General features: G+C 66.7%; 46 protein-coding genes (1 of these 46 running past the window's edge). 28 read left to right on the forward strand and 18 right to left on the reverse strand.

All coding sequences use genetic code 11. The annotated features are described in order from the left end of the window. Positions 1-107: 107 nt before the first annotated feature. The 3 genes from EV138_RS27480 to EV138_RS27490 form a co-directional block, all read right to left on the reverse strand. Positions 108-479: a nuclear transport factor 2 family protein gene (locus EV138_RS27480; RefSeq protein ID WP_133982151.1), complete on the reverse strand. Its 372-nt coding sequence runs from the start codon at positions 477-479 to the stop codon at positions 108-110. A gap of 45 nt (positions 480-524) precedes the next feature. Continuing rightward, complete coding sequence (locus tag EV138_RS27485; RefSeq protein ID WP_133982152.1) at positions 525-1,178, reverse strand: hypothetical protein; 654 nt, start codon at positions 1,176-1,178, stop codon at positions 525-527. A gap of 276 nt (positions 1,179-1,454) precedes the next feature. Further along, a complete protein-coding gene (locus EV138_RS27490) occupies positions 1,455-4,799 on the reverse strand; it encodes a coiled-coil domain-containing protein (RefSeq protein ID WP_238158456.1) in 3,345 nt (1,114 codons plus the stop codon). Positions 4,800-5,344: 545 nt separating this feature from the next. On the opposite strand from EV138_RS27490, the gene EV138_RS27495 reads away from it, so the two are divergent. Then, positions 5,345-6,334: a pectate lyase family protein gene (locus EV138_RS27495; RefSeq protein WP_133982153.1), complete on the forward strand. Its 990-nt coding sequence runs from the start codon at positions 5,345-5,347 to the stop codon at positions 6,332-6,334. A gap of 328 nt (positions 6,335-6,662) precedes the next feature. Here the strand turns inward: EV138_RS27495 and EV138_RS27500 are convergent, their stop codons facing one another. The 3 genes from EV138_RS27500 to EV138_RS27510 are packed head-to-tail and all read right to left on the reverse strand — an operon-like array spanning position 6,663 to position 9,158. Beyond that, a complete protein-coding gene (locus EV138_RS27500) occupies positions 6,663-7,316 on the reverse strand; it encodes a hypothetical protein (RefSeq protein ID WP_133982154.1) in 654 nt (217 codons plus the stop codon). Beyond that, complete coding sequence (locus tag EV138_RS27505; RefSeq protein ID WP_202866967.1) at positions 7,309-7,971, reverse strand: hypothetical protein; 663 nt, start codon at positions 7,969-7,971, stop codon at positions 7,309-7,311. Before EV138_RS27505 ends, EV138_RS27500 begins: the two co-directional genes overlap by 8 nt. Beyond that, a complete protein-coding gene (locus EV138_RS27510) occupies positions 7,968-9,158 on the reverse strand; it encodes a hypothetical protein (RefSeq protein ID WP_133982155.1) in 1,191 nt (396 codons plus the stop codon). The genes EV138_RS27505 and EV138_RS27510 overlap by 4 nt, the downstream gene beginning before the upstream one ends. Before the next feature lie 298 nt (positions 9,159-9,456). Here EV138_RS27510 and EV138_RS27515 point away from each other — a divergent pair, with 298 nt between their 5' ends. From EV138_RS27515 to EV138_RS27525, 3 genes are all read left to right on the forward strand, one after another. Continuing rightward, the gene (locus EV138_RS27515; RefSeq protein ID WP_133982156.1) at positions 9,457-10,260 is read left to right on the forward strand and encodes a TrmH family RNA methyltransferase; all 804 of its coding nucleotides are present in this window, start codon (positions 9,457-9,459) and stop codon (positions 10,258-10,260) included. 84 nt (positions 10,261-10,344) lie between these two features. After that, positions 10,345-10,995: a phosphoribosyltransferase gene (locus tag EV138_RS27520; RefSeq protein WP_202866968.1), complete on the forward strand. Its 651-nt coding sequence runs from the start codon at positions 10,345-10,347 to the stop codon at positions 10,993-10,995. 91 nt (positions 10,996-11,086) lie between these two features. After that, positions 11,087-12,067 carry a GDSL-type esterase/lipase family protein gene (locus tag EV138_RS27525; protein WP_238158457.1) on the forward strand — a complete coding sequence of 327 codons (981 nt, stop codon included), beginning with the start codon at positions 11,087-11,089 and terminating at the stop codon, positions 12,065-12,067. Positions 12,068-12,084: 17 nt separating this feature from the next. On the opposite strand, the gene EV138_RS27530 is transcribed toward EV138_RS27525, so the two are convergent. Together EV138_RS27530 and EV138_RS27535 are read right to left on the reverse strand one after the other, a co-directional pair. Further along, positions 12,085-13,329, reverse strand: a complete 1,245-nt coding sequence (locus tag EV138_RS27530; RefSeq protein WP_166678767.1) for an SWIM zinc finger family protein — start codon at positions 13,327-13,329, stop codon at positions 12,085-12,087. Beyond that, positions 13,326-16,154, reverse strand: a complete 2,829-nt coding sequence (locus EV138_RS27535) for an SCO1167/SCO6262 family helicase (protein WP_500778649.1) — start codon at positions 16,152-16,154, stop codon at positions 13,326-13,328. The genes EV138_RS27530 and EV138_RS27535 overlap by 4 nt, the downstream gene beginning before the upstream one ends. 131 nt (positions 16,155-16,285) lie before the next feature. Here EV138_RS27535 and EV138_RS27540 point away from each other — a divergent pair, with 131 nt between their 5' ends. Further along, positions 16,286-17,248, forward strand: coding sequence for a zinc-binding dehydrogenase (locus tag EV138_RS27540; protein ID WP_133982157.1), 963 nt, complete (start codon positions 16,286-16,288; stop codon positions 17,246-17,248). Here EV138_RS27540 and EV138_RS27545 read toward each other — a convergent pair. After that, complete coding sequence (locus tag EV138_RS27545) at positions 17,235-18,563, reverse strand: GGDEF domain-containing protein (protein ID WP_133982158.1); 1,329 nt, start codon at positions 18,561-18,563, stop codon at positions 17,235-17,237. The genes EV138_RS27540 and EV138_RS27545 overlap by 14 nt on opposite strands. A 121-nt stretch (positions 18,564-18,684) precedes the next feature. Here EV138_RS27545 and EV138_RS27550 point away from each other — a divergent pair, with 121 nt between their 5' ends. Beyond that, positions 18,685-18,858, forward strand: a complete 174-nt coding sequence (locus tag EV138_RS27550; RefSeq protein ID WP_133982159.1) for a DEAD/DEAH box helicase — start codon at positions 18,685-18,687, stop codon at positions 18,856-18,858. 96 nt (positions 18,859-18,954) lie between these two features. Here the strand turns inward: EV138_RS27550 and EV138_RS27555 are convergent, their stop codons facing one another. After that, complete coding sequence (locus EV138_RS27555) at positions 18,955-20,181, reverse strand: MFS transporter (protein ID WP_133982160.1); 1,227 nt, start codon at positions 20,179-20,181, stop codon at positions 18,955-18,957. A 451-nt stretch (positions 20,182-20,632) separates the two neighbouring features. Here EV138_RS27555 and EV138_RS27560 point away from each other — a divergent pair, with 451 nt between their 5' ends. Beyond that, the gene (locus EV138_RS27560; protein ID WP_133982161.1) at positions 20,633-23,308 is read left to right on the forward strand and encodes an MXAN_6230/SCO0854 family RING domain-containing protein; all 2,676 of its coding nucleotides are present in this window, start codon (positions 20,633-20,635) and stop codon (positions 23,306-23,308) included. Between the two features lie 223 nt (positions 23,309-23,531). Beyond that, the gene (locus EV138_RS27565; RefSeq protein ID WP_133982163.1) at positions 23,532-24,026 is read left to right on the forward strand and encodes a hypothetical protein; all 495 of its coding nucleotides are present in this window, start codon (positions 23,532-23,534) and stop codon (positions 24,024-24,026) included. Positions 24,027-24,030: 4 nt separating this feature from the next. On the opposite strand, the gene EV138_RS27570 is transcribed toward EV138_RS27565, so the two are convergent. Then, positions 24,031-24,789, reverse strand: a complete 759-nt coding sequence (locus EV138_RS27570; RefSeq protein WP_133982165.1) for a FadR/GntR family transcriptional regulator — start codon at positions 24,787-24,789, stop codon at positions 24,031-24,033. A 205-nt stretch (positions 24,790-24,994) separates the two neighbouring features. Here EV138_RS27570 and EV138_RS27575 point away from each other — a divergent pair, with 205 nt between their 5' ends. The 12 genes from EV138_RS27575 to EV138_RS27630 all read left to right on the forward strand — a co-directional run bounded on the left by EV138_RS27575 (position 24,995) and on the right by EV138_RS27630 (position 36,965). Further along, the gene (locus EV138_RS27575) at positions 24,995-26,506 is read left to right on the forward strand and encodes an ABC transporter substrate-binding protein (RefSeq protein WP_133982167.1); all 1,512 of its coding nucleotides are present in this window, start codon (positions 24,995-24,997) and stop codon (positions 26,504-26,506) included. Position 26,507: 1 nt separating this feature from the next. Next, positions 26,508-27,458 (forward strand): ABC transporter permease, encoded by a 951-nt coding sequence (locus tag EV138_RS27580; RefSeq protein ID WP_133982169.1) that lies wholly within the window; start codon positions 26,508-26,510, stop codon positions 27,456-27,458. Continuing rightward, on the forward strand, positions 27,455-28,450 hold the full coding sequence (locus tag EV138_RS27585) for an ABC transporter permease (protein ID WP_369410834.1): 996 nt from the start codon (positions 27,455-27,457) through the stop codon (positions 28,448-28,450). The genes EV138_RS27580 and EV138_RS27585 overlap by 4 nt, the downstream gene beginning before the upstream one ends. After that, the gene (locus EV138_RS27590) at positions 28,447-29,478 is read left to right on the forward strand and encodes an ABC transporter ATP-binding protein (RefSeq protein ID WP_133982171.1); all 1,032 of its coding nucleotides are present in this window, start codon (positions 28,447-28,449) and stop codon (positions 29,476-29,478) included. Before EV138_RS27585 ends, EV138_RS27590 begins: the two co-directional genes overlap by 4 nt. Beyond that, positions 29,471-30,307 carry an ATP-binding cassette domain-containing protein gene (locus EV138_RS27595; RefSeq protein WP_133982173.1) on the forward strand — a complete coding sequence of 279 codons (837 nt, stop codon included), beginning with the start codon at positions 29,471-29,473 and terminating at the stop codon, positions 30,305-30,307. The genes EV138_RS27590 and EV138_RS27595 overlap by 8 nt, the downstream gene beginning before the upstream one ends. 28 nt (positions 30,308-30,335) lie before the next feature. Further along, complete coding sequence (locus tag EV138_RS27600; RefSeq protein WP_133982175.1) at positions 30,336-31,802, forward strand: aldehyde dehydrogenase family protein; 1,467 nt, start codon at positions 30,336-30,338, stop codon at positions 31,800-31,802. Then, a complete protein-coding gene (locus EV138_RS27605) occupies positions 31,799-32,569 on the forward strand; it encodes an SDR family NAD(P)-dependent oxidoreductase (RefSeq protein WP_133982177.1) in 771 nt (256 codons plus the stop codon). The genes EV138_RS27600 and EV138_RS27605 overlap by 4 nt, the downstream gene beginning before the upstream one ends. Positions 32,570-32,668: 99 nt before the next feature. Further along, positions 32,669-34,054, forward strand: a complete 1,386-nt coding sequence (locus EV138_RS27610; protein ID WP_133982179.1) for an amidase — start codon at positions 32,669-32,671, stop codon at positions 34,052-34,054. A 153-nt stretch (positions 34,055-34,207) separates the two neighbouring features. Next, on the forward strand, positions 34,208-34,408 hold the full coding sequence (locus EV138_RS27615) for a hypothetical protein (RefSeq protein WP_133982181.1): 201 nt from the start codon (positions 34,208-34,210) through the stop codon (positions 34,406-34,408). Next, entirely contained in the window at positions 34,405-34,755 is a 351-nt protein-coding gene (locus EV138_RS27620) for an ArsR/SmtB family transcription factor (protein ID WP_133982183.1), read from the forward strand. Before EV138_RS27615 ends, EV138_RS27620 begins: the two co-directional genes overlap by 4 nt. Then, complete coding sequence (locus EV138_RS27625; protein ID WP_133982185.1) at positions 34,752-36,434, forward strand: SulP family inorganic anion transporter; 1,683 nt, start codon at positions 34,752-34,754, stop codon at positions 36,432-36,434. Before EV138_RS27620 ends, EV138_RS27625 begins: the two co-directional genes overlap by 4 nt. Positions 36,435-36,638: 204 nt before the next feature. Continuing rightward, positions 36,639-36,965, forward strand: a complete 327-nt coding sequence (locus EV138_RS27630; protein ID WP_133982187.1) for a hypothetical protein — start codon at positions 36,639-36,641, stop codon at positions 36,963-36,965. Between the two features lie 74 nt (positions 36,966-37,039). Here EV138_RS27630 and EV138_RS27635 read toward each other — a convergent pair whose 3' ends face one another. From EV138_RS27635 to EV138_RS27650, 4 genes are all read right to left on the reverse strand, one after another. After that, positions 37,040-37,888, reverse strand: coding sequence for a L,D-transpeptidase (locus EV138_RS27635; protein WP_238158459.1), 849 nt, complete (start codon positions 37,886-37,888; stop codon positions 37,040-37,042). A gap of 170 nt (positions 37,889-38,058) precedes the next feature. Continuing rightward, positions 38,059-38,583: a GNAT family N-acetyltransferase gene (locus tag EV138_RS27640; RefSeq protein ID WP_238158460.1), complete on the reverse strand. Its 525-nt coding sequence runs from the start codon at positions 38,581-38,583 to the stop codon at positions 38,059-38,061. Positions 38,584-38,621: 38 nt separating this feature from the next. Then, positions 38,622-39,338, reverse strand: coding sequence for a class I SAM-dependent methyltransferase (locus EV138_RS27645; protein WP_133982189.1), 717 nt, complete (start codon positions 39,336-39,338; stop codon positions 38,622-38,624). Between the two features lie 11 nt (positions 39,339-39,349). Continuing rightward, entirely contained in the window at positions 39,350-39,757 is a 408-nt protein-coding gene (locus EV138_RS27650; RefSeq protein ID WP_133982191.1) for a hypothetical protein, read from the reverse strand. A 114-nt stretch (positions 39,758-39,871) separates the two neighbouring features. Between EV138_RS27650 and EV138_RS27655 the strand changes: the two genes are divergently transcribed. Further along, a complete protein-coding gene (locus EV138_RS27655) occupies positions 39,872-40,753 on the forward strand; it encodes a LysR family transcriptional regulator (RefSeq protein ID WP_133982193.1) in 882 nt (293 codons plus the stop codon). 3 nt (positions 40,754-40,756) lie between these two features. Here EV138_RS27655 and EV138_RS27660 read toward each other — a convergent pair whose 3' ends face one another. The 3 genes from EV138_RS27660 to EV138_RS27670 form a co-directional block, all read right to left on the reverse strand. Further along, positions 40,757-40,942: a hypothetical protein gene (locus EV138_RS27660; protein ID WP_133982195.1), complete on the reverse strand. Its 186-nt coding sequence runs from the start codon at positions 40,940-40,942 to the stop codon at positions 40,757-40,759. 645 nt (positions 40,943-41,587) lie between these two features. Beyond that, entirely contained in the window at positions 41,588-42,493 is a 906-nt protein-coding gene (locus tag EV138_RS27665; protein ID WP_369410863.1) for an alpha/beta fold hydrolase, read from the reverse strand. 163 nt (positions 42,494-42,656) lie between these two features. Next, complete coding sequence (locus EV138_RS27670; RefSeq protein ID WP_133982199.1) at positions 42,657-43,628, reverse strand: aldo/keto reductase; 972 nt, start codon at positions 43,626-43,628, stop codon at positions 42,657-42,659. 869 nt (positions 43,629-44,497) lie between these two features. On the opposite strand from EV138_RS27670, the gene EV138_RS27675 reads away from it, so the two are divergent. The 7 genes in view from EV138_RS27675 to EV138_RS27705 are tightly spaced (at most 26 nt apart) and all read left to right on the forward strand, a layout consistent with a single transcriptional unit that may run on beyond the window. Then, complete coding sequence (locus EV138_RS27675) at positions 44,498-45,571, forward strand: SNF2-related protein (protein WP_202866969.1); 1,074 nt, start codon at positions 44,498-44,500, stop codon at positions 45,569-45,571. After that, positions 45,571-49,356, forward strand: coding sequence for a DISARM system helicase DrmA (gene drmA, locus EV138_RS27680; RefSeq protein WP_133982201.1), 3,786 nt, complete (start codon positions 45,571-45,573; stop codon positions 49,354-49,356). The genes EV138_RS27675 and drmA overlap by 1 nt, the downstream gene beginning before the upstream one ends. Further along, a complete protein-coding gene (drmB, locus tag EV138_RS27685) occupies positions 49,353-51,257 on the forward strand; it encodes a DUF1998 domain-containing protein (protein WP_133982203.1) in 1,905 nt (634 codons plus the stop codon). The genes drmA and drmB overlap by 4 nt, the downstream gene beginning before the upstream one ends. Before the next feature lie 8 nt (positions 51,258-51,265). Next, positions 51,266-52,084: a DISARM system phospholipase D-like protein DrmC gene (drmC, locus tag EV138_RS38230; RefSeq protein ID WP_255513784.1), complete on the forward strand. Its 819-nt coding sequence runs from the start codon at positions 51,266-51,268 to the stop codon at positions 52,082-52,084. A gap of 26 nt (positions 52,085-52,110) precedes the next feature. Then, positions 52,111-54,048 carry an N-6 DNA methylase gene (locus EV138_RS27695; protein WP_133982205.1) on the forward strand — a complete coding sequence of 646 codons (1,938 nt, stop codon included), beginning with the start codon at positions 52,111-52,113 and terminating at the stop codon, positions 54,046-54,048. Beyond that, positions 54,045-55,610, forward strand: coding sequence for a serine/threonine-protein kinase (locus EV138_RS27700; RefSeq protein ID WP_202866971.1), 1,566 nt, complete (start codon positions 54,045-54,047; stop codon positions 55,608-55,610). The genes EV138_RS27695 and EV138_RS27700 overlap by 4 nt, the downstream gene beginning before the upstream one ends. A gap of 1 nt (position 55,611) precedes the next feature. Then, positions 55,612-57,671, forward strand: partial view of a UvrD-helicase domain-containing protein gene (locus EV138_RS27705; RefSeq protein WP_133982207.1) — the 5' portion only. It continues 31 nt past the right edge of the window; 2,060 of the gene's 2,091 nt are visible here — the first part of the coding sequence; its start codon is at positions 55,612-55,614; the stop codon falls past the right edge of the window.

Below are 57,671 nucleotides of genomic sequence, written 5' to 3' on the forward strand. Positions count from 1 at the left end.
GATGGTACTGCGACCGGGAGGTCGTGGGAGAGTAGGACGTCGCCGGACATTCACACTGTTAAGGGCCACCCACACGGGTGGCCCTTAATGTGTTTCTAGACGTGTTTTCAGACCTCAGCCGGGCACTTGTGGCTGAGAATGCATCGCCAGCGCCCGGCCTGTACGACGAAGACCTCGCTGATCCATTCGTCTGCTGCGTAAGAGACGCCGTCCCAGCTGCCGGTGCTTTGTTTGCGTGCGGTGATCACGGCAGTCTCCCCGTGGACGTTCACGCGTGCGGCTCCGATGGTCTCCATCGTGTGGTGAGCCAGCTTCCCCGAGGCAATCCAGGCGATGATGTCGGCCTTCGGCGTCGCCCCGGTCGACCCGATGTAGGCCCAGTCGTCAGCCATGAAGCCGGCAATCGCTTCGGCGTCAGTGCGTACGAGAGCGGCATCCCAAGCGGCCGATACGGCGAGAGCCTCGGAGTCGACAGTCATGACTTCCTCAGAATCGTCTGAGCGGAGTTAATCGTCTGGGCGGAGTTAGTGGGCTTCTGGGGCTATGCCGACCAGAGCCGCGGCGGCGCAGATGTGGACGGCCGTGAGATCTGCCGGTGCAACGGGCGCCTGGAGAAGAGTGCCTCGTTCGAACGGGGTGAGATCGATGTCGATCCCGTAGGCGCCGGCGACCATACCGCGGACGTAGGTTAGCCAGCCGATCATCGGAATGCCGCGACGGAAGACGCCGGCGGCGGCTGCGAGCTCGGTGTCGGCGATGCTGGCCCACTCGGGTTCCCAGATCGTCACGACCGCGCGGAGGACCTGCGCGAAGCGCTCTGACTGACTCAGTGCGTCGTCGTCACTCCAGTGCAGCGTGAGCTGGTCGGACGCTGTCGTCAGGGTGCCGCCCATTGAGAGGTCGAACAGCCAAGGCAGCTCGCCGGTGCTCTGCAGATGCAGCCGCGTCGTACTGGATCCGTTCGAGAGGACCTTCGTGGTTGCCTCGACCATCTCCTGCAGGGGAGTCGCGGCGTCGGCCTCGAGGACGTGGTACCCCCAGCGTTCGTCCTGAGTCCACAGGTGCACGTCCGGGAATGCGACCGCGACGGCTGTCAGTGTGCGGCCAACGCGGAGTGCCCGGTGCTCGATGGTTTCGTCACGGTGCGTCCACTGGGCGCGTAACAGCCAAGATGCCATCTCACGCCCTCCGCTCAGTTGCCGGCTGGACCCGTTCGCCAGACGGTACGCCGACCTGCGAGGGATTGGCCAGAGCTCCGCCTACGCGGCGTGAACGATCCGAGCGGAACAGCTGACACGTCACCACCCCAGTGTGAACGATAGTCAGCTCATCCCGACCAACGGGGTCCCCTTTCCGCAGGCTCCCGCTCAAACCCTCCACCCGATCTGCGCACTCTCCGTACCGGAGTACGGCGAATCCCACAGCACATCCGTGGGACGCCAGAGACTCGCGGCTCAATCAGTCGCGTCCTCACCCTTGGGGGCGGCCTTCGAGCGCCCCTTCCGTGGCTGGCGCCCCTTGGAGGCAGCCTGGACAGCAGCGCCGGCGGCATCCGAGCCGGGCGTCGCCGTCACACTGGCCCCAGAGGTCGAGCCCGGCGCGCCGGCCGCTGAGGCCGAGCCCAGCGTGGTGGACGTTGGGATCGGGGACGGGGCGGTGTTTGGCGTGGGCTCGGGGGTGGGGTCTGTGGGGAGTTGGTCGGGGGCTAGGTCCAGGGTGGGGGTGGGGCCTCGGTAGGAGTCGAGCCAGGTGCGGAGGAGTTCCACGCGGGCGGCGTACTCTTCGTTGCCCTTCACAACCGGTGCCTGGTTGTAGGCCATGGTGTCGGAGGAGCGGCGGAGCTTCACGTACAGGCGGGACGACGCCAGCGCGTACCGTTCCATGTCGTCCTGCAGGGCGCCGATGACCGTGATGTTGCGGTCGCGGCCGATCTGTTCGAAGAGGGCGACTGCTTCGCGCCGGTGCTGGGAGCCGAGGTTGCGGCCCAGTTCGTCCAGGATGAGGAGCAGCGGCCGGTCGCTTCCACCCGCGAGGGCGGCGGCGCAGACGAGCTTGACGGCCTTCTCGTCCATCTGCGCGGTGTTGCCCTTGACGTTGAACGCCGAGAACGGGCCGCCCTCGGACCGCCGCCACTTGGGCGTCACGGTCCACTTCCACGGCTTGTCGGGCTCAGCCGGCGGGTCGGGCTCCGGATACTCGAGCTTCGCCCCGTAGCCGCCGTACTGCTGGTCGAGGCGGTCGAATTCAGCCGAGACCAGCCGCAGCCGCGACTTGATGCCGTCGGCAAGGGAGGCACGGTGCGCGCGAGCGGTGCTCTCCGCCTCGCCCAGTCCCTCGCGGGCGCGTTCGAGAGCGGCGTTGCGCTCGGCGCGCTGGCTGGCGATCTGCTGTTGCTGAAGGCTGTCGAACGTCTCGTGCTGTGCGAGATGGCTCGCCAGCGTCCGCTGCAACGCGGGCACCAGAGCGACGCGCGCACCGAGGGTGCCGTTGGACCAGCCGTCCTGACCGTTCAGGATTTCCCAGAGCTCCGAGGGGATCTCCTCGCGCGACCGGGCGTTCGGGAAGCACCGGCGTACGACGTCGTCGAGTTGGGTGCAGGTCTGGTGGTTCCAGTCGGCCGTGGTCCGACGCTGGGCATCCTCCGGCAGAGCCAGCAGGAACTCGTTCGCCTCAGCGGCCGAGGCTCCCCAAGCGGTCGTCCGGGCGACCAGATCGAGCGAGGTCTGCTCGTCCAGCAGCACCAGCCGACGGCCCGCCAGGTCGTCGAGGATGCGGTCGTGGTCACGGCGAGTGGCCTCGAGGTTCTTCAGCCGCTCGTCCCGGACCAACTGCTGACCGGCAGCCGCCTCGGCTGCCTCCTTGGCGGCCTGCAGCGAAGGCGCCAGCGCATCCCGGTCGTTCTCGTGGCGGTCGTTCGCCTCGCGGAGCGCGAGAATCTGCTCCTGTACGTCGGCAGCGGCTCCCAGCGCCCGGGCAGCCGCAGTACGACGTTCGGCCTGTTCTACCCGGGACCGGGCTTGCTCCAGAGCGGCCGCTGCCGCCGAGCGGGCCTCGACCGCGGCATCCAAGCGGCGTCGGGCGGCTTCGATCCGTGCGGTCCGGCCGGTGATCGCCTCCTCGAACTGTCCGACGGCGACCACCCCGGCGGCCTCGTCGATGACCTCCTTGGCGGCGCGCGACGCCAGCGCCACGAAGAACGCGTCGAGCTTGAACCGCTTGTCGGCCGAGGTCGGTCCGCCCTTGAAGGCGGTACCCGGCCGGTTCGCGAGCACCAGCAGGAAGCCCGGGTAGCCTGCGTCCGCCAGGGCGGCGGCAGCCAGAGTGGCGTCCTCGGCGTCGACGACAACAGCCTCGCGGTACGGCGCGAGCCGCGGCTCCCACTCGGCACGGTCGTTCTCACCCAGTTCGGTGATGTCGGTCAGGGCACCGCAGGCGATCCCGGCGTTCTCCAGCACCTGCTGCTGCGGCGCGGACACGGTCTGGCCGCTCTCCGCCTCGCGCAACAGGGCAGTCGCCTGGTCCACGAATGTCCGGGCGGCGTGATCGCGTCCGATCTGCTCTTCAAGAGCCTGACGAGCCTCGTCCTGCTCAGCCGCGGCCGCGTCCAGGTCACGTCCGTCCGCGGAGCGACCGGCATCGAGCAACCGGCGGTGCTCCTGGCCCAGCCGTTCGAGTTGCTCGCGAACGGATCGCTGAGCGAGGTCCAGTTCGCGGTCGCGGGCATCGAGCTTGTCCCGTTCCTGGCGGGTCAGCTGGGCATCACGCAGCAGGGTCTCTTCATTGCCGAAGGCATCGATCTCGGCGTCGACGGTCTCGCGTCGCGCCTCCTGCTCGGCCACGCGCTGATCGAGTTCGGCGAGTTCGTGCAGGATCTCGGAGTTGCGGGAGTCTCCGTCGACCAGGTGCCGCGCGCACCGCGCCTGCCAGGATTCCCGCGCGTCGGCGAGCGCAGAACGAGCCGCGGCGCGCTGCAGGATGCCCGCCTCGACCGTGGCCATCTCCTGCTCCCAGCGTTGCAGGTCGGCGGTCGCCTGCTTGGTCGCCTCCCGCTGGGTGTGCTCGGCGGACCGGTGTGCTTGCTCCTGCTCGAGTTCATGGTCGAGGCCGGTCAGGGTCGCGATCGCGTTGAAGATCCGGGCGGGGCCGAGTTCGTTCAGCGGCTCGGCCAGCAGGTTGGCCGTCGGTGACGACCGGACCGAGGTCGACAGGAACGAGACGCAGCGGACCTGGCCGCCGTACAGGACGGTGGAGAGCTTGTTCGCGTGGAAGTCTGTGCGGCCGTTGGAATGGGGGAGTGCGGCCCACAAGGCGTCCGCGCCCGCCGCACGCTCGGCCTCGGTCGCGCCGAACGGGACGTGCAGGCCGTTCTTCCAGCGCAGGTCGAGGTACGACGCCTTGCGGTTGATCCGGATCCACACGGTGATCGCGGCCGCCTCGATCTCCGCGAGGTCGGTCAGTTCCGGGTCGGAGAAGACGCCGATGATGTACCCGCGGTCGACGTTCGACCAATTGCCTTCCTGGCCGGCCGCCTCGGCGGTGAACAGCAATTCGGCCGCGCCCGGAGCGCCGCTCGTGAGCCGCCATTGGTCGTCGGCGTGGAGCAGGGACAGCGCCGCGATCCAGGAGGACTTGCCGGCGCCGTTCGAGTCGACCGGGCCCTGGCCGGCGACGGTGACGAGGCCTTGCCCGACCATCGGGATCGGGTGGGTCGACAACCGGGACAGGTCGACGACCTGTACGCCGAGCAGCACTTTCGAGCCGAGGATGTCGAACGGTCCGTCCTCAACAGGACTGCTCATGCTGCTCCTTGCATCTGGTCTGCGTTCCCTACCCGGCGCAGGCGTCGTTCCCCCGCCTTCGCCCTGATCAGAAGAAGGACTTTATCGACCATTCCCCACCAACCCCGCATCGACAGCTCGAGACACACCCCAGCCCCGGGTTCCACACCCCCGAGCTGCCTCAGCCGCCGCGCCGAGCGTCCCCGTGCGCATGTCCGCGTACTGCGTGCGTCGAGAGCTCGCGGGATCGCGCGGCGCCGACAAGTTCGCCGTACCGACAGCTTTGCCGGGTGGCGACAGGAGGCGTCAAAAGGCCACGTCGTTCCGGGCATCAGGTGGTAGGCAAACCGGTTCAGGGGTGGGCGCGGTCGTCGAAGATTGTCGAATGCGTAGCCGATTCGTCACGCACTGTTGACGACGGATGGAGCAACTGGCTACGGTCTCGCCCAGGAAAGCGCTCTCCAGCGCGGACGGACTGCTCCGACCGCGCCCGCCCCATCCACGAATGCCGAGCCCGGACGCGGGTCTGCGACGGCCGTGGACTCCTACTTTCCTGGAGGTCCCCCATGACCAGTTCCGCCCCAACGACCGTTCCACCGCGCCGGCGGATTCTCCGCGCAACCGCCATGCTGACCGCCGGCGCCGCACTGCTCGCCAGCAGTTCCGTTGCGTTCGTACCGGAAGCCTCCGCCTACACGTTCGCGCTCCAGGGCTGGGCGACCCAAGGCGGCGGCACGACCGGCGGCGGGAGTGCCTCGCCCGTCACCGTGACCACGCAGGCCGCGCTGATCAGCAACGTCCAGGCCAGTGGCGCCCGCGTCATCAAGGTGTCCGGAACGATCGCGCTGCCGAGCGGGATGACGAAGGTCGCCGCCAACAAGACCATCATCGGCGTCGGCAGCAGCGCGACGATCACCACCGGTGGGTTCAACATCGCCAGTGTCAGCAACGTGATCATCCGCAACATCAACTTCAAGAACTGGACCGACGACGCGATCAACGTCCAGTACTCGACCCGCGTCTGGATCGACCACAACAACTTCAGCAACGGGTACGACGGTGCGGTCGACATCAAGCGGGCGTCGGACTACGTCACCGTGTCGTGGAACCGGGTGTTCAGTCACGACAAGTCGTTCCTGCTCGGGCACTCCGACGACAACGGCGCCGAGGACCTCGGCAAGCTGCGGGTCACCTATCACCACAACTACTTCGACGGATCCACGCAACGTCACCCGCGGGTGCGGTTCGCGAACCCGGTGCACGTCTACAACAACTACTACCGCGGCAACAGCGGCTACGGCGTCGCCTCCACGGTCAACGCGGGCGTCTTCGTCCAGCGCAACTACTTCGAGAACGTGAGCAAGCCGACGGTGGCTCAGACCGGCGACTCGCCCGCAGGCAATCTCAAGCTGGACGGCAACTACCTGACCGGATCCGGTACGCCGGTCTCGCGCAACCCCGGCAGCGTCGCGGCCATCCCCTACAGCTACACGCTCGACGCAGCCGCCGACATCAAGTCCATCGTCACCGCCTACGCCGGCACCGGCAAAATCTGAACCCACCCGCAACCTGAGCATGTCCGGTGCACGTGGGCGCCACCACCGCGTGCCCCACCCCCCAGTACTACGTGCTCCAGCGCAGTGCCCCACCCCGCAGTACTAGGTGCTCCAGCGCAGTGCCCCGCCCCGCAGTACTAGGTGCTCCAGCGCAGTGCCCCGCCCCGCAGTACTAGGTGCTCCAGCGCAGTGCCCCACCGCCCCGGGGCACTGCGCTCGGCCGGCTGCTACCTGCTCTTGGGAGTCGAGTTTGCGCGTCGCCGGGTGCCCCAGCCCGGTTTGGTGCCGCGCGTCTTGGCAGCCGGCTGCTGGTTCTGGAAGTGGTGCGTTAGCTGGGGGATTCCCTGGTGGGGAGGGGTTTTCGGGCTCGGATGGCTTCGGCTATGGGGCTGGCGGGGGCGGCGGCGAGGATCAGTTGGTCTTGGAGTCGGCGTCGGGCGGCTGGGGTGAGGCGTTGGAGTTGGGGGCCGGGGATGTAGCTGGGGCCGCCGGAGTGGTCGCCGGAGAGTTGGATCAGGCCGGCGGCGCGGAGTCGTTGTAAAGAAAGGCGGCGCTCTTCGCCGCTGATCTTGGTGGTGCGGAGTTCGTCGACTGTTGTCGGGCGGGCCGACTTCCAGCTGTCGCCCGTGAGAATGCCTTCGCTGCGGGGGATCGCCACCGAATGCACGAGGACGAGAACGAGTACGGCGCGGTCGACCACGGAAAGCGGCTGCCAGCCCTGTGCTGTCAGGGTTTCTGCGACATCGTCGGCGTAGCCGGCGGTCCAGTGGGTGCCGTCGACCTGCACGAGGGTACGGCCGATCAGCTTGAGCATCTTCTGGACCTGGCGGCGGAGGGTCACGTCGCGGAGTCCGGCGAGCTGCACCTCGGCCACTGGGTTGGCCGCGTATTGGACGGCACTGAAGGCGGCCAGTACTTCGTCCCGGGAACGGTCGCTCAGATCCTGCAGCAGAGAATCGAACAACGCATGCTGCTCAGTCATCCTCCACCTCCAAGGCAGAGGCGTCCGCGTCGGCAAGGTCCGTGGCGGCGGCATCGGATGGCAGGGGATCCGGATCAGGCTCGGGATTGCGGGCCGGGCTGAGGACGGCTGGTGGGGGATCCGGTAGGACTCGGCAGAGTTCCCGGAGGCCGGCCAGTTGGGGAGGGCCCCAGCTCACCACGCGCGGGCCGAGGCGAACCTCGCCGGCCTTCTCGTTCCACAGCAGCCAATGCGTGGCGTGGAGACGCCTGAGGCTGCCGATGATCAGAGTGAGGTCGCTCGACTGCTCGGGCCGGCCGCGCATCCCGGCGTACACGGCTTTGATCTGGGTGAGCGTGCCGACGACGCCCGGCCAGGCGGGGCCGCTGCGGTCGGGCCAGCAGCACGCCACGCAGATGGCCAGCACGCGCGCTGTCTCGTTCGGCTGCTCGACGGCGACCGGCGGGGTGCCGAGCTCTTCCAGTACTGCGTGTCCGGCGCCCTCCGGAAGTGTCGGCAACATCCAGACGCTGGAACCGTCCGGCTCGGCCGCTCGCGTCAGCCCGGCAACGGCAGGCGTATCCGGCGAAACCTGCAACGGCCCGGCCGACTGCACCTTGGCCCACCACAAGGCGTTGTAACTACGCCCACCTTCGACAGCGGCGTCGGCAGTCATCGCGTCACCCGCCGGAACGTGCCCTCGGTCGCCCACGGCGTTCCGGCCGTCGGATCGATCCGCATCCCGTCCGCCCAGACCAGCTCGTAGTCCAGCTCGTCATGCAGATGAGCGGCCGTCAGCTCCGCCAGCACCCGGCGCGCGGTGATCCAATCGCCGGCGTCGTCGACCACGTCGATGATCGAAACGCTCGACCGCCCGGCCAGGATCCGCTCGGCTTCCGCGCGGAGATCCTCCCGATCCGTCGCGGCCGCCGACTCCGGTGCGTCCGTCTCCGCCGACGGGCGAGGGGGCGCCATCCGCGCGGTGCCGGTACGACGTCCTGACTCGACCGCCTCCAGCATCGTCTCGGGGGAGAAGTCCGGTGCGGCGGCGTCGAAGAGCAACCCGTCCAGTACGCCGGCGAGCACCTCGGTCTCACTGCTCCGCGTGAAGGTCAGCCAGGTCTCGATCGGGAGCAGCCCGAGCGCACGCGTAGTACCGGCTCGTTCGACCAGTCGGCCCGCGGCGAGCTGCACCGCGTCGGCGTACGCAGCCAGGGACATCCGCAGTTGCGTGCAGGCCCGGTGGAGTGTGGGCCAGCGCTCGAGGACGATCCGGTGCACCTTCTCGGCCTGCTCGATCAGCCGCTCGTTGCCCCAGGCGAGCTGCGCGTTCTCCCGCAGCTGGGCGGTCGTGCTGGTCGAGACGAGGATCGCCAGCTCGTTCCCGAGCAGCCGGAACACCTTCGTCAGGCGCTCGATCGACGCCTGCCCCTGCTCCTCGGTCGCGCGCGGATCGCTCACACTGTGCGCTTCGAGCGTGAGCAGCTGGTGCAGCTCGGCCTGCCCACCTTGCACGGACATCCGCTTGAGGAACATCAACATCACGTACGGCGCGAAGGCGGCGCGGTGACGCAGCTCGTTCGGCCGGTCGACCAGTTTGGTGATCGCGCCGTACTGCCGGAGCACCTCGAAACGCCGGACGATCACGTCATGGGGATAGCCCCGGCAGGCCAGGGACGCCTGCTCCACGGTCAGCCCGTCGCTCCCGGCCTCGGCGAACGCGTCCAGGATCGCCTGGTCGACGTCCAGCAGGTCGGGATCCACGATCATCGCGCCGGCCTCGCGAGCGAGCACGGCGAACACCTGCCGATAGACGCGCAGTACGGCCGCTTCGGCCTCCGCGTCCAGCAAAGTCGCGTCCATCGTCACTCCTCCCGTGCGGTCGGCGAGCCCGTCAACCAGGCCGATGACCAGACCCGGACTTTATCGACCCGGGCGGACAGATCGGAAACCGGCGCCCGGCCGCCTGTGGACAACTTCCACCCGGCCCAAAATCAGGTGACGCCACCGGAACCACTCTCTACTATCCGAAGCATGATGAGACTGCTCGGCTAGTGCGTCCTCAAACGCTCTAGCCGACCCCAGCAGCGGTACCGGTGCGGACCACCCTCGACGGGTCGTCCCCGGGCTGTCTGCTGTTCTCATTCACCGGAGTCACAGCATGGCACCGTCACGTCTCGACGCCTTGCCGATCGGCGCTCAGCACCCGCAGTACCGCGAGCTGCTCGCCGTCCGCAAGGATTCCGTTCCCGGCCGCATCCTGGTCGAGGGCACCTGGGAGCACAGTCAGCTCCTGACCACTCCCACCGTCATCGACGCCTTCTTCTACTGCCCTGAAGCAGCCGAGGACGGCATCGCAGAACAAGTAGCGTCGCGGGCAGCTGAGGTCTTCCGGATCTCACCGAAGCTCTACGCGCGAGTCACCCGCAAGACCAGGTCGGACGGCCTGATCTCGATCGCCCGGCTCCCGGTCTGGCAACCGACGGACTTCCGCTTCGACGAATCGTCGCTGGTCCTGGTCGCGGACGGCGTCGAGTACGCCGGCAATCTCGGCACCCTGATTCGTACGGTCGACGCCGCCCGCGCCGATTGCCTCGTCCTCACCAGCCGACGGGCGCGACGCAGTCATCCCGGCGTGTACGCCGCCAGCCGCGGCCTCGTGCTGAGTACGCCGGTCCTCGAGTTCGACGACATCGGCGAGGCAGCCGCGTGGCTCCGAGCGCGCAGGGTCGACGTCCACCTGGCCGATCCGAGCGCGACGGGGAGCTACCGCGTACCGCAGTACAAGGGGAAGCCGACGGCGTTCGTGGTCGGGTCGGAGGGTGGTGGGTTGTCCAGGCATTGGCACGAGCAGGGCTTCGGGGCGGTGTCGATACCGATGCTCGGCCAGGCCGACTCCCTCAATGTCGCGCTGTCCGCGGGCATCCTGCTCTTCGAGGCGCGGGCGCACAAGGACGGGTGGTGATGCTGGCCCTGGCCCTTCCGTCGCAGCCCGGCACGGTCTGAACTGGAGACGGCGGTGTTGCAGCACAGGCGAAGGGGGCAGCTAGTGAGATTCGCCGATCGGGTGGACGCGGGACGAAGGCTCGCCTCGGCTCTGCGGCGCCGGGTGCCGGACGATGCGGTGGTGCTCGGTCTGCCGCGGGGTGGCGTTCCGGTCGCCGCAGTCGTGGCCGAGCGGCTTGACCTGCCGCTCGACGTGCTGGTCGTACGGAAGCTCGGGCTGCCTGGGCAGCCCGAGCTCGCGCTCGGCGCGGTGGGTGAGGACGGTGTCCTAGTGATGAACGATGCCCTGGTGGCCTCGTCCGGGGTGAGTCAGGAGGCACTGGCAGCCGTTGCACGGCGGGAGCGCGCCGTGGTCGAGCAGCGAGCCGGGCGGCTTCGACTGACCGAAGCGGCGATCGATATCCGCGAACGGACAGTGGTGCTGGTGGATGACGGCGTGGCGACCGGCTCGACGATGCAGGCAGCCTGCCAGGTCGCTCGTGCCAGGGGAGCGGCGGCGATCGTCGTTGCGGTACCGGTGGGGGCAGCGGCTGCGCTGAAGCGCCTGCGATCCGTCGCGGACGAGGTGATCTGCCTGATGAAGCCGAAGAGCTTCATCGGAGTGGGGCAGTGGTACCGCGACTTCGGTCAGACGAGTGAGGCGGAGGTGATCGCTCTGCTCGCTGGTACGACGACGCAGCAAGGCGACTCATGAGCCGGGAGACTTCACCTTCGCCGGCGAAGGTCGGTCCCGCCACCTGACCTGGCGGGCGCGGGTGTTCCACCGCCCGGCAGAATGGTGTCCTGTGAACGACTTCGAACCGGGTGAGGTAGTCGCCCCCAGCGACCCGCGGATCGTCCTCGAGGGGCAGTGGGCGCAGCAGCCCGGGCTCGCGATCACGGTCAATTCCGGGTCGCGGATCAGCTTCTCCTTCGCCGGCGAGCGGGTCCAGTTGCTCTTCGACACCGATGGTCTGACCGTCGCTCCCCATCTGTGGATCTCAGTCGACGACTCCGAGCCGGAGCTGCACCTGATCGAGCGGCCGGTGATCGTGCTGACCGCCGAGACCGGGCGGCACACGGTCGAGGTCGTGGTGAAGGACGTCAACGAGTTCGTCAATCGCTGGAATCCGCCGTTCGACTGCGCGGTCGTGTTCGCCGGCCTGGTGCTCGACGTCAACAGCCGGCTGCGGCTGGTCGGTCGCCCGGCCGGACCGCGGCTGGAGTTCTACGGCGACTCGATCACTCAGGGCGTCCGTGCGCTCAGTACCGATCCGGAGTCCGCCGGCGCCGACGGCAGCAAGTCGTACGCGTATCTGACCGCGCGGGCGTTCGGCGCAACGGCGTACCAGGTCGGTTTCGGCAGCCAGGGCATCGCTCGCGTCGGCAACGGCGAGGTGCCGAACGGGCTGGAGTCCTTCGGCTGGAACTTCGCGGGCTCGCCGGCCGAGCGGATCGAGCAGCCGCAGGTGGTCGTGCTCAACCTGGGCGTGAACGACGAGACGCTGACGCCCGAGCAGTACGGCGAATACCTCGCCCGCGTGCGCTCGACGTACGGGTCGGCCAAACTCGTTGCCCTCAGCCCCTTCAGTGGCAAGCACGCGGACGCGATCGAGACCGCGGTGAAGCTGACCGGCGACGACGACATCGTCTACGTCGGCACCGACGGCTGGATCACTCCGGACGACTGCACCGACGGACTGCATCCTTCCGTCGCCGGACACGCCAAACTCGCTGCCCGCCTGATCGAGGCACTGGAAACCCATACGGACCTGACGCGACGCTGACCCGAGCGTTCGTCGACTCACAGACCGAGGAGGTCGCGGGGATCGGCGGCGCCCGGGCCGCGGAGTACCCAGTCGTTGAACTGCTCGCCGAACAGATACCAAAGGCCGTCCGCCCCCAGCCGGAGTTGCCTCCGGTCGGCTGTCACCCGGTTGCCTTCCACGACCGCGTTCGCGCCCAGCGCCTCGCGACCCTCCGCTATCGCGGCCGGATCGATCGCGTCCTCCGAACCAGCCGAAGGCGTCGACTCGGCGACAGCGAAACCGCCGGCTCCGCCTTCGCGCCAAGCGATCGCCCAACTGGTCAGCACCCGAGCCGGTACGCCGGCGCGATGGGCGAGATCCGCAAGCCCCGCCGTCCCCAGCAAACCGGCGGCCCGGCGCGCCAGATCCTCCTCCCGGCTCAGCCCGAACCCGCCGTCTCCGTCCCCCGACGCAAGCTCCCAAGCCCGCCGAGCGGCATCGGTCGCCAGCATCACCAGTTCGTGCGCGTCGATTCCCGACTGCCGCGGCGGCTCCAGCATCAGCACGGCAGACGGCACCCCCGGTTGCGCCAGTGGCTTCGGCGGCAACGGCACTGGACCGAGCGCCTTCGCGAACGCAGCCCTGGCCGGTACGCCGACAGGCCGGCGTTTCACCGCAAGCTGCTCGCCTCCGGCAGACCGGCGCTCCCGCAGAGCCGCCATCAGCTCGTCCCGCTTGCGTCCGCGCAGCAGCAACAAGACGAACGGATCCTCGTCGAGAGCGTCAGCGATCAAGAAGCAGACGGCCGCCGAATGCTTGCACGGCACGGCGAAATCGGGGCAGTTGCAGGCGGTCTTCACCTCACCCGCGTCCGGCAGCAACTCCAGCCCCGCTGCCTGCGCATCGTCCACGACCTCGGGCGGCAACTCGCCATCGAGCAACGCCGCGACCCGGCCGATCTGCGCGGACACCACGTCCAGCACCGCTTCCCACTCGTCGTCGGTGAACGCCCGAATCCGCACGTTCACCTCGTACGGCGTGGGGCGGCTGCCCTGGACCGTCGCGCTCACCACACCTGGATCCACCGTCAACTCGAGCACGCTGCCGCGGCGCGCATAGGACCGGCCGCGACTCAAGCGACCTGGGTCCAGCCGGGCGCGATGCACGAGCGCGTCCACCCAGGCCTTGCCCCACCAGGTCAGCCCGAACGGCCGGCGGCTGCCGGGACCTTTGGCGGCGGGGAGCCCCGCGTTCTCCTCCGAAGAACGGCGCCAGCCCTGCCACGGCGTACGGTCGTTCATGCCGTTTTCCCAACAGCAGAAGGGTTGTAGGCGCTGGCCGCACCTGACTTGGCCGGTGTCGTCGACAGCTCGACCAACTCGGTCAGCTCGGTGTCGGACAGCTCGCTCAGCCACGCCTCGCCCGAACCGACCACCGCGTCGGCGAGGTCACGCTTGGCCGCGATGACCGTGGAGATGCGGTCCTCGAGGGTGTTCTCGGTGATGAGCCGGTGCACCTGGACCGGCCGGTCCTGCCCGATCCGGTAGGCACGGTCGGTCGCCTGGTCCTCGACGGCCGGGTTCCACCAGCGGTCGTAGTGCACGACGTGGGTCGCCTTGGTCAGAGTCAGCCCGACGCCGCCGGCCTTCAGTGACAACAGGAACACCTGCGCCTCGCCCGCCTGGAACTGCTCGACCAGTTGCTCGCGCTTCCGCACCCCGATTCCGCCGTGCAGGAAGAGCGTCCGGACCTGCCGGGCCGCCAGGTGCGCCTCGATCAGCCGGCACATCTCGACGTACTGGCTGAAGATCAGCACCGACTCGCCCTCGGCCAGGATCACGTCGAGCAATTCGTCGAGCGCGGCGAGCTTGCCGGACCGGCGGGGGAGTGGACCGGGCTCGTGCAGGAACTGCGCCGGATGGTTGCAGACCTGCTTGAGCTGGGTGAGCAGACTCAGCACCAGCCCACGGCGCGCGATCCCCTCGGCCTCCTCGATCTTGGCGAGCGTCTCCTTCGCGACGGCCTGGTAGAGCGTGGCCTGCTCGGCGGTCAACGGGACCACGACGTCGTGCTCGGTCTTCGGCGGCAACTCGGGCGCGATCCCGGGATCGGTCTTCTTCCGGCGCAACAGGAACGGCCGGGTGACCCGCGCGAGCCGGGCGGTCGCCTCCTCGTCGTGGTACCGCTCGACCGGTACGGCGATGTCGTGGCGGAACCGGTCCAGGGTGCCGAGCAGCCCCGGCGCGGCCCAGTCGAGGATGGACCACAGCTCGGACAACCGGTTCTCCACCGGTGTCCCGGTCAGCGCGAGTCTGGTTGCCGCAGGCAACGTCCGGAGTGCGCGAGCCGTTCTGGACAAGGGGTTCTTGGCATGCTGGGCCTCGTCGGCGACCGCGAGTCCCCAGAAGATCTCGCCGAGCACCCGGTGATCCTGCCGCACCACGCCGTACGTCGTGAGCACCACTTCGTCGGCGGCCAGGTCGCTGAGGTTGCGCCCGGCGCCGTGGTACCGCCGTGTGGGCACCTCAGGCGCGAACTTCCCCAGCTCGCGTTCCCACGTCCCCAGCAGCGTCGACGGGCAGACCACGAGCGTCGGTCCGCGTCCGCGCCTGCTCAGCTGGAGATGCAGTGCGATCACCTGGATCGTCTTGCCGAGACCCATGTCATCCGCGAGGCATCCGCCGAAGCCGAGGTCGGCCAGGTGCGCCATCCACGCGACACCCCGCTTCTGGTAGTCGCGCAGGGTCGCTCGCAAACCGATCGGCTCGTCCACCGGTTCCGGCTCGCGAGCGGTCCGGAGTCTGTCGACCATCGTCCGCAGCGAACCGTTGGCGTCGAACGCGACCAGTTCGCCGTCGACCTCGATCGTCCCTGTCAACGCTGCCGCGAGCGCCTCCGCTCCGGTCAGCTTCCGCGATCCACCGCGCCGCAGCTTCCGGGCGAGCTCCTGGTCGATGCGCACCCATCGCCCGCGCATCCGGATCATCGGCCGCTTCGCCTCGGCCAACGCGGCGACCTCGGCCTCGGTCAGCTCCTGCCCGTCCAACGTGGGCCGCCACTTGAACGCCAGCAGATCGTTGAGGCTGAAGTCCGGACCCGTCACCGCACCCGGCGTCGGAGTGGCAACGGCGCCACGGACCGCGAGCTCACCAGCGAACAGTTCGGCCGGCCACAACACCTCGATCCCGGCGCCGTCCAAGGCCGCGCTGTCGCTCGCCAGCTCGTCCAGCGCCTCGTCGTCGATCCCGACGGACTCGGGCGCCGCATCTTTCAAGGCCGCTCCGAGCGGCGGCCAAACGCGCGCCCCACGCCGCAACGCCAACAGCAGATCGGTTTCCGCTCGCTCCCCAAGAGCAGCCAGTACTGCGGCCGGCGCGTTCCACACGTCGGCCACATCCACCAGCAAGCTTGGATCCACACCACTTCGCAACTGCAGAACGGCTGTGAACTCGGCGTCGTCCTCAGGCGGCTCGATGCGCAGCACCAGCCGAGCGCCGGCCTCCTCACTCAACGCCGTCTCGTCGAGCCACTCGGTCGGCCCGGTGATCTCCAGCGGCTCGACCGCCGCGAACGGCCGGGCACCTTCCCGCACGGAGACGCCTGCTGCCGGAGTACGGACCAGCGCGTCCGCCAATGCATCCCAGAACGCGCGAACCAACTGCTCAGGATCCGCCAGCCGCAACGGCCGCGACCCTTCCACCGGTACTGCGTACGCCTCGGCGGGCATCGACGCGGCAAGGTTCTTCAGCCAGCCACGATCGGCCGGATCCAGCGGCCCGACCCGCCACGCACCGATCCCGGTCGTCCCCTTGTCCGGCACCAACCGCCCGCGCGCGACCAGTCCGATCCCCGCCAGCGCGGCCGCCCGCCAAGCGCGATGCCCGGCCGAATCCCCGTCACCGGCAGGCCGCGTCAGGAACTCCAGCGCCTCCTGGACCGAGAGCAGCCGAGCCGCCACCTTCACCCGCCGCGGCCGGTCCCCGCGCAGCTGAACCACCTCCACCTGCCCGTCCGCCTGCAGTCCGGCTGAGGCCAAGTCCCCATACGCAGCCAACCGCCCCACCCGAGGCGGTTCCCCCGCAAGAAACACAAGCTCGACCACCCACCGCACAGTACCCACTCCCACCGACAGCTTGCTCGGCTTCGTCCACAGGCCCCACGCCGCCCGTCCTGTCCGCCGATCGGCTTGACCCGAACCAAGGTTGAGGTTGCAGGGTTTCAGGGAACGGCAACCGGAACGATGAGGAGTGGACACAGATGAGGGCAGCAGTGGTGACGCGGTTCGGCGGTCCCGAGGTGATCGAGGTCCGTGAGTGGCCCGAGCCTGTGGCAGGGGCCGGGGAGGTCGTGGTCGACGTCGAGGTGACCGATGTGATCTGGGTCGAGACCGCGATCAGGCAGGGCAACCTCGGCGGGTACTTCGACGTGAGCCCGCCGTACGTGCCGGGCAGTTCGCTGGGCGGCCGGGTCCACTCGGTCGGGGCAGGTGTCGACGAGGAGTGGATCGGCAAGACGGTCGTCGGCCGGATCGCCGGCTTCGGTGCGCACGCCGAGCGCGTCGCAGTACCGGCTGATTCGCTGGTGGAACTCCCGGCGCAGCTCGGCGTCGAAGCCGCGGTGGCCGTGCTCAACGACGGGCTGACCACGCTCATGCTGGAAAGATCTGCGCCCGGCTTGGCCGGTAAGAAGGTGCTGATCACTGCGGCAGCCGGCGGGATGGGACTACTGCTGATCCAGCTGGCCCACAAGGCCGGAGCTCACGTCGTCGCGGCCGCCCGCGGTCAGGCCAAGCTCGATCTCGCCAAGGCGCAGGGGGCCGACGTCGCGGTCGACTACACGACACCGGCCTGGGAGAAGTCGGTGCTGGAGGCAACCAAGGGGATCGATGTCGTCCTCGACGGCGCCGGCGGCGCTTACGGCACGGCCGCGTTCGACACGGTCAAGGACGGCGGCTGGTTCTCGGCGCACGGTACGCCCGGCGGGGGTTTCGCGGCGTACGACGAGGCCGAGGCGAAGCGGCGGGGCATCACCGTCAGAGGGATCATGGATGTCCAGGCCGACGGCGGACCGGTCTCCAACAGCGACGTCATCACGAGAGCCCTCGCCGGCGACCTGGTGCCCGTGATCGACCGCGTGTTCGCCCTCGATCGACTCGGCGACGCCCACCGCGCGATCGAGGACCGCGCCCTGCTGGGGAAGGCGTTGCTCAGGATTCGGTGATCGAGTTCTCGGTGACCGCGGGCGGGTTCGGGCGAGCGGAGACGATCTTGTTCCGCCCGGCCCGCTTCGCGGTCAGCAGCGCGTTGTCGGCCGCCATCACCAGCTGATCCATCGTGCCCGCGACATCCGGGTAGACGGCGGCACCGAACGACGCCGGAACCCCGGTGATGGTCGCCGTGGCGTCGGTCGCGGTATCCACCGACACGGTCAGCGTGGTCAGGCGCTCGCGGATCCGCTCAGCGACTTCCAGTACTTCGCCCTCGGACGCACCCGGCAGCAGCACGGCCAGCTCGTCCCCGCCGACGCGCGCAACAAGGTCACCCTGCCGTACTTCGGCGCGCACGCTCTCGCCGACCGCACGCAGCGCTCGGTCACCGGCCGGATGGCCGTACGTGTCGTTGATCTCCTTGAACTTGTCCAGGTCGAGCATCAGCAGCCCGACAGTGCTCCGGAGCGACTCGGCACGAGCCAGCTCCGCCGGCACGGCACTGGCCCAGTACGACGGGGTGGCAAGGCCGGTCTTCACGTCGGTCCCCGCAGCGCGCTGGAACTGCGGCAGCAGCAGGTCGCGGTGCAGGGCGAGCACCGTCACCATCAGGATCGGCACCACCCACGGGTACGACGCCTGCAGGGCTCCCACGGCGACACCGAGTCCGAGGCCGGCCACGACGACGAGCTGGTCGGACAGGTCGCCCAGTGCGCCACGCGCCGAGGCGTCCGGCGCAGACAGCAGGATCGCCCCGATCACCAGGGCGAAGTTCACCAGCCACCAGGTGATCATCGCGGCGACGACGACCGTGAGACTCCACAGCCCGGTCGGGACGCGCGGTTCGGAGAAGAGGCCGCCCGCACGCAGTACGGCGCTTGCTGCCGCGCTGGCCAGCACGAAGGTGGCCGCCGAGAAGATCTTGCGGTGGGCAATCGTCCGCCCGTAGACGCGGATCCAGGAGTAGCCGTACGACACGGTGACCAGGGCGATCACCAGCGACAGCGGAAGCAGCAGGAGCCCGGCGAAGACCCAGAGGCTCTTGAGATTCGTGTACGGCGAGGTGTTCGCCGCCATCTCGCGTCGGCGCTCGATTCCGCGGGCAGACTCCAGGTGCAGGACCGAAGCGACCGCGAGCACGGCGAAGGCAGCCCATTCGGACGGCCGGACCCCGGCGTGGTCGCCGGAGGCCGTGGATGCGACAGCCAAGGCGGTGATGGTGAGCGCGACTGCGTCGACACCGAGCACATAGCCCAGTGCCGGAGCCGGCAACGACCAGAGCTTCCATTGGCGGGGTGGCACCCACTTGCTCCGACCGATCAGAATCATGGTGGCCTCACACAGTTAGACCTGAGCGGTTATTCGAGAATAGTAACTGCCCGTTCACTCGAGGTCATCCCCGCAGCGCGGGTATTCCCATCCACGGGGTGAAACGAGAGGATCCAGCACCATGTCCAAGACGAGCACCGGCAACGAGTGGTTCCACGGCGGCAACGAGTGGTTCACCGGCGGTAACGAGTGGTTCCGAGGCGGGAACGAGTGGTTCGCCGGCGGTGGCAACGAGTGGTTCGCGGGGTCCGGCCAGGGTGGTAACGAGTGGTTCACCGGCGGTAATGAATGGTGACCCGCCGCTGAATACCGGAATTTCTTTACCCACATTTTACCGAACCCTCCCGGCCGCCTTTCCGGGCACTCCCGGTAGTCAATTCCGCAGCCTATTTCACGGCGCGGTCCCGGTCCGGCGGGCGCGTGTCCAGGCAGCGCCCGCCGCCAGGGCCGCCGCGACGCCGGCCGCACCGACGACGGCCAGGGCGAGCGAGGGCCTGGACTGTTCCGCGATCGCCCCGGCGATCAGGATCCCGATGCCCTGGCTGCTCTTGAGCGCCGTGCTGGCGACGCCGAACGCCTGGCCGCGCCGGTTGTCGGGCACCGCCTGCACGAACGCCGCGCTGGTCGGCAGGTGATAGGCCGAGGCCAAGCCCGAGAGAGCCCACAGCGCCAGCGTCGGGATCAACCCTGGCCGCAGAGCGCAGAACACCAGCGGGACGCACGCTGCGACCGCGAGTGGACCCAGGAGGCGCATCCGTCGCTCTGGTGGCCACAGCGTGATCAGCCACATCCCGAGAACGGCTCCGGCAGGGCTGGCCGCCAGGAGGAGACCCGCTCCTTTCGCTCCGTCGCCGATCTCGTTCGCGTAGGGGACGGCGAGGCCTTCTACGGTGACGTAGAACCCGGCGATCGTCGCCAGCGCGACCAGCGAGCGCAGGCGCGGCGTACGTAGTACAAGGGAAGTGCCGGCGGCCAGCTCTTTGAAGTAGTTGGGTTTGGGGCCGTCGTCCTGGTGCGCTGGTGCGGGGCGGGCGCGGACGCCGACGGCTACCAGGAGAGCCGAGAGCAGGAAAGTGGCGGAGTCTGCCAGGAGGCCGCCGGACGTGCCCACTGCGACCACTACGACGCCGCCGGTACCGAACCCCAGCACTTGGCTGAACTGCACAACCATGTCGTTCGCAGCTTTGCCCAGCACGTAGTGGTCGCCCGTTAGTACCACTGGCAGCGTCGCGGCCCTCGCCGCGTAGAACGGCGAGCCGAACGCCTGCAGCCCGAGCAAGAGGGCGATGACCGCGATCAGCGGCAACGCGTGGATGGCCATCGCGGCCACCAGTACTGCGCGCGCGAGGTCGGTGACGATCATCACGCGGCGGCGCGGATACCGGTCGGCGAACCCGGCCAGCAGTGGTCCGAACAACAGGTCCGGGATGTAGGTCAGGGCATAGGTGAGCGCAGTGAGTCCGGCCGAGTCCGTGCGCTCGAACACCAGCACCGACAGCGCTACCCGAGCCAGCTGATCACCTGCCGTGGACAGCACACCGGCGAGGAAGAGCGCCCGGAATTCCGCATGCCCGAACACGTCCCGCCAGCGCGCACGCTCGATCACCCCACCGACCATGGGGAGGACCTTAGCCACAATCCGTGCGCTTACACCTGCTGGCGGTGACCGCGAGGGTTTCCCTGCGGCGCGACATTGCTCACACCTCTGCGTGACTGGTCTGCTCCAGTGCGTTGACTGGTCTGACCTTTCAAAGGTTTGCTCTCGGCGCATCAGTGCCATTCGGGGGACCCGGTGCTTGAAGACTTGTCCACCCCCTCTACTCTGGAGGTGTCTGGTATCGGGGTCTGGGCGGGGCGGCCCCGACCCTGGTACCGGACCTCTCTTTTTCCGGGCCGACTTCTGCAGGCCCTGGATCTCCCCGCGACGGCCGCGAACGGAAACTGTCGGTGGCGGCCGATAGCGTTCTTGGTGCCAGGGGCGGCTCCTGGACGTGCTTCCTTCTCCTTCACCAGGCCTGTAGCGCGTCCGCTCTCCGCCCCTGGCAGCTCAGTCCGACGGGGAGGATTCGATGCCAGACGCGCTCGCCGCGGTGCTGCTACGCCGCAAACGGCTGGTCGACGCCGCCCGCCTCACCCCACCCGTACGCCGATCCGCCTGGCACTGGCTACGGCATCCGATGACCACCCAGGCCGGGCTGGTCGCGCTCCAGGGCGACCTGATCCAACGCGGCCTTCTCCTGTCGGCCTCTCTCTACCGGTACTGCGCGGGCCTCAGCCCACTCGCATTGACCGGCTTCGGCCGGACGCTGCTCGAGTTGCTCGACACCGAGTCGGGCAGGAAGGCCGACCTGGTGCCGCTGTTCCGCGGCTTCCCGGAGAGCGTGCCTGGCAACACGGAGACCTTCTACGTCAACCGCGTGTTCGCCCGACTGCTTCAAGAGGCGCACCAACCGTGCGTCCTCTGCGGCGAGCTGCGAACCGTGCATGCTGTGTCGCCGTGCGCTCACCTTGTCTGTAGCTCGTGCTGGGACGGCACCGACTTCAGCGCCTGCCCGATCTGCCTGCGGCCCTTGGATCCCCACGATCCTTTCCTCCAACCGTCTCGTGAGGACTTCGATTCCGGCGAGCTGAGTGGTTCCAGGGCGTCGGCGACTTCCTCCGCGGGGCGTGCCGCGGCAGGCCTGTCGGGCGAGGATGGTCGGCCTCCCGGCGTACGGCTGCAGTTGCTGGCGTTGGCGCCTGCCGAGGCTGCACGGAGTACGGCGGTCGAACTGCTCTCTCGGCGAACTCCGTTGTCCGTCGTGGATCGCGCCGACCTCGGTGTACTGCTGATCGACCCCGCCTGGCTGCCCGACGACATCCCCGTCCGCGAGACTCGCGCGGTCGCGTTGGCCGCGCTCGTCACCGAGCACCCCGAGCTGCTCGACGTACTGGCCGAAACCGCTACGGACGTACTGCGCCTGCTCTACGTCCTGATGGACGGCGACCCGAGCCTGCGCACTCCGCCGGTACGCCGTCTGTCGGCTCCCCGCGTGACCCGGCGCACCATCCTGGCGCGCCTCAACCGCATCCCCTTCGAGAACCTCGTCGAAGACCTGCACCGCCATCCCCGCGCGTGGAAGCGCATCGCCGAAAACCTCCACCCCTTCGAAGACGCAACCGCCTACCCCGCCACAGCCCTCGCCTTCGCCATCCTCCGCAGAACCCCGCTGGCGCCGGCTTCGCGTGGGCGGTGGCTGGATTCTGGGAGTGCGGCGGGTCGGGCTGTGTTCGGAGAGGCGGTCCGGCATCCGCAGGTGCGGGTGGAGGACGGCCGCTTTGTGTGGAAGACCTTCGCCAGTCGACTGGAAGGCGCCTTCGCCGACGCTCGCCCAGGTCACGCCTTGGACTTGCTGCGAGACCGCCCAGGAGAGTTGGTACGCCGACTCGTCCACCTCGCTCGCGCTTTGCCGGCCGATGCCCACGGCACGTTGGTCGACGCGCTGACTACCGCCGTTTCGGACGTGTCGCCAGTGGTACTGACGGCAGCGCTCGGCCAAGTCCGCACGCCGCCGGGCGACCTCCGCCTGTTCTTCCCCCGCGGCGGCACCACCCGCCTCTGGACCGCCGTCGACGAACGCGAACCACTCCCCGCCGACCTGGCCGCGGCGCTGTCCGGCGTACTCGTCGGTGAAATGTTGCGCAGGGCAACTGGTCTGCCGGGGATCAGGCGGGCGTTCCTGGACGAGGAGTTGGCGCAGCTGGTCGCGCCCGGTTCGGAGCGGAGTTCGTCCTCGACGCTGCGCCGGATGACGCGGGGGAGTGTGCAGCCGATCCCGGACGACAAGGTGCTCCGGCTGTTTCTGCATTGGGTCGAGCCGGCCGGGCAGCGGGTCGATCTCGATCTTGCCGTCGCGGTGTTCGACGACCAGTGGGCGTTCGTGGGGTTGTGCGATCCGACCCGGTTGCGGTTCGACCAGGATGCGATGGTGCACTCCGGCAACCTGACCGCGGCGCCCGGCCCGCGCGGCGCCACGGAGTACGTGGATCTCGATCTGACCGCACTGCGTCGCGTTGGCGCGCGGTATGTGCTGCCGGTGGTTTTCAGCTTCAACGGCGTGCCGTTCAACGCGCTCGAGCGAGGGTTCGTCGGGTTGCTGCGCGATCCGGTGGAGCTGTTCGATCCGGCCGCCGTCGAGGAGCGGTACGACCTGACCGGGTCGGCGAGGACGTTGCTGCCGTTCGGGATGGATCTGCGCCGGCGCGAGCTTCGGTGGTACGACGTGAATCTGAGCGCCGCCGGTTATGGCAACAGTCTGGTGCGCAACGCCGGGCAGGTCGCGTTGATGGCGGCCACGCTGGAGGAGGTTCACGGCGCCGGCGATCGCGTCAGCCTGTGGGAGGTGTGTTGCTGGCACGCGGCCGCACGCAGTACGGAAGTGGTGGTCCGCTGCGCCGACGGTTCGGTCGTCGGCTACCTGCGGGGTGAGTCGGAAGACGTCGCAACCTTCGCCCGCCGCCTCACCGCCCGCCTCGAACCAGACCGCTACTGGGACCTCGACGCCGCCACCCGCGCCGACTTCGTCGCCGTCATCACCGGGGACATCGACCCCAAGTCCGGCGCCGACGTCTACGCGCTCCACCCCCACCTCCTGGACCCCGGCAGCGTGCACCTCATCGACGCCCCCCACCTCCTCACTTCCCTCACCCCGGACCCCCGAGCCCACCCAGCCCTGACCTCCCCCCAGAACCAGCCAGAGCCCTAGCCACGAGCCGGCGCCCTCCGTCCCCGCGTGTGTCGAAATGGAAGATGTACGGCCCGGCCAGGTCGGGGGCGTCGGGTGTACCGCCAGTGCTCATCAACCTCGGCCGGCTCGCCTTGGGGAGGCAGGGGCGGGGGAGTTTGACATTCGGGTTACGGAGCGGCGGTTTCGGCGGGTGTTCGGGGGAGGGGCGGAGTACAAAGGAAGTGACGCGAAGGGAGCCACGATGACGTATGACGTGGTGGTGCTCATCGAGCGGGAGATGAGTGAGGGCGACGCACGCCGCGTGGCCGCCCTGCATGCAAGGCGCGACGAGGTGGATTACCACCTGCTGATCTCGAGTCATCCGACCGAGGGAATCGGCGGACCGATGGCTCTGCTCGGGTCCAGTTTCGCGGACATCGCGGGCCTGTCCGCGGCAAGTCCGGCTCGTACGACGACCGCGACGGCGCTGGCGGACCCCGACTTCGACCTGGCTTCGGTGATCGAGCACAGTGCGCGAAGACTCCGCGGCCTCAACGACTGCCGGGTGAACGTCTCCATCACGCACGGCGACGTCCTGCTGGCGTTGAAAACCCTGGTCTCCAGTACCAACAGCAACGAGGTCGTCGTGGTCGCCTGGCCTGAAACGGCGGCCCGTTTCCTCTGTTCCGACTGGACCACCAAGGCCAAGAAGACCCTCAACGTCCCAAGAGTCCGAGTCGTCGAACACGACACCTGATGGGTCAGGCGTCGTCGATGAGGGCTCTCAAGTGCGGACGTTCGTCGGTGGGGACGTAGGTGGCGTAGTAGTCGTAGAGGTTTTGTCGGGCGATGCGGGCGGCGGCGTGGCCGTCGCCGGCTCGGATCGCCTCGACGACCTCCGTGTGGTGCTGGAGTGATTCCAGCATCAGCGCGCGGCTGTTCGCCGCGTGCGCGATCTTGTCCGCGATCAACCCGAGTACGACGCCGCGCACGACCTCGTTGCACACCTGGATCAGCGAATTGCGGCTGACCCGGGCCACCGCCTCGTGGAACGCGACGTCAGCCTCGCTGAACGCCTCGAAGTGGACGTCGATCGCCGCCCGCATCGCGACCAGCGTCTCCTCCATCTCGGCGAGCTGCTCGTCGGTCCGCAGTCGCGACGCCAGCTGGATCGCGGCCCCGTCCATGATCATCCGGAACCCGATCAGCTCACCAAGACTCAACTCGTCGACCCGGGCCAGCCGAGTCATCTGCTTCCGCAACGCCCCCAGTGAGTACGGCAGGATCTCCGGCCCGTTCGGATCACCCGGGCGCGACCGCACGACCCCGTTGCTCGCCAGCACCCGAAGCGCCTCCCGCACGGTCGACCGGCTGACCCCGAACTGGGCGACGAGTTCCCGCTCGCTCGGCAACCGCTGACCGGGGGAGAGGTCGCCGCGCGCGAGCGCCTCCTCGATCTGCTCGACGATCCGCTCGTACGCGCGCACGGGCTGCACCGGCTGGAACTGGGCCTTCGCCATCCGGGCATCACCTCGGTCGATCGCTTGACAGCTGTCTGAGTTGGGACAAACCTAGTGCTCTATTACAACCTGGTCCACTGGTCCGACCAGTACGGCGTACGTCGCCCGGCTCACCCGGTTGACTAGGGCGAGGCGCCGGGCGACGGGCCGGGTGGGCAAGGCATGATCGGGCGGACGGAACAGACGGCGCACTGGAGGACTTCGCGTGAACACGTACCTCACCCGGGCGGCCGCGCTCGCCGGATCAGCCGCACTGCTGCTTGTCGCGGCGTGCTCGGCCGGTTCGGGTACCTCGTCGGGGCCTAGCACCGGCGCGAACCAGTCGCTGGCGATCGGGCTCGTCGCCGAGCCGGCCAGCCTCGACTTCACCACCACCGACGGCGCCGCGATCCCGCAGGCGCTGCTCACCAACGTGTACGAGGGCCTGGTGAAGCAGGACGAATCCGGCAAGATCGTGCCGGACCTGGCGAAGTCCTGGACGATCTCGCCCGACCGCAAGACCTACACGTTCGAACTCGTCGACAATGCGAAGTTCACCAACGGGGCCGCATTCACGGCCGCCGACGCGGTGTTCAGCATCAACCGGGTGAAGTCGGCCTGGACGACCTCGCTCAAGGCGGCGATGGACGTCGTACAGGACGCCAAAGCGGTCTCGCCGAAGCAGCTTCAGGTGACGTTGAGCAAGCCGAGCAACGACTGGCTGTTCCGGATGACCACCCGGATCGGGGCGATGTTCTCCCAGACCGGCGTCGACAAGCTCGCCACCGATCCGGTCGGCACCGGTCCGTACAAGTTCGGTTCGTGGAAGCGCGGCGACTCGATCGTGCTGCAGCGCAACGACTCGTACTGGGGGACCAAGCCGTTCTTCAATCAGGTCTCCTTGAAGTACTTCAAGGATCCGACCGCGCTGAACAATGCGCTGCTCACCGGCACGATCAACGTGATCGGCACCGTGCAGGCGCCGGAGGCACTCAGCCAGTTCACGAGCAACACGAAGTACCAGGTGATCGAGGGGACGACGAACGGCGAGGTGGTGCTGTCGTTCAACAACTCGCGGCCGGTCTTCAAGGACGTCCGGGTGCGGCAGGCGATCCGGTCGGCGATCGACCACAAAGCCTTGCTGGACACGTGTTTCGCGGGTCGCGGCAAGTTGATCGGCAGCATGGTGCCGCCGACCGACCCGTGGTACGAGGACCTCACCCAGGTCGCGCCGTACTCGAAGGACAAGGCGAAGTCGTTGCTCGCAGCCGCCGGTGCCACCGGCAAGTCACTGCGGCTCCGGCTGCCGACGTTGCCCTACGCAACCTCCTGCGGTCAGGTGGTGAAGAGCCAGTTGGAGCAGGTCGGGCTCAAGGTGCAGATCGACCAGCTCGAGTTCCCGGCCGCGTGGCTCACGACGGTGTTCAAGAACGCGGACTACGACATGTCGATCATCGCGCACGTCGAGCCGCGCGACCTCGGCGCGGTGTTCAGCCCGAAGTACTACACCCGGTACGACGACCCGACGCTGCAGCAGGCGCTCGCCGCGGCGGATGCGGGCGACGAGGCGACCCAGGTCACCGAAATGAAGAAGGCTGCGCGCCGGATCTCCGAACAGGCCGCCGCCGACTGGCTCTTCCTGCTGCCGAACCTGGTGGTCGCGGACAAGAACATCACCGGGCTGCCGGTGAACGCGATCACCGAGTCGTTCGACCTGTCCAAGCTGGCTCGTTCCTGAGATGGTCCTCCGCCTGGTCGAGCGCACCGCAGTGCTGCTGGTCAGCCTTGCGGTGAGCTCGGTTCTGGTCTTCGGGTTCATGGCGGTGCTCCCGGGCGATCCGGCGCGCGTCGCGCTCGGGGTGAACGCGTCCGACGAGGCGGTTGCCCAGTTGCGGGAGCAGTTCGGGCTGGACCGGTCGCTGGCCACGCAGTACTTAGACTGGCTCGGCGGTCTGCTGCGTGCGGACTTCGGTACGTCGTACGTGTCGAAGGTTGCCATCGGCCCCCAGATCTTCGACCGGCTGCAGGTGACGTTGTGGCTCGTGGTGGTCGGGATGATCGTCGCCCTGGTGGTCGCGGTTCCGGCCGGTACGGTGATGGCCGCGCGACACCGCAAGATCTCCGGGTTAGCGCTCTCTGCGATCTCTCAACTCGGCGTCGCGGTACCGGCGTTTCTCGCGGGGATCCTGCTGATCATGCTGTTCGCGGTGAAGCTCGGCTGGCTCCCGGCGAACGGCTGGACGCCGCCGGCATCGGATCCGGGGATGTTCCTTCGCCAGTTGATCTTGCCGGCGCTGTCGCTCGGGTTGGTTCAAGGCGCGGTGCTGACTCGCTACGTCCGGAGCGCGGTTCTCGACGTACTGCGTGAGGACTATCTGCGGACCGCGCGTGCCAAGGGACTCCGGCCGTTTCCCGCGCTCTGGCGGCACGGTCTGCGGAACGCGGCCGTACCGGTGGTGACGGTTCTCGGTCTGCAACTTGCGACGCTACTGATCGGGGCGGTTGTGGTCGAGCGGGTCTTCGTGATCCCAGGCCTCGGCAGCCTGCTCCTCGACGGGGTGTCGAACCGGGATCTCCTTCTCATCCAGGACGTTGTGATGCTGCTCGTGGTTGCCGTCCTGGTGGTCAACTTCCTCGTGGATGTCCTGTACGTCGCCCTCGACCCGCGGCTCCGGGTGGGCCAACGATGAGCGGCCTCGGCGGATCCGTCGACGACGAAGGCGGTCCGGTGAGCGATCGCGGAGCTCCAGAGAGCGCTCTCGGCGTTCCCGCGAGCGGCGCCGACGTGTCCACGGGCGGCGGAGCTTCTACCGGGGTCGGCGGGCCTACGGGCGTGGGAGGGAGCGCTCTCCGGCGTTCTGCGGGGCGTCGGCTGAACCCGAGTCTGGTCGTCGGCGGCATCATCGTCCTCGTCATCGTGCTGACGGCGCTGGTCTCCTTCGTCTGGACCCCGTACGACGCGACACTCGTCGACCCGGCCGTTCGGTTGGCGAAGCCTTCGTGGTCGCACTGGTTCGGCACGGACAAGTTCGGCCGGGACCTGCTGAGCCAGATCATGGTGGGCTCCCGTACGACGTTGTTCGTCGGGCTGGTCGCCGTCGGAGTCGCCGCCGTGATCGGCGTACCGCTAGGGATCCTGGCGGCGATGACCCGGCGCTGGTCGAGCGAACTGATCATGCGGGCGAACGATCTGCTGCTCGCGTTCCCCGCGTTGCTGTTGGCAATCATGTTCGGCGCGGTCTTCGGTGCAAGCACTTTGACCGCGATGGTTGCCATCGGCATCGCAACGGTTCCATCCTTTGCCCGCGTGATCCGGAGCGGTGCTCTGCAGGTGATGCGGGCGGAGTACGTGTTGGCTGCTCGTGCGGCTGGGCGGCGACCGTTCCCGATCGCCTTGCGGCACGTGCTGCCGAACGTGACGAGTCTGATCACGGTCCAGGCGTCGGTGTCTTTCGCGATCGCCGTTCTCGCCGAGGCAGCGCTCTCTTTCCTGGGATACGGCACGCCGCCGCCCACGCCCTCGTGGGGCCGCATGCTGCAGGAGAGTCAGGAGTTCCTCTTCAGCGCGCCGCGTCTGGCGGTCTTTCCCGGCGTAGCGATCGCGATCGCAGTACTCGGCTTCAACCTCCTCGGCGACGGTCTCAGAGACCGCTTCGACCCGAAGTTGGAGGACCGCCGATGAGTTCCCTGGTCGAAGAGCATGAGGTCGTCGAGCAGAGCGACGTACTGACGGTGCGCGGCCTGACCGTGTCGGTGCGGGACAAGATCCTCGTCGAGGACGTGGACCTGACGGTCGGCCCAGGGGAGCGGGTCGGACTGATCGGAGAGTCGGGTTCAGGGAAATCGCTGACAGCGCTCTCTGTGCTGAGATTGCTGCCGGAGGACGTGCACGCGAGGGGATCGGTGCGGCTCTCCGGTATCGACCACGACCTGATCGGCGCCGACGAGCGTCAACTCTCTCGCATCCGGGGCCGCGATCTGGCCATGGTCTTCCAAGAACCCATGACCGCTCTCAACCCGACCATGCGCATCGGCGACCAGATCGCCGAAGCGATGCTCATCCACCGCACGGTTCCCAATCGCCGCGCGGCCCGAGCCGCCGCCACAGATCTTCTCGGCCGGGTCCAACTCCCCGGCGTCGCCCGCGCCTACCCGCACCAACTCTCCGGCGGCCAACGCCAGCGCGTGGTCGTAGCCATCGCCCTCGCCAACGACCCCGCCCTCCTGATCTGCGACGAACCGACCACCGCCTTGGACGTCACCGTCCAGGCGATGGTCCTCGACCTGATCCTCCAAGGCGTCGCCGCTCGCGAGTCGGCACTCCTCTTCATCACCCACGACCTCGCGGTCGTCGCCACCATCTGCCAACGAGTCCTGGTCATGTACGGCGGCCGGGTGGTCGAATCCGGTCCCGTCCACGAGGTGTTCACCAACCCACGCCACCGCTACACCCAAGGACTCCTGGCCGCCTCGGACCTCGACTCCGCAGCCCACCGCCTGCCCACCATCCCCGGCAACGTCCCCGCCGCCGGCAACTTCCCCACCGGCTGCGTCTTCCGCACCCGCTGCCCCCACGCCACCGACCTCTGCACCACCACCCCACCCTGGACAGGTCCCTCACCCCACGGCTACGCCTGCCACCACCCAGCCCCGGAGCTTGTGACGGTAGAAACCAAGCAAGGAAAGTTCGAGGAGGTTGCTGATGGCTGAGCCCGTCATTCAGGTGACCGACCTCGTGCGTGACTACCCGCGCCCGCGTACTTCGCTGCTTCGTGCGTCTCCGCCGGTGCACGCTCTCCGGGGTGTCAGCTTTGAAGTACAGGAGGGCGAACGCTTCGGCATAGTGGGCGAATCGGGTTGCGGCAAGTCCACGCTCCTCCGCATCATCGCAGCCCTCGATCGCGCCACCTCCGGACAGGTAGTCGTCGAAGGCACCGACATCACCCGCCTCCCCGAACGCCGGCTGCGCTTCCTGCGCGAGAACCTCCAGCTCGTCTTCCAGGACCCGATGAGCTCCCTCGACCCGCGCATGCGAGTCCGCGACATCATCGCCGAACCCCTCGTAGTACAAGGTCATCCAGCCTCCGGAGAGCGCGTTCGCGAGTTGCTCGAAGCAGTCGGTCTTTCAGCGGACGCAGGAGACCGCTACCCCCATCAGTTCTCGGGCGGCCAACGCCAGCGCATCTCCATCGCGCGCGCCCTAGCACCCCGCCCAAGAATCCTCATCGCCGACGAACCAGTGAGCGCTCTCGACGTTTCCGTCCGGGCCCAGGTCCTCAACCTCATCTCCGACCTCGTCGACGAACTCAACCTGACCTTGATCTTCGTCTCGCACGACCTCTCCGTCGTCAAACACGTCTGCAGCCGCGTCGCCGTCATGAACGCCGGCCAGATCGTCGAAACCGGCCCCACCGCGGACGTCTACGCGGCACCCACCCACCCGTACACCCGCCGCCTCGTCTCCGCCGTCCCGACTCTCCAGAGAGCGCTCTCCGGCGCCACCACCACCGACCTGGTGAAGGGAGTCCCCTCCACATGACCCCCGACAACCCCGGAGGGAGATTCGCATGAGCGAGAACCCCGAAGGCCTCCCCATCGGCGCCGGCTGGGTCGCCACCCCGACCACCGAGCCGATCCATTTCCCGTACGACGGATCGCTCGTCTCCGAGGCGTCCGTCGGCACCGCCGACCTCGCCCGCCAAGCCCTCGATCACGCAGTCGCAGCCCGCGACCAGGTCGGCCGTCTGCCTTCCCACGTACGCCGCGCAGCTCTCCAGGGAGCGCTCTCTGCCGTTCTCGAGCGACGCTCGGAGTTCATCGACCTTCTCGTTCTCGAAACCGGCAAGCCGCTGGTCGACTGCCGGGTCGAGCTCGACCGCACCGTCCTCACCCTGCAGACCGCAGCCGAGGAAGTAGCCCGCCTCCACGGCGAAACCGTCCCGCTCGACCTCCTCCCCAGCGGCGACGGGCTCCTAGGCTTCTGGGTACGCAAGCCCATCGGCGTAGTCATCGGCATCACGGGCTTCAACTACCCGCTCCTGCTCGCGTCTCACAAGATCGCGCCGGCCCTGGCAGCCGGCTGCCCGATCATCGTCAAGCCCGCTCCGCAGACGCCATTGGCCACCCTCTGGCTCGTTCACGTAGTCCGCGAAGCCCTCACTGCTGCGGGCGCACCCGCCGAGGCAGTTCAACTGGTCACCGGGGGAGCAGACGTAGGCGCCACCCTCACCACCGACCCTCGAATCGGCGCCGTCTCGTTCACCGGCTCGGCCGCTGTAGGCCACCAGATCGCCAAAGCCGCCGCGCCGACCAAAGTCCTGCTGGAACTAGGCTCGAACTCCGCCCTGGTAGTAGCCGAAGACGCCGACCTGGACGCCGCGGCCGATGCGATCATCCGAGGCGGCTACTACGCCTCCGGCCAAGCCTGCATCTCCGTCCAGCGCGTCATAGCCGTTGAGTCCATCCGCGGCCCCCTACTCGAAAAACTCCACGACCGTCTGGAGTCCGTTGTCGTAGGAGACCCTCGCGACGAGCAGACCCACGTCTCCGCCCTCATAGATTCCCGTTCCACCGATCGCGTCCGCACCTGGATCGACAACGCCCTCACCGCCGGCGCCACGTTGGCCTACCCACCGACCTCAGCCACGCCGCAGTACGACGTCCTGGGGCCGACAGTGCTGCTCGACGTCCCGTACGGCCAACTCGCGTGGGACGAGGAGATCTTCGGGCCCGTCATCGCGATTCGCTCGGTGCCAGACATCGAGACCGCCTTCCGGACCGTCAACGAGTCGCGCTACGGCCTCCATGCGAGCGTCTTTACGGCCTCACTAGAGAGCGCTTTCGCGGCGATCGACCGACTCGACGTCGGGGGAGTGGTCATCAACGAGGTCCCCGGGTTCCGATCCGACGTGATGCCGTACGGCGGGGTGAAGGACTCCGGTGCGGGCAGGGAAGGCCCTCGCTTCGCCATCGACGAGTTGACCACGACCCGGATGGCGATCATCCGCCCGACCACCCGGCGAGGTGACGAATGACCGACTACGCCAACCTCTTCCGCCTCGACGGCAAGCATGCGGTGGTCGTCGGCGCCGGCAGCGGGATCGGCCGAGAAAGCGCTCTCGCCCTTGCTGCGCACGGCGCTCGGGTCACCTGCGCCGACCGCGATCTCCCGGCCGCCGAAGAAACGGTGGCCCAGGGCAACCATTTGACGGCGTACGAGCTGGACGTGCTCAACCAACGAGCCATCACCACCGCGGCTGAGGATCTGGGCGACGTGGACGTACTGGTCTTCACAGCCGCGACCAACGTCCGCAAGCGGATCCTGGACTACACCAGCGAGGAATTCGACCGGGTGGTAGCGCTCAACCTCCGGGCATCCTTCGACCTGATCCGCGCCTTCGGAGGCCCGATGGAAGCGCGCGGCAGCGGCAGCATCATCGGCTTCAGCTCCATCCGCGCAACTACCGTCGAGCCAGGCCAATCGGTGTACGCGGCAACCAAGGCCGGCCTGGTCCAACTCCTCCGTACGGCGGCCGCTGAGCTCGGCCCCTCCGGCGTACGCGTCAACGCGATCGCCCCGGGCGTCGTCGAAACCCCGCTCACCGCACAAATCAAGGAAAACAAGGCCTGGTACGACGCGTACGCAGCGAAGAGCGCTCTCTCGAGATGGGCCACGCCTGACGAGTTGGCCGGCGCCGTCGTCTACCTGGCGTCCGACGCGTCCTCGTTCGTCACCGGCAGTGTCCTCCACGTAGACGGCGGCTGGACCGCAATAGACGGCCGCTTCAACCCACCGAACTAAACCTCCGCCACCCGCCCGACCCCGCTCGACCCCGCCCGAGACCATCCACCAGCACCCCCCGGCGCCGCCCGAGACCCGACACCGATCGTCTGGAGCCTGATGACCGACAACCTGGCCGACCTGACCGCCGTCGAACTCATCGCGCGGTACCAGCAGGGTTCGCTGTCCCCGGTCGAAGTGATCGAAGACGTTCTGGCCAGAGTCGAGGCGCTCGAGCCGAAGCTCTTCGCGACCTACGCCCTCGATCCCGAAGCAGCGCGAGCCGCCGCCCGCGAGTCGGAGTACAGATGGCGCCACGGCGAAGCCGGCCCGCTGGACGGCGTACCGGTCACGATCAAGGAGAACATCGCGACCCGCGGTACGCCGGCACCGCAAGGAACCGCCGCGACCGAACTCGTCCCCGCCACCGAGGACGCGCCAGCCGCAGCCCGCCTCCGCGCAGCGGGCGCCGTGATCTTCAGCAAGACCACCATGCCGGAGTACGGCATGCTCTCCTCCGGCGTCTCGACCTTCCACCCCCTGACCCGCAACCCCTGGAACGTCGCCCTGACCCCAGGCGGCTCCAGCGCAGGCGCGGCAGCAGCAGCCGCCGCCGGCTACGGCCCCCTCCACGTCGGCACCGACATCGGCGGCTCGATTCGCCTCCCCGCCGGCTGGTGCGGGCTCGTCGGCCTCAAACCGACCCATGGCCGGATCGCCGTCGGAAATCCCTACCCAGGAAGGGCGATCGGCCCACTCACCCGTACTGCGGCCGACGCCGCGCTCGCGCTGTCCGTCATGACCGGCCCGGACCGCCGCGACCACACTTCGCTCCCGCCCATCGCCGACTCGTACGACGACCTGCCGGCGACGGTCCAGGGACTGCGGATCGGCCTCCTCCTGGATGCGGGAGTCGGCCTAGCCGTTGACCCGGAAGTCCACGCCGCCGTGTCCGCGGCGGCCGCCACACTCGAAAAGGCCGGCGCCGTCGTCGAGCCGATCGCCCCGATCATCACCCGGGAGATGCTGGACGGCCTGGACCGGTTCTGGCGTGTCCGTTCGGCCGCCGACCTCCAGGCCCTGCCCGAGGACCGCCGCGCGAAGGTGCTCCCCGAGATCCGCCGCTGGGTCTCTACCGCCGCCGGCCTCACTGGATTCGAGGTGTTCCACGGGTTCAGCCAGATGGGTGCCATGGCGGTCGCGGTCGACGCCGCCTTCGCGTCGTACGACTTCCTCATCTCTCCGGTCGCCCCGATCACCGCCTTCCCCGCCGAGCTGGCTTACCCGACCGATGACCCACTGAAGCCCTTCGAGCACATCGCCTTCACGGTTCCGTACAACATGTCCGGCCACCCCGCCACCACCGCCAACTGCGGCTACTCCTCCACAGGCCTCCCCATCGGCCTCCAGATCGCCGCGCCCCGCTTCGCCGACCACAGCGCCCTCCGCTTGGCCGCCGACCTCACGCCTCTGCTGCCCCCTGCTCGGCCCTGGCCGGCGCCCTGACCCGCGCTGACCCGCGCTGACCCGCCCTGACCGGCGCTGATCGGCGCTGACCCCTGATCTGCTGATCCGCCGCCCAAGGCGGCTTGGCGACATGATGAGTTGCAAAAGTTTGCAATTCAGCACATAGTGATCTTGAGGGGAGAGGAGATCGCGATGGACATAGGTGAGTTCGCCACGGACGTGCGCAGGCGGGTGCAGGAGGCGCGGCAGGCGCTGCTGGTGGCTGAGAGCGAGAGCGATTTCTACGCGGTCGACGTACGCACCGGCGAGCTGAACAGCCTGCTCCGGATGGCGGCGGAGAACGACGTGACGATCGAGCCCGCTCCCGCCGATCGACAGTCGACCAAAGGATGACCGGTAAGGCGGTTCCGCTCTATCAGGCCAAGGCGGAGTTCTTCCGGATGCTCGGCCACCCCGTCCGCATTCGGGTGCTCGAGCTCCTGCAGGACTCGCCACGCCCGGTGCGCGAACTTCTGGCCGACCTTGCCATCGAACCCTCCAGCCTCTCGCAACAACTCGCCGTACTCCGGCGTTACGGGATCGTGGTCTCCCGGCGGGAGAGTTCCACCGTCATCTACGAGATCGCCAGCAGCGACGTCGCGGAGTTGCTCCGAGTCGCTCGCCGGATCCTCACCGACCTGATCTCCGGCCAGAACGACCTCCTCACCGAACTCCGCGAGCACGAGTCCAGCCTCGGATGAACGCACTCTCCAGCAGGGTGCTCGCGCTCCTGCCCGCTCGTCCGGATCTCCTGGCGATGGGCCGCCAACCCCGTCGCGACCTGATCGCCGGTTTGACTGTCGCCGTCGTCGCCCTGCCGCTCGCGCTCGGATTCGGAATCTCCTCCGGACTCGGGGCTGCCGCCGGTCTGACCACCGCCGTGATCGCGGGCGCGCTCGCCGCGGCGTTCGGTGGTTCCAACCTGCAGGTGTCCGGGCCGACCGGCGCGATGACCGTCGTGCTCGTCCCGATCATGCACGCGCACGGAGCGAACGGCGTACTGACGGTAGGGCTGATGGCCGGCCTCATCCTGATCGGTCTGGCGGTGGCCCGGGCGGGTCAGTACATGGCCTTCGTCCCGGCGTCTGTCGTTGAAGGCTTCACGCTGGGAATCGCTTGTGTCATTGGACTCCAGCAACTTCCAGCGGCCTTGGGAGTCGCGAAGCCCGACAGTGATCAGGTCGTGGTACTCGCAGCGCGGTCGGTGGGGGAGTTCGTTCAGCAACCGAACTGGACTGCCATTGCCCTCACTGCTGGAGTCGCGGCACTGATCCTGATCGGCGGTCGCTGGCGACCCAGCCTGCCGTTCTCCTTGTTGGCCGTCGTCGCCGCAACTCTCCTGGTCGAGACAACCGGTCTCAACGCCGCACGCATCGGCACCTTGCCTTCCGGCCTGTCCGCACCTTCGCTGGGCTTCCTTGATCTCTCGACCCTCTCGACCTTGGCGGGACCGGCCATAGCCATCGCCGCGCTCGCGGCTCTGGAGTCTCTCCTGTCCGCGGCTGTCGCAGACGGCATGGGAGTCAGCCACAAGCACGACCCGGACCGTGAGTTGTTCGGGCAGGGCCTGGCCAACCTGGTGACGCCGCTGTTCGGCGGCGTACCGGCGACCGGCGCGATCGCCCGTACTGCGGTCAACGTCAGAACCGGCGCTGGTTCAAGACTGGCCGCCCTCGTCCACGCCGCCGTGCTGGCCGCCATCGTCTACACAGCGGCACCCCTCGTCGGACGGATCCCGCTGGCGGCGCTGGCCGGGGTACTGCTGGCGACCGCCGTACGGATGGTCGAAGTCGGGTCGGTCCGGGCGATGGCTCGGGCGACCCGTTCGGATGCGGTGGTCCTGGCATTGACCGCGATCGCCACCTTGGCTCTGGACCTGGTGAAAGCGGTTCTTCTCGGGTTGGTCGTCGCCGGTGCATTGGCTTTGCGCGCGGTCGCGCGGAGCGCCAGTCTCCGACAGATGCCGCTGCACCCGGATCTGCCGGGCGACCACACGCAAGAGGAACGTGCCTTGCTGGACGAGCACATCGTCGCCTATCGGATCGACGGGCCGCTGCTGTTCGCTGCTCATCGATTCCTGCTCGAACTGTCCGAGGTCGCCCACATGTCGGTGGTGATCCTGCGGATGTCGGCCGTGACTGCGATCGATGCCAGCGGCGCGCTGGTCCTCAAGGACGCGATCGAGAAGCTCCAGCACCGGGGCATGATCGTCTTGATCTCAGGGATCAGGCCCGGACATCACCGGCCGTTGGATGCGCTCGACGTCATCGACCGCCTACGGCAATCCGATCGAGTCTTTGCCACCACACCAGAAGCGATCGCAGCCGCCCGAGCTCACCTCCACAACGCCGGCGTCCTCCTCGACCAGCACGCGCCCTAGCGGCAGCCCTTACCACCGCGCTACCTCCCGGCCGACGCGCCCTTGACCTGCCGCGAGTGGGCGGTGTTAACCGCTGCGGGCGTTCGTGGCAGTCGGCTTCGACGATGTTCGAAGAGATTGCTGCCATCCCTTCCACGATGGAAGGCTCTCTCAAAGATCCGGTCTAGTCCGTGAGAACGCGGGATCGCCTACTGAGGGAGCACCATGTCTTTGCTTTCAGCCATCCGGCAGCACAGTTCGTCGGCCAAGGTGATCCTCGGCGCGGGCGCTCTGGTATCAGCCGCTGTGTTGTCGACCTTGAGCGCATCCGCGGCGCAGGTCGCGAGTGGGACCTACAGCCCCACAGAGACCTGCACGGTCGCCTACAACCACAGCCGTTTCTGGAGCGAGAACCATCTCGTCATCCACTTCGTGGATGCGGGCCAGAAATTCAATGTGATCCGCAGGCAGGGCGACGAGTACCTCGGAATCTTGTGGGGGCGAACCGACCGGTCCTGGATGAAGGCCAGCGACGTGTGGTGCTCGGTCTGACCCAGGCAGGTTGAGCGTCGTACATGCTTGACCGGCGAGCCTCCTCGGCTGAGAACAACTGATCGCAGTACGAGTTAGTACTCGCCGTAGACCTGGACCTTGGTGCCGATGGGGGTTTCGGCGAAGATCTGGTGGATCTGGGGGCGCATGACGCGGACGCAGCGGTGGCTCGCCGGGTAGGTCTTGATGAGCGAGTTGACGCGCGATCCGTGCAGCGCGATGCCTGGGCGATCCTTGAGGAAGTAGATCGAGTCGTACATGTACGCGTCGTCGTACAGGCTGCTCTCGTGCGGACCGGCCCACTTCCGCCAGACCTTGCCGGTGCGGCTCGGAGTCTCGTACCCCGGTCCGCCGGTGGAGACCCAGACGATCCGGCGGTACGTGTTCTTGACGACCTGGTAGAGCACCTGGCAGGTCTTGTTGACGTAGATGCCGGTCGACTTCGTCGGCACCGGCTTGGCGGTTGCCGAGAGCACCGACTTGATGTCTCCCGCGGTGAGCGGGCCGCGACTGATCGGGAGGCCGGCAGTCTCGCGGTACGCGCAGAGCGCTTGCCGGGCGCGCTTGCTGATCTTGCCGTCGACGTCACCGACGGGGTAGCCCCAGGCATCGAGTTTGCGCTCGACCAGCAACGCCTGCGACGCCGGCTTGACCGGAGGCTTCGGCGGTTTGCCCGGCTTCCCGGTGGTTGGCTTGGACGTCGGAGTCGTGGTCGGCTTCGCGCTCGGGGGCGTCGCGGTGGTGCTCGGCGTCGTGGTCGGGGTAGCGGTCGGCGACGCGCTTGGAGTCGGCGTGCTCGGCGTCGGCGTGCTCGGGGTGCTGCTCGTCGTCGCGGTCGTACTGGGCGACGACGGCGTACCGGAGTCGGCTGCCACATCGCTGCACCCAGTCAGGGCGACGGCCAGCAAGACGGTTCCAGCCACGAGACCACGTCGACGAGACACGGATTCCCCTCTCCTTCAATCCCCAGAGTCGCAGAACCGCAGCGTGTCGAGCCGAAGACCCGCCGTACGCCGCGACCGCCGAGGCTAATACCCGGCAGGGCCCTCGGCAGTGGGGAATTCGCTACCTGTCACCGAACCGTTGTGATCGGTCACCGATCGATGGCGACAGCGGGATCGCTGCGAAGCCGGCTGTAGAGATACGCATCGCGGTACTGACCGGCGCGGAATTCACACGCCCGGATCACGCCCTCGAACTGGAACCCTGCCTTCAGCAACGACTTCTGCTCAGCCACGTTCTCGGGTTGGGTCGCCGCCTGGATTCGCTCCACCGGCGTGTGCTCGAACAGATAGTCGGTCACCATCGCCTGCGCCCGCCACCCGATCCCGCGTCCCCTGTACTGCGGGCGCAAAGCGGCCCCGATCTCCCAGTACTTCGTCTTGTCGTCGAACGACCCCGCAAACCAACTGACGAAGCCGGCCGTTTCGCCCCCGCTCTCGACGATCAGCCGGCTGCTGTCCGCCCCCAGATACCCGTCCTCCTCAAACCTTTTCACCGCGATCCGCGGAGCCCTGAATCCTTGCCAACTGATCCCCACCTCGTCCTGCTCAACCGCAAACTCCGCGAAGTAGTCGAGATCCTTTTCCTGCACCGGCCGCAGTCTCAGCTCATCCACGTGATCAGCCTGCCTCGCAACAGGTTCACAGGGTGTTCTCAGAGCCGGTTGCCACGATGGCAGCGGACATAGAGAAGCTGCGGAACTTCCTGCCACACCGGCTGCCGATCGAATTGCTGCGGTTCACGCAATTCGTCGATGACCAACCCTGCCCGGGAGAGCGCGGCGACGTACGTGCTCAGCGTTCGGTGATACGCACCCACGGGCAACGCGTTGTTGTGCAGACCTGGACCGTCCCAGTAGCCCTCTTCGAAGTACCGCCCGACGGTCCGCCGCACACTCTGGTTCGTGTGGTCCACCAGGTCGCCGGTAGCCGGGGCCTTGAAGCACGGATGCGTGATCACAAAGACGAACCAGCCACCCGGGCGAAGTACGCGTGCGACGGACTGCACAGCCCGGTCGACATCGGGAATATCCATCAACGCCATATAGCAAACTGCACCGTCGAAAGACTCGTTGTCGAGCCCTTCCAGAGTGTGCGCATCGCCTTGCAGATAAGCGATCCCGAGCTGTTCAGACTCCTCGTACCGCTTCGCGAGAGCAACGAGCTTCTCGGACAGCTCGACGCCGGTCACTGCCGCCCCACGGGAGGCCAGGTACCGAGCCTCTCGCCCCTGCCCGCACGCAACCGCGCACACCTGCTGACCCTCGACCTCGCCGACGAGCTCCTCGAACGTACCGTCGGCAAGCATCGAGCCCGCACCGACCCACACGTCGTACTCCGCAGCCACGCGATCGTACGTCGCCTCAGCCATAGTCGTCGAGATCAGAGACCGAGGTCGCGCAGAAACTCCGGCTTGTAGGCCTGCAGTACGACGTACCGCGGATCCGGCGTCTCGACACCCTCGTAGCTCGGCTCAGTCGCATCCGCGTCGTCCGCGGCCGTGCTCGGGTCGACCCACTCCTGCTTCGCGTGGCTCCAGCGAGTCAGCGTGTAGTCCGCGCTCAGGTGATCGGCGGAGACAACTTCACGCACGGCACTCTCGGCCTCGAGCGCGTCGTCCTGGGAGTTCGCGTAGATCATCAGCCGCGACCCGTCCCGGGTCACCGTCACGTTGCCACCCAGCCGCTTGCGAGCATCGTCATCGAGATCAAGCGCCCGCAACCGCTCCCAGAACGACAACCCGTGCTCGCCGTCGTTCAGCTCAACCTCAACCCGAAACTCATCAGCCATACCCCCACCCTACCGATCTCACCCGGTCCATCACTGCACCTCACGGGGCACTCGCAGGCCATGACATCTCCGACCGAAGAATCGTCAATCTTCAATCACCTATACTTCTGAGTCATGGAGCTGAGGCATCTCGAACACTTCGTCGCCGTCGCCGAGCAGAAGCACTTCACCCGGGCGGCCGAGGCGATGTCGATCTCGCAGTCCGGCCTGTCCGCGTCGATCCGCGCCCTGGAACGCGAGCTCCACACCTCGCTCTTCGTCCGCAACACCCGAAGCGTCGAGCTCACCGAGGCCGGCCGGGCCCTCCTCTGCGAAGGCCGTCGCACCCTGGCGGCCGCCGAGGCAGCAAAGGACGCTGTCGCCGCAGTACAGGGCCTTCTTCGCGGCCACCTCTCAGTAGGCCTGGAACAGTGCCTCGGCGTAGTCGACGTACCAGCGCTCCTCGCCAAGTTCCGCTCCGCCTACCCGGGCGTCGAGATCGAAGTACGCCAGGGCGGCTCCACCCCCATGCTCGACGAACTGGCCTCCGGCCGCCTCGATGTCGCCTTCGTGGCGACAGCCGGCCACCCCATCCCCGGCCTGGACCTCCGCCCTGTCTCCACGGAATCCATGGTCATGGTCTGCTCCGCCGAACACCGCCTGGCCAACGCGTCCGCGGTCTCACTCCCAGACCTGGCGGGGGAGTCGTTCGTGGACTTCGACCCCACCTGGGGCGCCCGCGCCATCTCCGATCACGCCTTCGCCCGCGCCGGCGTCGCGCACCCGATCACCATCGAGGTCAACGACGTCCACACCCTCCTGGCACTGGTCAGCCACAACCTCGGCGTGGCCCTGGTCCCAGAACGCATCGCCGCCAAACGAGGCGATCACATCACCATCCCCCTAGCCCCTAACTCCGCCGACCCCTGGCAGGTCTCGGTCGCCATCCCCACCGGCTCCGCCGCGTCCTTGGCAGCCGACGCCCTCATCGGAATGCTGCCCACCACCCTGACCTGAGGCTCAGCTCAGATCCTCCGGCCAGGCGCCGAAGTGAGCAGTCGGTTCGCCGCTCTCGCCGACCATCCACGCCTCGATCCGCGCACCGCGCAAACTCTGATCCACCTCGGTCAGTAGCGCGCCGTACCGAGTTGCGTCGGGCAGGGCGACAACGACGCGAGCCCCGTCATCGGCCACTCTCATGCGCATGGCTTTGAGAATCGCGTCCGCCAGTGAATGAGAGGCCTCCAATGCCGGCGCAGTCGGCTTCGGCTGGCCCGCGTTCGGGCCGCGCGCGTACGTCGCTGCCGGGTACCCCTTGACCTCGACAAGCAGCCTTACCCCACCACGCTCCGCAATGACATTCGTCCCGCGTTCCCGCGTCTCGGTATCCGCAACCCGTACGATCTGCCAGCTCTCGCGGACGAGCCACCCGACCAAGGCGCTCTGAACCGCGGCTTCATGCGGCCACGCACGATCAGCCGAGCTCTCATGGACAGTCGCTGGGGGAGTCGTTGCCGGGGCCGCGCCAACAAGTCGATTGACGATCGTCCCGCTGCTCGAATCCCGAGCGAGCAGCCCCTCAGCTGCCAACCGCCGGCAGTACTGATTGATGGTCTGATGCCGCCGCCTGAGTCCCGTGGCGAGCTGAGCGTCCGTCATGCCACCAGGGCTCTGATCAAGCACCCGCAGTACCTCGTCGCGAAGGCTCATCTGGCTCCCAACCGGAGTCGGTCTGTGTACGCAACCGTACTCCGCGCCCGCCGCGATCCGCCCCACCCAGAATCTGGCCCGCACAGACAAGTCGCCTGTACGCCGACGTTCGGCGTACAGGCGATTCTCACCAGGCAGCGCTCAGCATGTTGCGACAGCGCCGTGGCCTACCCAGTTCATCAGCTGCATTTCGGCCTCATCCCGCGGACCGAAATGGCCGCCGTCGACCCACACCAACTCGGCGTTGGGTAGGTGGCGAGCGAGCCATTCACCGTGCGCCGCCGGAACCGTCGTGTCCTCGCGCGCCACCATGATTCGCGTCGGCACTTGGATGTCCTCGACGGAGAACCCCCAGTCGCGAGTACCGGACAGGCAGTCATCGATGTAGCCGGCCGGACCTTGCCGACCGGACTCAACGAACGCTTCCATCAGCATTGCGCGTTCCTCGTCCACCAGCCCGAGCTCCGGCATACCGGCGTTCACCCAATCCATGAACGCCCGCCAGTCGATCTCCAGCGCCGCCTCGCCCTGCACCGCATGCTGCCAGCCCAGCCGAGCTTCCTCATCCATACCCTCGTAGAAGTCGAGCCCTTCAGCGGTGAAGGGAGCAGGCCCGACAACGGTTGCGCAGCGGCTCACGCGATCTGGCAGCAGAGCCGCCGCAGCCAAGGCCGGCGAGGCGCCACCCGAGACACCGGCGACCCCGAACTGCTCCAACTCGAACGCATCCGCGATCGCCAGCACATCGGCCGCCGAGTCCGCCCGGCGCCTACCAGCAGCCCGCGTAGAGAGCCCGTACCCGGGCCGATCGTAGGTGTACACCCGGAGGTGGTTGCGCAGATACCCATCACCCGGCTCCCGCAGGTAACGACTCCCCGGCGTGCCGTGCAGAAAGAACATCGGGGCCCCCTCCGGATCGCCCCACTCACAGACAGCCAACTCCCGACCATCCGGCGTACGCACAATCCTCACCTGCTCGTGCATGACGCTGCCCCCAACTGCCTCGTGACTTGCACCCCCAGCAGGACGACCCCGTTGCTTCAGCATGGCCTCTCGCGTATCAGGCCGCCATGGCTCGACGATGTCGGAGCGACCTGCCGTACGGCGCCACGCGCGGTCCGCGGCCACGCAGTACGGGCTCCAGCCGCTCAAGACAAACCGCCCGTACACCGGCTGTCGGCGTACGGGCGATTCGCTCAGGTGAGTGGTGTTACCAGGCGTAGTCCTCGGGGGCTGTCTTGTAGCCCGGGAAGATCTCGTCGAGTTGGGTGAGGGTCTTGTCGTCGAGCTTGACGTCGACGGCGCGTACTGCGGACTCCAGCTGCTCCATAGTCCGCGGGCCAACGATCGGGCCGGTGACGGCGGGCTGGTGGAGGAGCCACGCGAGCGCCACGTCGCCCGGCTCGTGCCCGAGCTCATCGGCGAGCGTCTCGTACTGCTCGATCTGCGGCCGCAGCTTCTCCAGCGCTTCCTTGGCACGACCTTCGGTACGGCGTACGCCCTCGTTCTCCTTACGGATCACGCCACCCAGGAGACCGCCTTGCAGCGGCGACCAGGGGATGACGCCGAGGCCGTACTCCTGCGCGGCCGGCAGCACCTCGCGCTCCACGTCACGCACGATCAGGTTGTAGATCGACTGCTCGCTGACGAGACCGGTGAAGTTCCGCTTCTCGGCAGCCGCCTGCGCCTGGGCGATGTGCCAGCCGGCGAAGTTGCTGCTGCCGGCGTACAGGACCTTGCCCTGCTGTACGGCGACCTCCATCGCCTGCCAGATCTCCTCCCACGGCGTCGCGCGGTCGATGTGGTGGAACTGGTACAGGTCGATGTAGTCCGTCTGCAGCCGCTTCAGGCTCGCGTCGAGCGCGCGACGGATGTTGAGCGCGGAGAGCTTGCCCTCGTTCGGCCACTCGTCCATGTCGCCGTACAGCTTGGTCGCGAGCACCGTCTTCTCACGGTTCCTCGGGTCCTTCGCGAACCACCGCCCGACGATCTCCTCCGTCGCGCCCTTCCCCACACTCCGCCCGTACACATTGGCCGTGTCGAAGAAGTTGATCCCCTTCTCATGCGCCGCATCCATGATCGCGTGCGAGTCCTCTTCGGACGTATGCGGCCCAAAGTTCATCGTCCCCAGACAAATCCGGCTAACAGTAAGCCCAGTCCGACCAAGATGAGTGAATTCCATACCTCCCAACCTCCCCCTCACCCCCTGAGATGTCCAACAGAAGAATCCACTCAGTTCAATCACTCGTTGTTCTGAGTCTGAGTCAGCCGGTACCTGCTACGCCTCGCTGTCTAGCTGGAGCGCAGCTGATCTTGCCGCTGAGCTTCCTCGAGAGATCAGCGACGAACGATGCTTGCTCGCGACAATGAACGGCTAGTCGCTGGAGATGTCCCACAATCTGTGGGACCTGGTCGAGAGATTCGACGAGGCTCCGGGCGACTTGCTAGAGATCCGACGGTGCATGTCGCCTAGACCTGTGCGGCGAACGTATGGCAACCCCAGATGCCGCCCACTGGCTCTTCCCCAGTCTAGATCATCAACTATCTGTGAACGAGGTTCACAAGCCAATTGTGGGGTAGTGTGTTTCGGCGGGGTTTGCAGTGTGGCTGGTCGAGTCACGGCACGAGGACACAACGCGTAGCAGTCGTGCGCAGCGTGCTCATGCCTGAGAGACTGCGCAGGGGTACAGACTGTCGCGGAAATCGGCGACACGGAGGGGACGAAATGGGTAACGAAACTGCTTCGGCAACGAGGCAGCAGGATGAGCCGGAAGGGTTGTCGCTCGGCGCTCTGGTCGAGGGTCGAGGTCAGCGCTGGATCGTGGGGGAGGTGGACGCGGGGGAGTCGTCCACCCTGGTTACCTTGCCGAGCACGGAGGACGGTCGGTATGGCGACACGCTCGCGGACATCTCGGAGGTTGAGCCTGGTCGCCGAGTGCTGCCGAGTGGTTCTCTCCCCGAAGTGACGACGCGGCGTTTCGATCCGCCGGAACGGTTGGCCGCCTTCCTGGATGCAGCCGTTGGTCCGCGGAGACTTCGGCGGATGCTCGGTTGCTGCAGGCGCCGTTCCGGTCAGGCGCGGACATCGAGGACTACCAGCTCGAGCCAGTCGCTCGCTCGGTCGAAGCGCCTCAGATGAACGTGCTCTTGGCCGACGACTTCGGCCTCGGCAAGACCATTGAAGCCGGACTTGTCGCGTTGGAGCTCCTGCTTCGTCACCGCGCTCGCCGAGTGATGATCGTGTGTCCGGCCGGCTTGACGCACAAGTGGCACGACGAGATGTCGGAGAAGTGCGGCCTCGATTTCACGATCGTGGACTCTGATCGATGCGCCGAAGTTCGCCGCACTCACGGAAGCGCAGCGAATCCGTTCCAGATCTACCCGTTGACCATCGTCAGCCTGCCGTGGCTCCGCGGACAGAAAGCCGAGCGCCTGCTCAGAGAGGTTGTGCCGGCCGAAGGACCGACGTACCCGCGCACCTTCGATCTTCTGATCGTGGACGAGGCTCATCACGTCGCCCCCGCGCTTCCCAAGCTGCGATACGCCGACGACCCCCAACAGACCGAGCTGATTCGCTGGCTTGGACTTCACTTCACCCACAGCCTGTTCCTGTCGGCAACGCCGCACAACGGATACCAGGAGTCGTTCACCGCGCTTCTCGAGATTCTCGACGATCAGAGCTTCGCTCGCGCCGTCGAACCTGACCGCAGTGCTGTGAAGGAGGCTGTCGTACGGCGGTTGAAGCGGGATATCGTCAACGCGGACGGCACCCCTCTATTCGTCGAGCCCGTCGCCAAAGTGATCCCGGTGAGCTATCCCCAGAGCGAGCGACAGATCCATTCGCTGCTGACCGAGTTCGCCGGCAGCCGGCGGAACCGTGTGGCCACAAAGGGCGGTCACAAGGCGACCGACCTCGTCACGTTGCTACTCAAGAAGCGAACGTTCTCGAGTCCTGCAGCCGTGGCTCACACAGTCGGCGTCTACATCGAGACCCTGAGCGCGAAGCGTGGCACCCGGCGTACGGCAGCCCAAGATGAGGTTTTGGACTGGTTGGAAGACTTCTTCGAAGACAAGGGTGGCAAGCGCAGACCCAAGACGGTTTCGGATGACGAGGTGTTGTTTTGATGGGGAAAGGCGACACCTCGGTGAAGCCCGGCGAGAAATCAGGGTCAGTGCTGGACGACGACCAGCAGCTTGAGAGCGGGACGTCGTACCAGGTTCGGGACGAGATTGAGGAGCTGCTGCGGCGGGACTTGCTTGGCCCGTGGGGTGGGGAGGACGAGGCGCTGCCGACGGGGACGAACCCGCGTGAGCGCTACTTCATCGGGATGCTTGGGCCGCGGCATGAAGCGCAGTCGGTCGTGGCAGACGCAAGCGACGTGCCGGATACACAGATCGGCGTGGAAGCTGACGCAAGAGAGCCCGAACTCCCGGAGATCCTGACCCCGCAGAGCCTGGGGCGGATCTGGGCTTCGTCGATGGGATTGTCGTTCGCAGTACCGAACAAAGTCGACGTACTGAACGTGCGCTACCAGTGGGCCAATTACGAGCGGCGGCAAGTCACCGAAGAGGACGGCAAGCCCAAACGTAAGTGGCAGCGCGAGGCGCACCAGGATGAGAAGGCCATCCGCCTCGATGAGGAGCCGCAGTACCGCCTAGCGCTCACCGCGACTGACGAGTCTGAACCCGGCGTACTGCTGGCCGTCACGATCAGACCGCGGGACGGGCATCGTGTGGTCGAGCTCGCATTGATCAACGGCCAGCCGGAGCCGGCCGGCGGTGACAAGGACACTGCCTGGTTGTTTCAGACAGGCCTCACTGTCACGGCGATCGATGGCGAGACGGCGATCTTTCTTCCAGTCGAGCCGGCCGCGACCATTAACCAGGTAAGCGGTGCTCCGCTAGAGGATCCCGAGGATCTTCACCTGCAGCTGCTCTATCGGCATCAACACCGATACGCCAACGGCCGCAATGTCGCCGTCGACGCTCTGGTCAGAGACGGCCAGACAGCTGCGCATCAGCTGCAGACTACCTGGTTGCCGTCACACGAAGTGCCGGCGACGGTCGCGCCAACTGACGAGATCTTTGATGATCTTGAGCTGTCTATGGATGCACTTGGCGAGGCTGAGCCGGAACAACTTCGCGTTGGTCTGAGCACTCTGGTGCACGAATATCGCAACTGGATTGATGAACGCGACAGCGAGGTTGATGCTCTCCCCGATCGCCTACGGCCATCTGCACGAGCAGCGATCGACGCGGCGCGCACAGCGGCAACTCGGATCGAGGCGGGCGTAAGTCTGCTCACCGATGCGACGGCGTTCGGTCACGAATATGCTCTGAGGGCGTTCAGATTCGCCAACCAGGCGATGGCGATGCAGCGTCGGCACACGACGCTCGCTCGCAAGCGGCAGGACGAGGGCCTCACCTACCGGGAGGCGCTCACGGAGATCGAGAGCGAGGGGGTCAAAGCGGCCTCTTGGCGGCCGTTCCAGCTCGCCTTCGTCCTGCTCAACCTCCCGTCGCTGACTGATCCGGCACACCCCGAGCGTGCATCGGATCCGAACGCGATCGTCGACCTGCTGTTCTTCCCGACCGGTGGTGGTAAGACCGAGGCGTACCTCGGCCTTACGGCATACACGCTCGGGATCCGACGCTTGCAGGGAGTTGTCGGGACGGGCGATGCAAAGCGCGACGGCAACAGTGGCACAGCGGTCTTGATGCGCTACACCCTCAGACTCCTTACTGCACAGCAGTTCCAGCGTGCTTCGGCCCTCATCTGCGCGACTGAGGTTCTTCGCCGGAAGGACGACAAGACATGGGGGAGCGAGCCGTTCCGCATTGGCCTATGGGTCGGCTCGGCTGTTTCACCCAACTGGTATGACGACGCCGCGATGCAGATCTCCGAGGCACGAGCATCCGGGGATGGTCGGCACACGAACGTTCTGCAGGTGCTGACCTGCCCCTGGTGCGGAACCCAGCTTCGAACCGAGCGTGACCTCAAGCCGGACGATGAGGCACGTCGGGTGTACCTCTACTGCTCCAACGGCGAGGGCGCGGATGCCTGCCCGTTCTCTCGCTGCCAAAGCAGTGAAGGCCTTCCGATCCTCACGGTCGACGAAGAGGTCTACCGCTACGCGCCGAGCCTGGTCATCGCTACCGTGGACAAGCTGGCCCAGCTTCCCTGGCGTGGGTTTGCCGGCCACTTGTTCGGTCATGTCACGGACTACTGCGAGAGACATGGATACCGGCATACGGATCTGGACGCCCGAACGAAATGCGGCAGTCGGCACAACAAGAGCAAGAACGGGCTTCCCGCAGTAGCGAGTCGTCCAGTCGCCATGCTCCGTCCGCCGGACCTCATCATCCAGGATGAGCTGCACCTGATCTCAGGAGCGCTCGGTACGACGGTCGGATTGTTTGAGGCAGCCATCGACCAGCTGTGCACGTGGAAGTTTGAGGACAAGGACGGCAAGACCCGCAGCACGGCGCCGAAGATCGTTGCCTCGACGGCGACCACGAGGCGAGCCCGTGCACAGGTGCTAGGCATCTTCGCGCGGGAGCTCGCGGTCTTTCCGCCGCAGGTAAGTGACGTCAGGGATACGTTCTTCTCGCGCCAGGTCGGGGTGACACCCAAGCAGCCCGGCCGGCGGTACCTCGGAGTTTGTGCACACGGCGTGCGTATGAAGGCGGCGGAGATTCGGCTCGCTGAGATCCTGCTGCTTGCCGGCCAGACGATGTTCGACCGCTTTGGTGAGCCGGCCGACCCCTACATGACGGTGGTCGGCTACTTCAACGCAATTCGTGAACTCGCCGGCATGCGTCGGTACCTGGATGACGACGTCACCACTCGCGTACGAAGTGCCGGACGCCGCATGCGAGGCATCTCTAATCGCATCGTGACCAGGACCGGAATGCTCGGCATCCAGGAGCTAACCTCGCGGATATCGTCCGCTGACATCAGCGAGGTACTGGCGCGTCTAGAGATCGGGTTCGAGGATGACCTGGACACCAGCGATCGTCGTATCGCGATCGCCAGCGAGTTTCGTGAGGCGTTGAGTAGCAGCGGCAAGGGGCGACGCAGCCCGCATGACGTTGCTCATCGCTGGGGCGATCGTCGTCGTAACAGTCGCGACCCGGTCGATGTCGTACTTGCCACATCCATGCTGCAGGTTGGGGTCGACGTATCCCGCTTCGGCCTGATGGTTGTCACTGGTCAGCCGAAGAACACGGCTGAATACATCCAGGCCACCTCTCGGGTCGGACGTGATGCAGCAAGACCCGGCCTCGTCGTCACTCTCTACAACTGGGCCCGCCCACGCGATCTTGCGCATTTCGAGGACTTTGCGTACTACCACTCGACCTTCTACCAGCAGGTCGAGGCGCTGTCCGTCACGCCCTACACGAGGCGAGCGCTGGATCGTGGCGCGGCGGCGACTTTCGTCACCGCAGTGCGACACGCACAGCCAGCCTTTTCGCATGACATCGATGCACACGACGTGCCGCTTGATTCGCCGGTGGTTCGGGACGTGATCGAGCGGCTGGCAGCGCGGGCAGAGCATGTCGATGGAACCCGTGGGCGGGCTCACCTCGAGGAGAGGATCAAAGCGGTCATCGACCGCTGGAACGAGAAGAAGAACCGGCCCGCAAGGCTCGCTTACGAAGCAGCGCGCAAGGATAAATCCAACTTGCAGCCGTTGCTGGAGCGAGCAGGTGCAGGGAAGTGGGACGTCCTGACGGTGGGCCTCTCCATGCGCGAGACGGAGCCTGACATCAACCTACTCATTCCCGGAGGTGAGCAGCTCTTCACGCCGATGTATGCCGCACCGTCCTGGTCATTTGTCACATCGGATGGAACGGACGAGCATGGCGTGGGCGACGAAGACGATGACGGTGAGGAGGGGGAGCGATGAGCGCCAGACACATACGCCGCGTAGGCTCAGTTCGCCCAAGCCATTTGATGTTCACCAGCGGCGTTGGTGCACTGGTCGATCTGCCGAACTTTTCAGTTCTGGTTCAAGGACTCGACGAGTGGCGCGACATCGGAGTACCGACTGAATCGCTGACGTTGGCCGAGGTCCCACCGCATCTGCTCCGAGCGGTGCGCAAACTGGCCGGCCGCTCGGTGAAGGAGCTTCGCCCGGCACCGTGGGCTCCTTTGACCGACCAGATGCGCGGCGAAGACCCGTCGCTACGGATCGGGGTTCCCGTCATACCGTTTCCGGGTTGGTTGCGCTGCACTGCATGCAATGAGCTGGCGGCGATCCCGTCTGGCGCGTTCCAGTTCGAGAACAGCCGAGTACGACGCCCTCACGATGCTCGCTTCTTCCACGGCAACTGCGGACGCAAGAGCGGCGGTCGCGCCCCTCTCGCCGTTGCCGCTCGATTCGTGTTGACCTGTCAGTCCGGCCATCTGGACGATTTCCCGTACGCCGTGTTCGTCCACACGGGAGCGAGCTGCCCCGACGCTGAGCACCCGCGGATGCGGATGGAAGACCGCGGCGGCATGCTCGGCGCGAATGTGCAGATTACTTGCCTCGCCTGCAACTCCAGCCGGAATATTCGCGAGGCGCTCGGGGAGCGGGGCAAGGAGAACCTGCCACTCTGTCGGGGCCGTCATCCGCACCTGGGCAACAACTTCGAGAAATGCGATAAGGAGACCAAGCTTCTCGTGGTGGGTGCGTCGAACCAGTGGTTTGCGCAGACCTTGAGTGCTCTTGCTGTGCCGAGGCCCGGCGAGAACGAGCTCCAGGCCAAGGTGGAGGCTCACTGGGGCACTTTGGAAGGTCTGCCAGGTTTGGCGATGATGCCGTATATGCGGACCGTCGTACCGGCTCTTCGAGAATTCGAGAAATGGACCGACGGTGAGATCTGGGACGCGATCGAAAGCCAGCGCGGGGCAGTCGAACAGGCTGGCACAGAGGATGCCTACGCTGACCTACTCGCTCCGGAGTGGGCTGTATTCACGGCTGACCGTGCACCGGAACCGTCCGACGATTTTACGATCGCACGGTTGCCCAATGGCGTACCGGCAATGCTCAAGGACGTGCTTGCCGACGTAGTACAGGTCGAGCGTCTCCGTGAGGTTCGTGCTTTGGTCGGTTTCACCAGGCTCGATGCGCCGGACCCAGAGGATCCTGATCTCGTCACCAGGGCGCCGCTCTCCCGTGGAGAGCCGACCTGGCTCCCAGGTTCTGAGGTACGCGGAGAGGGCATCTTCCTTCGCCTGCCTGAGGATCTGGTGGCCGGTTGGCAGGCGCGAGTCGAATCGTCGACTGAGCTTCGTCTGCACCTGGATGCCTATGGGCGCTTCCGCGAGAATCGATACTCCGATCGACTTCCGCACGGATTTGACCCGCTTGAGCATTGGCCTGGGGCGCGCTACATCGCGCTGCATACGTTCTCTCACCTCCTGATTCGGACGATTGCGCTCGAGTGCGGCTACAACTCCGCGAGTCTGTCCGAGCGGATCTATACGACGACGGAAACCGGTGAAGCGCGTGCCGGGATCCTGATCTACACCGCGGTTCCGGACGCGGAGGGGACGCTTGGCGGATTGGTCTCCCAGGCCGAGGCGGGCACTCTGGAACGGATCGTTCGGCAGGCGCTCCACGGCGCAATGCATTGCTCGTCGGACCCGCTCTGCGCCGAGCGTCTTCCCCACAAACCGGCTGACTTTCTGCACGGTGCCGCGTGCCATGTGTGCTTGTTCCTGTCCGAGACCACCTGCGAGCGCGGTAACCGTTTCCTCGACCGCCGATTCGTCGTACCGATTGACAGTTCGATTCTGGCGCTGTTCCAGGAACTGCCGTGAATCGATCAGTGGGTGAGGGGGAGTTGGCGCCACGAGGTGACGTCTCCGACCGGGTCGCATTGATCGGTTTGGCGTTCGCCGAGAGGTGGGGGTCGAATCGGCTGCTAGGGGTCCTGGATCGGATCGCGGCCGGTATGTCGCGCGACATCCTCCTGGCTACAGCCCACAGCGGAGAGTACGCCGACTCAGTGGGCGCATTGGATGCCGCGATCGAATCGTCCGGAAGACCGCAGAACGAGTCTCTCGCACTGCTCCGCGGCGTCGCCGCCGGCTACATCCGAGGGTCGAACAGCGTACGGGTGGACCTCGTGTGGAGTGGCCCAAGCAGCCACCGCGTGCCTGTGCGTTCGACTGCGCAGGTACTTACAGATGTCGTGGCTGCTGCCCAGAGCGACGTTCTCTTGATGACCTACTCCGCGAGGGAGTATCGGCCGCTGCTCGCTGCATTACGGGGAGCGTGTGTACGCGGCGTAACTGTGACTGTTGTGGTGGAGACCTTGCAGGGCGCAGGTGGCGCGATCGTCGGCATGGAGCCTGCTACAGCCTTCCTCGGCGTTCCTGGTGTCGAGTTATGGCATTGGCCGGCCAGCGAGAGAACGGAGTCGGGTGCCAAGATGCACGCCAAACTCGCTGTGGCGGATCGGCGGATCCTTTTCGTATCGAGCGCGAATCTCACCCAGGCCGGGGTGGCGAAAAATGTCGAGGCCGGCCTCCTCGTTACTGGTGGTACGGCCCCACAGCGTGCGGTCGAACATGTCGCTCAGCTGCAGGCATCGGGGACTCTCCGTCGCCTTCAGGTTGGTGAGCCGGGAATGGCGGTCGGCTGATGACCTCGGAGGTCACAATTGCAGCCTTGGACATCGCCCGAGTGGCCGGTGTCGGTCGTGCCGCAGTGAGCAACTGGCGGCGCAGACACTCGGATTTCCCTCAGCCTGTCGGCGGCACGACGAGCAGCCCGCTGTTCTCGCTCAACCAGGTCGAGAGCTGGTTGGACGAGCACGGCAAGTCATTTCGGCTCTCGGAGGCCGATCGCTTCTGGCAACGAGTTCGTACTTCGGTGGACGACATTCGGCTCGGCGAGTTCGTAGGTCACATCGGCGCGTGTCTCGTCTTGGCGAAGCGACAACCCGAGGTGTGGAGGCGCTCGTCCGTTGGGCCGGCCAAGAAAGTGGCAGCCGCGCTGGAGAGCGCAATTGCTCGGAGCCCCGACCTCCCGAGGACTGATCTGGATACCTTTCCGGACAGTTGGGTGGCTCTCTTCAAGGAAGCGGCCGAGCTTGCGTCGACAGTTGGCCCTTCGACTACCTACGAGCGCCTATGCGAGCGATACCAGGAAACCCGAGCTCGTCGGGGCGTGGCTACCGGCCCGGAAGTCGTCGACTTGATCGCGAGGATCGCCTCGACTGCGATCTGCCCTGGTGGATCGGTCATGGACCCCTCCTGCGGCATCGGCACGTTACTGAAGGCACTCCGGGGAGCAGGTGGTACTCGCTCACTGGGCCAGAGTGCGGATGAATTCGCGGCCCGTATCTGTGCAAGCAGGCTCCTTCTTGATTGTGATCAGCAAGTCCAGGTGGCGGCAGCCGACGCCGTCAAGGTGGATGCATTCAAGGGGGAGCTGGTTGACGTCGTTGCATGTGAGCCGGCTGTCGATCGGGCCTGGGGATACGACGAGCTGATCGCCGACTCGAGGTGGGAATTGGGTCTGCCGCCGCGCTCCGAGCCAGAGCTAGCTTGGTTGCAGCACTGCCTCGCCCATCTCCGTCCGGGTGGTCTAGGTGCCGTCGTACTGCCGGCGGCGGTGGCAAGTCGTCGAGCTGGGCGTCGAATCAGGGGAAACCTGCTCAGAGCCGGACTGTTGCGGGCAATCATCGCGCTACCCCTGTCTGGCCCGGGCGTTGTCGGCCCAAGGGATCTCTGGATATTGATCAAGGCTGATGGCGGAGAGACCCCGCAGAGCGTGCTGATGGTTGACGGATCGCACGAGTCAATCGACGTGCCGGCGACGTGGCAGGCATTCTTGTCTGATCAGGTGCTCGGTGACGGTGCTCGCGCCGTACGAGTGATCGACCTGTTGGACGATGAGATCGACCTCAGCCCGACGCGTCAGCTCGCATTGTCCAAGCCGTCCGATGGCAGTGAGTACGTCGAGGCCGAGGCTGCCTGGTGCAAGATCATCGACGCGCTTGGCGATGCCCTGCCACGGCTGTCTCAGCGAGGGCCTGCCGAGCAGCTCACGATGACCACGATCGGTGAGTTGTCGAAGGCCGGCGTGATTGCAATCCACCAGCCGCCGATCAGGATGGAGACCCGCGCAGGCGACGAACCGGTGTTGACCGCCAAAGATGTCAGGCATGGTCAACCTGCGTCGCAGAACGCGGCACCCTCACCGGGTGCGGTCGAGCTCTTACGGGGTGACGTCGTTGCGCCGCTACTTCGGGCTGGTCAGGTGCGAGTGATTAGCGAAGGTGGCACGTTGCTCGGATCAAATCTGGTCATGCTCCGTCCGGATGCCGAGCGGATGGATCCGGAGTTTCTGGCCGGCTGCCTGCGGGCGGCTGAGCACGAGGCACCGGCCCGACCATCGGGTGTCTCGGGACGATTCGATACCCGGAAAGTCCGGGTGCCCCGCCTGGCCATCGACGAGCAGCGTCGGTTGGGCACAGCGTTCAAGGAGCTGGCGACACTTGAATCGCGTTTGGCAGAGCTTCAGGAAGTGAGCACCAAGCTCATGCAGACTGCGAGGCTCGGTCTCATTCAGGGCGTCATCGAGGCAGGCAGGGCGACGTGACCAAGCGGATACTCGGTGGACGCTACGAATTACATGACTTGCCGCTGGCTCGCGGGGGTATGGGGGAGGTATGGGTCGGGCGGGATGTTCGACTGGAGCGGGAGGTCGCGGTCAAGTTCCTACGGTTCCCCGACGGCACGCCGGACGACCAGCTGATTCGGCGATTCGTTCGCGAGTCGCGGATCACTGCAAGGCTCGAACACCCGGGGATTCCCGCTGTGTACGACGTCGGAACCGACGACGGCCGTCCGTACTTGGTGATGCAGCGCATCAACGGTACGACGTTGGCCGACGTCGTTGCCGAGAGTGGCGCTCTCCCCGTCGGGTGGGTGGCGGCGATCGCGGCCCAGATCTGTGCGGTACTCACGGTGGCTCATCGAGCGTCACTTGTGCATCGTGATCTCAAGCCGGGCAACGTGATGCTGTGTCCGGACGGCACGGTGAAGGTCCTGGACTTCGGACTGGCTGTAGCCCTTGATCTCCGAGACATCTCGGAGATCACCCGGACCGGTCAGACGATAGGAACGCCCGCGTATATGGCGCCCGAGCAGGTCATGGCGGCACTTAGCGGTCCGCAGAGCGACCTATATGCCTTGGGATGCACCATGCACGAGATGTTGACCGGGCGCCGGCCCTTCACCGGGACGACGCCGTACTCAATCATGAACAAGCAAGTCAGCGAACTCCCCCTCGCCGTGCGCCGCCGTCGTGCCGAGGTTCCGCAAGCACTTGATGAGCTGGTTCTCGAGCTGATGGAGAAGAAGCCCGACAATCGCCCTGTCAGCGCAGAGATTGTCTTCGATCGGCTCAGCCCGTTCATCGCCGACCTCGGCCCATTGCCACCGGTACTTCGCTCACTGGACGGTCACGACGCAGTCCGTATGTATGCCGAGGCGCTCAGCCAGGTGGGCTCTCGGCGGACCGCGCCTGCGGGGCCCCGAGTATTGGATCTGAAAGTCGGTGCCCAGCACGAGCCTAAAGCCGATCTCGGCACCTTCAGTCGTGGACGCTTGGCTCGGGCGCGGCAAGAGGCGGCAGAGCTGGTTGATCAATCCCGCTTTACCCAAGCTGCAGATGTGCTGGATGCTCTGGCGGAGCCAGCAACGCATGCGTTCGGATCTGTCGATAGTGAAGTTGTGAGCCTGCGGCTTGAGCTGGCTGATGTGCTCTTTGAGGGCGGCAACTACCGCGCGGCCGGCCCGATATATCACCAGCTGGGCGTGGATCTGGCTACTGTACGAGGCCCGAACGACGAGCTCGTCTTTCGCTGCCGCCTTCAGGAAGCCACCTGCCAGGCGCTGATCGGGCAGTCCGATATGGCCATTGAGCAGCTGCAGGCTTTGCTGAGCGACGAAAATCGGGTCCTGGGCTCGAACGATTCGAGGACCCTTGAGCTGCGGCGGCAGATAGGACTTCTCCAACTCGGTGCCGGTCGCATCGAAGAGTCAACAGAGCTGCTCGGCGAGCTGCTTGCAGATCTCGAACGGCTCCGCGGCATAGAGGATCCGCTGACGATCAGGGTGCGCGACCTGCTCAACGGACTTCCGCGAACGGAGGGATGAGATGCCAAGACTAGCGATCGAGAGGGAATTCCTCCGAGACTTCGCACGGCTGGACCGCAAGCTTCAGGATCGGGTCTCCGACGTGTTCTCGAAGTTCAATGAGGCGACGCACGCGGGGATCCATCTGGAGAAGGTTGGCAACGCTCGCGACGATCGTCTCCGGTCCATCCGGATCGACAAGTTCTGGCGCGGAGTCGTCCTTGCCCCTGAATCAGGCGATACCTACACCTTGCTGAAAGTCCTGCCGCACGACGACGCTTACGTCTGGGCTCAGCGTCGCCAGGTATCGATCAACACAGTGACCGGGCGGATCGAGATCAGGGATGTCGAGGCGATCGACGCGACGCTACCCGAGCTGAGTCGAGCGGCGGGCGGCAAGGACGAGCGACTCTTCTCTCAAGTTAGCGACGGCGACCTACGCCGTCTGGGTGTGGATAACCAGACCCGCGAGTTTGCCGGCGTCCTCACCGATATTGTGCAGCTCGAGGCGGCCAGGGCCTTCCTTCCACAGCATCAGTGGGAGGCTCTCTACGGACTTGCCGCCGGCCTGACACCCGAAGAAGTCTGGAGCGAGCTAGGAGCACCACCGGCCGATGAGCAGATCGATCCAGACGACGTAGATGCAGCCGTCGAACGTACGGCGGAGCGCGTCGTACTGGTATCCGGGTCGGCTGAACTGCTCGAGGTGTTTCGTCGCCCGCTCGACCTGTGGCGCGTCTACTTACATCCCTCCCAGCGCAAGGTCGTCGCGGCGTCGTACCGCGGTCCCGCTCGCGTGACGGGTGGCCCGGGCACCGGGAAGACAGTGGTCGCGATGCATCGTGCGTATCACCTGGCTCGTCAGGGCTCGGGCCAGGTTCTCGTCACCACCTTCACCTCGACACTTGCCACGTCTCTCCAAATGGGACTCGACCTGCTGGTGGACGACCCGAAGGTTCGAGAACGGATTGTCGTCCAGCACGTGGACCAGTTTGCACACCACGTCTTCCGCAAGCGTTTGGGGCACCCAAAGCTGCTTTCGCCGACCGACGAGACACGCCGTTGGCGGCAGGTGCTACGCGCCCTGAAGTTGCCTGTCACCGAAACCTTCATGAGCGAGGAGTGGCGACAGGTCGTGCTTGCCCAACAGGTTCCGGATGGCGAGGCGTATTTGGCCGCCAAACGAACCGGCCGTGGGCGTCCCCTGGGCAGCCGTCAACGTACTCAAGTCTGGGCGGCGATCGATGCCTTCCAGCGAGGGCTCATCGAGGCCGGCCTGTGGACTCACGAGACTATTCAGGCTGAAGCTGCAGCAGTGCTAGGTGAGGCAAGCGACAAACCCTTCCGGCATGTCGTGGTCGATGAGGCGCAGGATCTCAACCCGAACCAGTGGCGCCTCCTGCGAGCGGCCGTCGCGCCGGCATCGGATGATGTCTTCATCGCCGGCGATACCCATCAACGGATCTACCAGCATCGCATCAGCCTGAAAGATGTTGGCCTAAACGTCGCAGGACGGTCGGCGCGGCTGACTGTGAGCTACCGCACGACCGCGGAGATCCTTGCTTGGAGCTTGAACATGCTGCATGGGCAGCAGATTGACGACATGGACGGCGGATCCGAAACTATCGCTGGATACCGCTGTGAGACCCATGGCACGCTGCCGCAACTCAAATCGTTCGCGGGACGCACCGATGAGTACAGGGCTCTGTCCGAGCAGGTTCGAACCTGGATTGACGCGGGGGTAGAGCCCGGTGAGATCGGTGTTACGGCTCGGTCGAACAGCGCCGTGGACACGCTCATCTTGGAGCTGAGGCGGTCCGACATCGATGCTTATGCGCTCGCTGACTCGCAGGCTCGATCGAGCGGTGTAGCTGTTGGGACGATGCATCGAATGAAGGGTCTCGAGTTCCGGTGCATGGCCGTGGTCGGTGTGACGACGAACCAAGTTCCGCCGCCTAGTGCAATCACTCCGGTCGAAGAGGACCGTGCTACACACCTGCAGGATCTACAACGCGAGCGTTGCTTGCTGTTTGTGGCGTGCACACGCGCCCGGGAACAGCTGTATGTCTCGTGGCACGGAAC

It is taken from the genome of Kribbella voronezhensis (genome assembly GCF_004365175.1).
Lineage (GTDB): Bacteria > Actinomycetota > Actinomycetes > Propionibacteriales > Kribbellaceae > Kribbella > Kribbella voronezhensis.

Coding starts and splice junctions, on each gene's coding strand:
- EV138_RS27480 (WP_133982151.1), bottom strand. CDS start 479: ATGACTGTCGACTCCGAGGCTCTCGCCGTATCGGCCGCTTGGGATGCC.
- EV138_RS27485 (WP_133982152.1), bottom strand. CDS start 1,178: ATGGCATCTTGGCTGTTACGCGCCCAGTGGACGCACCGTGACGAAACC.
- EV138_RS27490 (WP_238158456.1), bottom strand. CDS start 4,799: ATGAGCAGTCCTGTTGAGGACGGACCGTTCGACATCCTCGGCTCGAAA.
- EV138_RS27495 (WP_133982153.1), top strand. CDS start 5,345: ATGACCAGTTCCGCCCCAACGACCGTTCCACCGCGCCGGCGGATTCTC.
- EV138_RS27500 (WP_133982154.1), bottom strand. CDS start 7,316: ATGACTGAGCAGCATGCGTTGTTCGATTCTCTGCTGCAGGATCTGAGC.
- EV138_RS27505 (WP_202866967.1), bottom strand. CDS start 7,971: ATGACTGCCGACGCCGCTGTCGAAGGTGGGCGTAGTTACAACGCCTTG.
- EV138_RS27510 (WP_133982155.1), bottom strand. CDS start 9,158: ATGGACGCGACTTTGCTGGACGCGGAGGCCGAAGCGGCCGTACTGCGC.
- EV138_RS27515 (WP_133982156.1), top strand. CDS start 9,457: ATGGCACCGTCACGTCTCGACGCCTTGCCGATCGGCGCTCAGCACCCG.
- EV138_RS27530 (WP_166678767.1), bottom strand. CDS start 13,329: ATGAACGACCGTACGCCGTGGCAGGGCTGGCGCCGTTCTTCGGAGGAG.
- EV138_RS27540 (WP_133982157.1), top strand. CDS start 16,286: ATGAGGGCAGCAGTGGTGACGCGGTTCGGCGGTCCCGAGGTGATCGAG.
- EV138_RS27545 (WP_133982158.1), bottom strand. CDS start 18,563: ATGATTCTGATCGGTCGGAGCAAGTGGGTGCCACCCCGCCAATGGAAG.
- EV138_RS27550 (WP_133982159.1), top strand. CDS start 18,685: ATGTCCAAGACGAGCACCGGCAACGAGTGGTTCCACGGCGGCAACGAG.
- EV138_RS27555 (WP_133982160.1), bottom strand. CDS start 20,181: ATGGTCGGTGGGGTGATCGAGCGTGCGCGCTGGCGGGACGTGTTCGGG.
- EV138_RS27560 (WP_133982161.1), top strand. CDS start 20,633: ATGCCAGACGCGCTCGCCGCGGTGCTGCTACGCCGCAAACGGCTGGTC.
- EV138_RS27565 (WP_133982163.1), top strand. CDS start 23,532: ATGACGTATGACGTGGTGGTGCTCATCGAGCGGGAGATGAGTGAGGGC.
- EV138_RS27570 (WP_133982165.1), bottom strand. CDS start 24,789: ATGGCGAAGGCCCAGTTCCAGCCGGTGCAGCCCGTGCGCGCGTACGAG.
- EV138_RS27580 (WP_133982169.1), top strand. CDS start 26,508: ATGGTCCTCCGCCTGGTCGAGCGCACCGCAGTGCTGCTGGTCAGCCTT.
- EV138_RS27585 (WP_369410834.1), top strand. CDS start 27,455: ATGAGCGGCCTCGGCGGATCCGTCGACGACGAAGGCGGTCCGGTGAGC.
- EV138_RS27590 (WP_133982171.1), top strand. CDS start 28,447: ATGAGTTCCCTGGTCGAAGAGCATGAGGTCGTCGAGCAGAGCGACGTA.
- EV138_RS27595 (WP_133982173.1), top strand. CDS start 29,471: ATGGCTGAGCCCGTCATTCAGGTGACCGACCTCGTGCGTGACTACCCG.
- EV138_RS27600 (WP_133982175.1), top strand. CDS start 30,336: ATGAGCGAGAACCCCGAAGGCCTCCCCATCGGCGCCGGCTGGGTCGCC.
- EV138_RS27605 (WP_133982177.1), top strand. CDS start 31,799: ATGACCGACTACGCCAACCTCTTCCGCCTCGACGGCAAGCATGCGGTG.
- EV138_RS27610 (WP_133982179.1), top strand. CDS start 32,669: ATGACCGACAACCTGGCCGACCTGACCGCCGTCGAACTCATCGCGCGG.
- EV138_RS27615 (WP_133982181.1), top strand. CDS start 34,208: ATGGACATAGGTGAGTTCGCCACGGACGTGCGCAGGCGGGTGCAGGAG.
- EV138_RS27620 (WP_133982183.1), top strand. CDS start 34,405: ATGACCGGTAAGGCGGTTCCGCTCTATCAGGCCAAGGCGGAGTTCTTC.
- EV138_RS27625 (WP_133982185.1), top strand. CDS start 34,752: ATGAACGCACTCTCCAGCAGGGTGCTCGCGCTCCTGCCCGCTCGTCCG.
- EV138_RS27630 (WP_133982187.1), top strand. CDS start 36,639: ATGTCTTTGCTTTCAGCCATCCGGCAGCACAGTTCGTCGGCCAAGGTG.
- EV138_RS27645 (WP_133982189.1), bottom strand. CDS start 39,338: ATGGCTGAGGCGACGTACGATCGCGTGGCTGCGGAGTACGACGTGTGG.
- EV138_RS27650 (WP_133982191.1), bottom strand. CDS start 39,757: ATGGCTGATGAGTTTCGGGTTGAGGTTGAGCTGAACGACGGCGAGCAC.
- EV138_RS27655 (WP_133982193.1), top strand. CDS start 39,872: ATGGAGCTGAGGCATCTCGAACACTTCGTCGCCGTCGCCGAGCAGAAG.
- EV138_RS27660 (WP_133982195.1), bottom strand. CDS start 40,942: ATGCGCATGAGAGTGGCCGATGACGGGGCTCGCGTCGTTGTCGCCCTG.
- EV138_RS27665 (WP_369410863.1), bottom strand. CDS start 42,493: ATGCTGAAGCAACGGGGTCGTCCTGCTGGGGGTGCAAGTCACGAGGCA.
- EV138_RS27670 (WP_133982199.1), bottom strand. CDS start 43,628: ATGGAATTCACTCATCTTGGTCGGACTGGGCTTACTGTTAGCCGGATT.
- drmA (WP_133982201.1), top strand. CDS start 45,571: ATGGGGAAAGGCGACACCTCGGTGAAGCCCGGCGAGAAATCAGGGTCA.
- drmB (WP_133982203.1), top strand. CDS start 49,353: ATGAGCGCCAGACACATACGCCGCGTAGGCTCAGTTCGCCCAAGCCAT.